Annotated in this window: 57 protein-coding genes, 5 tRNA genes, 2 pseudogenes, 1 riboswitch and 1 other annotated feature; of the genes and pseudogenes, 11 read left to right on the top strand and 53 right to left on the bottom strand. The window is 30.7% G+C overall.

What is annotated here, in order from left to right; translation table 11 throughout:
- Positions 1–290: 290 nt before the first annotated feature.
- The 18 genes from C4R78_RS05180 to C4R78_RS05095 form a co-directional block, all read right to left on the bottom strand.
- Positions 291–367 (bottom strand) — tRNA-Met (locus C4R78_RS05180).
- 5 nt (positions 368–372) lie between these two features.
- Positions 373–448, bottom strand: a tRNA-Met gene (locus C4R78_RS05175).
- Positions 449–452: 4 nt separating this feature from the next.
- Positions 453–541 (bottom strand) — tRNA-Leu (locus C4R78_RS05170).
- A 141-nt stretch (positions 542–682) separates the two neighbouring features.
- Positions 683–1,078: a S1 domain-containing RNA-binding protein gene (locus tag C4R78_RS05165; protein WP_103896031.1), complete on the bottom strand. Its 396-nt coding sequence runs from the start codon at positions 1,076–1,078 to the stop codon at positions 683–685.
- Positions 1,079–1,141: 63 nt separating this feature from the next.
- Complete coding sequence (locus C4R78_RS05160) at positions 1,142–1,417, bottom strand: FtsB family cell division protein (RefSeq protein ID WP_159945829.1); 276 nt, start codon at positions 1,415–1,417, stop codon at positions 1,142–1,144.
- Positions 1,418–1,463: 46 nt separating this feature from the next.
- On the bottom strand, positions 1,464–1,907 hold the full coding sequence (yabQ, locus tag C4R78_RS05155) for a spore cortex biosynthesis protein YabQ (protein WP_103896029.1): 444 nt from the start codon (positions 1,905–1,907) through the stop codon (positions 1,464–1,466).
- A 6-nt stretch (positions 1,908–1,913) separates the two neighbouring features.
- Positions 1,914–2,189 (bottom strand): sporulation protein YabP, encoded by a 276-nt coding sequence (gene yabP, locus C4R78_RS05150; RefSeq protein ID WP_103896028.1) that lies wholly within the window; start codon positions 2,187–2,189, stop codon positions 1,914–1,916.
- 155 nt (positions 2,190–2,344) lie between these two features.
- Positions 2,345–2,602 carry an RNA-binding S4 domain-containing protein gene (locus tag C4R78_RS05145; protein WP_103896027.1) on the bottom strand — a complete coding sequence of 86 codons (258 nt, stop codon included), beginning with the start codon at positions 2,600–2,602 and terminating at the stop codon, positions 2,345–2,347.
- Positions 2,603–2,648: 46 nt separating this feature from the next.
- Complete coding sequence (locus C4R78_RS05140; RefSeq protein WP_103896026.1) at positions 2,649–2,924, bottom strand: HU family DNA-binding protein; 276 nt, start codon at positions 2,922–2,924, stop codon at positions 2,649–2,651.
- A 113-nt stretch (positions 2,925–3,037) separates the two neighbouring features.
- Positions 3,038–4,480 carry a bifunctional methyltransferase/pyrophosphohydrolase YabN gene (gene yabN / locus C4R78_RS05135; RefSeq protein WP_103896025.1) on the bottom strand — a complete coding sequence of 481 codons (1,443 nt, stop codon included), beginning with the start codon at positions 4,478–4,480 and terminating at the stop codon, positions 3,038–3,040.
- A gap of 18 nt (positions 4,481–4,498) precedes the next feature.
- On the bottom strand, positions 4,499–6,025 hold the full coding sequence (locus C4R78_RS05130) for a putative polysaccharide biosynthesis protein (protein ID WP_103896024.1): 1,527 nt from the start codon (positions 6,023–6,025) through the stop codon (positions 4,499–4,501).
- 130 nt (positions 6,026–6,155) lie between these two features.
- On the bottom strand, positions 6,156–6,713 hold the full coding sequence (spoVT, locus tag C4R78_RS05125) for a stage V sporulation protein T (protein WP_103896023.1): 558 nt from the start codon (positions 6,711–6,713) through the stop codon (positions 6,156–6,158).
- Between the two features lie 338 nt (positions 6,714–7,051).
- Positions 7,052–8,047, bottom strand: coding sequence for a peptidylprolyl isomerase (locus C4R78_RS05120; RefSeq protein ID WP_103896022.1), 996 nt, complete (start codon positions 8,045–8,047; stop codon positions 7,052–7,054).
- A 46-nt stretch (positions 8,048–8,093) separates the two neighbouring features.
- On the bottom strand, positions 8,094–11,591 hold the full coding sequence (mfd, locus tag C4R78_RS05115; RefSeq protein ID WP_103896021.1) for a transcription-repair coupling factor: 3,498 nt from the start codon (positions 11,589–11,591) through the stop codon (positions 8,094–8,096).
- Between the two features lie 17 nt (positions 11,592–11,608).
- Entirely contained in the window at positions 11,609–12,181 is a 573-nt protein-coding gene (pth, locus tag C4R78_RS05110) for an aminoacyl-tRNA hydrolase (protein ID WP_103896020.1), read from the bottom strand.
- A gap of 78 nt (positions 12,182–12,259) precedes the next feature.
- On the bottom strand, positions 12,260–13,384 hold the full coding sequence (locus C4R78_RS05105) for a S1C family serine protease (RefSeq protein WP_103896019.1): 1,125 nt from the start codon (positions 13,382–13,384) through the stop codon (positions 12,260–12,262).
- A 74-nt stretch (positions 13,385–13,458) separates the two neighbouring features.
- Entirely contained in the window at positions 13,459–14,859 is a 1,401-nt protein-coding gene (locus tag C4R78_RS05100) for a HAMP domain-containing sensor histidine kinase (protein ID WP_103896018.1), read from the bottom strand.
- Position 14,860: 1 nt separating this feature from the next.
- Complete coding sequence (locus tag C4R78_RS05095) at positions 14,861–15,535, bottom strand: response regulator transcription factor (protein WP_103896017.1); 675 nt, start codon at positions 15,533–15,535, stop codon at positions 14,861–14,863.
- A gap of 194 nt (positions 15,536–15,729) precedes the next feature.
- On the opposite strand from C4R78_RS05095, the gene gdhA reads away from it, so the two are divergent.
- Positions 15,730–17,076, top strand: a complete 1,347-nt coding sequence (gene gdhA / locus C4R78_RS05090) for an NADP-specific glutamate dehydrogenase (protein ID WP_103896016.1) — start codon at positions 15,730–15,732, stop codon at positions 17,074–17,076.
- Between the two features lie 36 nt (positions 17,077–17,112).
- On the opposite strand, the gene C4R78_RS05085 is transcribed toward gdhA, so the two are convergent.
- The 4 genes from C4R78_RS05085 to purR form a co-directional block, all read right to left on the bottom strand.
- Positions 17,113–18,066: a ribose-phosphate diphosphokinase gene (locus C4R78_RS05085; protein ID WP_103896015.1), complete on the bottom strand. Its 954-nt coding sequence runs from the start codon at positions 18,064–18,066 to the stop codon at positions 17,113–17,115.
- A 17-nt stretch (positions 18,067–18,083) separates the two neighbouring features.
- The gene (gene glmU, locus C4R78_RS05080) at positions 18,084–19,454 is read right to left on the bottom strand and encodes a bifunctional UDP-N-acetylglucosamine diphosphorylase/glucosamine-1-phosphate N-acetyltransferase GlmU (RefSeq protein WP_103896014.1); all 1,371 of its coding nucleotides are present in this window, start codon (positions 19,452–19,454) and stop codon (positions 18,084–18,086) included.
- A 107-nt stretch (positions 19,455–19,561) separates the two neighbouring features.
- Positions 19,562–19,840 carry a septation regulator SpoVG gene (spoVG, locus tag C4R78_RS05075; RefSeq protein WP_103896013.1) on the bottom strand — a complete coding sequence of 93 codons (279 nt, stop codon included), beginning with the start codon at positions 19,838–19,840 and terminating at the stop codon, positions 19,562–19,564.
- A 109-nt stretch (positions 19,841–19,949) separates the two neighbouring features.
- Positions 19,950–20,759, bottom strand: a complete 810-nt coding sequence (gene purR, locus C4R78_RS05070; RefSeq protein WP_103896012.1) for a pur operon repressor — start codon at positions 20,757–20,759, stop codon at positions 19,950–19,952.
- Between the two features lie 196 nt (positions 20,760–20,955).
- On the opposite strand from purR, the gene murC reads away from it, so the two are divergent.
- Complete coding sequence (gene murC, locus C4R78_RS05065) at positions 20,956–22,326, top strand: UDP-N-acetylmuramate--L-alanine ligase (protein WP_103896011.1); 1,371 nt, start codon at positions 20,956–20,958, stop codon at positions 22,324–22,326.
- Positions 22,327–22,347: 21 nt separating this feature from the next.
- On the opposite strand, the gene C4R78_RS05060 is transcribed toward murC, so the two are convergent.
- From C4R78_RS05060 to C4R78_RS05020, 9 genes and pseudogenes are all read right to left on the bottom strand, one after another.
- Entirely contained in the window at positions 22,348–23,415 is a 1,068-nt protein-coding gene (locus tag C4R78_RS05060) for an SDR family NAD(P)-dependent oxidoreductase (protein ID WP_103896010.1), read from the bottom strand.
- A gap of 131 nt (positions 23,416–23,546) precedes the next feature.
- Positions 23,547–24,938 (bottom strand): asparagine--tRNA ligase, encoded by a 1,392-nt coding sequence (gene asnS / locus C4R78_RS05055; protein WP_103896009.1) that lies wholly within the window; start codon positions 24,936–24,938, stop codon positions 23,547–23,549.
- A 38-nt stretch (positions 24,939–24,976) separates the two neighbouring features.
- Positions 24,977–25,196 (bottom strand) — a binding site (T-box leader).
- A 71-nt stretch (positions 25,197–25,267) separates the two neighbouring features.
- The gene (locus C4R78_RS05050; protein ID WP_103896008.1) at positions 25,268–26,023 is read right to left on the bottom strand and encodes a glucose 1-dehydrogenase; all 756 of its coding nucleotides are present in this window, start codon (positions 26,021–26,023) and stop codon (positions 25,268–25,270) included.
- Positions 26,024–26,103: 80 nt separating this feature from the next.
- Positions 26,104–26,179 (bottom strand) — tRNA-Pro (locus C4R78_RS05045).
- A 55-nt stretch (positions 26,180–26,234) separates the two neighbouring features.
- A tRNA-Pro gene (locus C4R78_RS05040) sits at positions 26,235–26,310 on the bottom strand.
- A gap of 77 nt (positions 26,311–26,387) precedes the next feature.
- Positions 26,388–27,020, bottom strand: a complete 633-nt coding sequence (locus C4R78_RS05035; protein ID WP_103896007.1) for a flavodoxin family protein — start codon at positions 27,018–27,020, stop codon at positions 26,388–26,390.
- Positions 27,021–27,094: 74 nt separating this feature from the next.
- Positions 27,095–28,246 (bottom strand): IS200/IS605 family element RNA-guided endonuclease TnpB, encoded by a 1,152-nt coding sequence (gene tnpB / locus C4R78_RS05030; RefSeq protein ID WP_242971198.1) that lies wholly within the window; start codon positions 28,244–28,246, stop codon positions 27,095–27,097.
- 11 nt (positions 28,247–28,257) lie between these two features.
- Positions 28,258–28,362 (bottom strand): annotated as a pseudogene (locus C4R78_RS05025) (transposase); the annotation flags it as partial.
- Positions 28,363–28,537: 175 nt separating this feature from the next.
- Positions 28,538–28,864, bottom strand: coding sequence for a hypothetical protein (locus C4R78_RS05020; protein WP_103896006.1), 327 nt, complete (start codon positions 28,862–28,864; stop codon positions 28,538–28,540).
- A 100-nt stretch (positions 28,865–28,964) separates the two neighbouring features.
- Here C4R78_RS05020 and C4R78_RS05015 point away from each other — a divergent pair, with 100 nt between their 5' ends.
- Together C4R78_RS05015 and C4R78_RS05010 are read left to right on the top strand one after the other, a co-directional pair.
- Positions 28,965–29,321, top strand: a complete 357-nt coding sequence (locus tag C4R78_RS05015; protein ID WP_103896005.1) for a PilZ domain-containing protein — start codon at positions 28,965–28,967, stop codon at positions 29,319–29,321.
- 2 nt (positions 29,322–29,323) lie between these two features.
- Positions 29,324–30,496 carry a class I SAM-dependent rRNA methyltransferase gene (locus C4R78_RS05010; protein ID WP_103896004.1) on the top strand — a complete coding sequence of 391 codons (1,173 nt, stop codon included), beginning with the start codon at positions 29,324–29,326 and terminating at the stop codon, positions 30,494–30,496.
- Positions 30,497–30,507: 11 nt separating this feature from the next.
- On the opposite strand, the gene C4R78_RS05005 is transcribed toward C4R78_RS05010, so the two are convergent.
- The 5 genes from C4R78_RS05005 to C4R78_RS04990 all read right to left on the bottom strand — a co-directional run bounded on the left by C4R78_RS05005 (position 30,508) and on the right by C4R78_RS04990 (position 34,963).
- A complete protein-coding gene (locus C4R78_RS05005) occupies positions 30,508–31,521 on the bottom strand; it encodes a LacI family DNA-binding transcriptional regulator (protein WP_103896003.1) in 1,014 nt (337 codons plus the stop codon).
- A gap of 8 nt (positions 31,522–31,529) precedes the next feature.
- Complete coding sequence (locus tag C4R78_RS05000; protein ID WP_103896002.1) at positions 31,530–32,438, bottom strand: PucR family transcriptional regulator; 909 nt, start codon at positions 32,436–32,438, stop codon at positions 31,530–31,532.
- Positions 32,439–32,449: 11 nt separating this feature from the next.
- The gene (locus C4R78_RS04995; RefSeq protein WP_103896001.1) at positions 32,450–33,559 is read right to left on the bottom strand and encodes an ABC transporter ATP-binding protein; all 1,110 of its coding nucleotides are present in this window, start codon (positions 33,557–33,559) and stop codon (positions 32,450–32,452) included.
- A 103-nt stretch (positions 33,560–33,662) separates the two neighbouring features.
- A complete protein-coding gene (locus C4R78_RS09395; protein WP_159945827.1) occupies positions 33,663–33,806 on the bottom strand; it encodes a hypothetical protein in 144 nt (47 codons plus the stop codon).
- Between the two features lie 59 nt (positions 33,807–33,865).
- Positions 33,866–34,963: a hypothetical protein gene (locus tag C4R78_RS04990; RefSeq protein ID WP_103896000.1), complete on the bottom strand. Its 1,098-nt coding sequence runs from the start codon at positions 34,961–34,963 to the stop codon at positions 33,866–33,868.
- A 98-nt stretch (positions 34,964–35,061) separates the two neighbouring features.
- Between C4R78_RS04990 and C4R78_RS04985 the strand changes: the two genes are divergently transcribed.
- On the top strand, positions 35,062–36,087 hold the full coding sequence (locus C4R78_RS04985) for a YkvI family membrane protein (RefSeq protein ID WP_103895999.1): 1,026 nt from the start codon (positions 35,062–35,064) through the stop codon (positions 36,085–36,087).
- Positions 36,088–36,184: 97 nt separating this feature from the next.
- Here the strand turns inward: C4R78_RS04985 and C4R78_RS04980 are convergent, their stop codons facing one another.
- Together C4R78_RS04980 and C4R78_RS04975 are read right to left on the bottom strand one after the other, a co-directional pair.
- Entirely contained in the window at positions 36,185–36,340 is a 156-nt protein-coding gene (locus tag C4R78_RS04980) for a hypothetical protein (RefSeq protein WP_341456810.1), read from the bottom strand.
- Between the two features lie 236 nt (positions 36,341–36,576).
- Positions 36,577–36,781 (bottom strand): annotated as a pseudogene (locus C4R78_RS04975) (LacI family DNA-binding transcriptional regulator); the annotation flags it as partial.
- Between the two features lie 91 nt (positions 36,782–36,872).
- Between C4R78_RS04975 and C4R78_RS04970 the strand changes: the two are divergent.
- Entirely contained in the window at positions 36,873–39,146 is a 2,274-nt protein-coding gene (locus C4R78_RS04970) for a bifunctional diguanylate cyclase/phosphodiesterase (RefSeq protein WP_103895998.1), read from the top strand.
- 79 nt (positions 39,147–39,225) lie between these two features.
- Positions 39,226–40,842, top strand: a complete 1,617-nt coding sequence (locus C4R78_RS04965) for a Na/Pi cotransporter family protein (RefSeq protein WP_103895997.1) — start codon at positions 39,226–39,228, stop codon at positions 40,840–40,842.
- 39 nt (positions 40,843–40,881) lie between these two features.
- Here C4R78_RS04965 and C4R78_RS04960 read toward each other — a convergent pair whose 3' ends face one another.
- Positions 40,882–42,267 carry an NCS2 family permease gene (locus tag C4R78_RS04960; protein WP_103896032.1) on the bottom strand — a complete coding sequence of 462 codons (1,386 nt, stop codon included), beginning with the start codon at positions 42,265–42,267 and terminating at the stop codon, positions 40,882–40,884.
- Between the two features lie 55 nt (positions 42,268–42,322).
- Positions 42,323–42,424, bottom strand: a riboswitch (purine riboswitch).
- 112 nt (positions 42,425–42,536) lie between these two features.
- On the bottom strand, positions 42,537–43,844 hold the full coding sequence (locus C4R78_RS04955; protein ID WP_103895996.1) for a transglutaminase domain-containing protein: 1,308 nt from the start codon (positions 43,842–43,844) through the stop codon (positions 42,537–42,539).
- Positions 43,845–43,916: 72 nt separating this feature from the next.
- Here C4R78_RS04955 and C4R78_RS04950 point away from each other — a divergent pair, with 72 nt between their 5' ends.
- A complete protein-coding gene (locus C4R78_RS04950; RefSeq protein ID WP_103895995.1) occupies positions 43,917–44,618 on the top strand; it encodes a hypothetical protein in 702 nt (233 codons plus the stop codon).
- A gap of 16 nt (positions 44,619–44,634) precedes the next feature.
- On the opposite strand, the gene panD is transcribed toward C4R78_RS04950, so the two are convergent.
- Genes panD through C4R78_RS04930 form a run of 4 tightly spaced genes read right to left on the bottom strand, consistent with a single transcriptional unit; the run spans position 44,635 to position 47,560 of the window.
- Positions 44,635–45,015 carry an aspartate 1-decarboxylase gene (gene panD, locus C4R78_RS04945; RefSeq protein ID WP_103895994.1) on the bottom strand — a complete coding sequence of 127 codons (381 nt, stop codon included), beginning with the start codon at positions 45,013–45,015 and terminating at the stop codon, positions 44,635–44,637.
- Between the two features lie 11 nt (positions 45,016–45,026).
- Positions 45,027–45,872, bottom strand: coding sequence for a pantoate--beta-alanine ligase (gene panC / locus C4R78_RS04940; protein ID WP_103895993.1), 846 nt, complete (start codon positions 45,870–45,872; stop codon positions 45,027–45,029).
- Positions 45,873–45,883: 11 nt separating this feature from the next.
- Positions 45,884–46,720 carry a 3-methyl-2-oxobutanoate hydroxymethyltransferase gene (gene panB / locus C4R78_RS04935; protein WP_103895992.1) on the bottom strand — a complete coding sequence of 279 codons (837 nt, stop codon included), beginning with the start codon at positions 46,718–46,720 and terminating at the stop codon, positions 45,884–45,886.
- A gap of 3 nt (positions 46,721–46,723) precedes the next feature.
- Complete coding sequence (locus tag C4R78_RS04930; protein WP_159945825.1) at positions 46,724–47,560, bottom strand: Rossmann-like and DUF2520 domain-containing protein; 837 nt, start codon at positions 47,558–47,560, stop codon at positions 46,724–46,726.
- Positions 47,561–47,711: 151 nt separating this feature from the next.
- Here C4R78_RS04930 and C4R78_RS04925 point away from each other — a divergent pair, with 151 nt between their 5' ends.
- A complete protein-coding gene (locus tag C4R78_RS04925; protein WP_159945823.1) occupies positions 47,712–49,523 on the top strand; it encodes a SpoIID/LytB domain-containing protein in 1,812 nt (603 codons plus the stop codon).
- Between the two features lie 18 nt (positions 49,524–49,541).
- Here the strand turns inward: C4R78_RS04925 and C4R78_RS04920 are convergent, their stop codons facing one another.
- From C4R78_RS04920 to C4R78_RS04900, 5 genes are all read right to left on the bottom strand, one after another.
- Complete coding sequence (locus C4R78_RS04920) at positions 49,542–50,201, bottom strand: phosphatase PAP2 family protein (RefSeq protein ID WP_103895989.1); 660 nt, start codon at positions 50,199–50,201, stop codon at positions 49,542–49,544.
- Positions 50,202–50,283: 82 nt separating this feature from the next.
- Positions 50,284–50,949: a hypothetical protein gene (locus C4R78_RS04915; protein WP_103895988.1), complete on the bottom strand. Its 666-nt coding sequence runs from the start codon at positions 50,947–50,949 to the stop codon at positions 50,284–50,286.
- Between the two features lie 140 nt (positions 50,950–51,089).
- A complete protein-coding gene (locus C4R78_RS04910) occupies positions 51,090–52,673 on the bottom strand; it encodes a sodium:neurotransmitter symporter family protein (RefSeq protein WP_103895987.1) in 1,584 nt (527 codons plus the stop codon).
- A gap of 212 nt (positions 52,674–52,885) precedes the next feature.
- Complete coding sequence (locus C4R78_RS04905; protein ID WP_103895986.1) at positions 52,886–53,536, bottom strand: helix-turn-helix domain-containing protein; 651 nt, start codon at positions 53,534–53,536, stop codon at positions 52,886–52,888.
- Between the two features lie 45 nt (positions 53,537–53,581).
- Positions 53,582–53,974, bottom strand: coding sequence for a secondary thiamine-phosphate synthase enzyme YjbQ (locus C4R78_RS04900; protein WP_103895985.1), 393 nt, complete (start codon positions 53,972–53,974; stop codon positions 53,582–53,584).
- A gap of 90 nt (positions 53,975–54,064) precedes the next feature.
- Between C4R78_RS04900 and C4R78_RS04895 the strand changes: the two genes are divergently transcribed.
- Entirely contained in the window at positions 54,065–55,171 is a 1,107-nt protein-coding gene (locus tag C4R78_RS04895) for a S1C family serine protease (protein WP_103895984.1), read from the top strand.
- A gap of 13 nt (positions 55,172–55,184) precedes the next feature.
- Here C4R78_RS04895 and C4R78_RS04890 read toward each other — a convergent pair whose 3' ends face one another.
- Complete coding sequence (locus tag C4R78_RS04890; RefSeq protein ID WP_103895983.1) at positions 55,185–55,406, bottom strand: DUF3892 domain-containing protein; 222 nt, start codon at positions 55,404–55,406, stop codon at positions 55,185–55,187.
- A gap of 114 nt (positions 55,407–55,520) precedes the next feature.
- Between C4R78_RS04890 and C4R78_RS04885 the strand changes: the two genes are divergently transcribed.
- Positions 55,521–55,718 (top strand): 4Fe-4S binding protein, encoded by a 198-nt coding sequence (locus tag C4R78_RS04885; protein WP_103895982.1) that lies wholly within the window; start codon positions 55,521–55,523, stop codon positions 55,716–55,718.
- Between the two features lie 26 nt (positions 55,719–55,744).
- Here C4R78_RS04885 and C4R78_RS04880 read toward each other — a convergent pair whose 3' ends face one another.
- From C4R78_RS04880 to C4R78_RS09480, 3 genes are all read right to left on the bottom strand, one after another.
- Positions 55,745–56,740, bottom strand: a complete 996-nt coding sequence (locus C4R78_RS04880) for an SPL family radical SAM protein (RefSeq protein WP_103895981.1) — start codon at positions 56,738–56,740, stop codon at positions 55,745–55,747.
- Positions 56,712–57,509: a 5'-methylthioadenosine/S-adenosylhomocysteine nucleosidase family protein gene (locus C4R78_RS04875; RefSeq protein ID WP_103895980.1), complete on the bottom strand. Its 798-nt coding sequence runs from the start codon at positions 57,507–57,509 to the stop codon at positions 56,712–56,714. Before C4R78_RS04875 ends, C4R78_RS04880 begins: the two co-directional genes overlap by 29 nt.
- Positions 57,478–57,671: hypothetical protein (locus C4R78_RS09480; RefSeq protein WP_207654276.1), on the bottom strand; the 194-nt coding region annotated here is incomplete at its 5' end. The genes C4R78_RS09480 and C4R78_RS04875, both read right to left, overlap by 32 nt.

Below are 57,671 nucleotides of genomic sequence, written 5' to 3'. Positions count from 1 at the left end.
AAAGGTTTTCTTCTTAAACCTATACCAAACTACGTGCAAAAATAAACAATACGCTGAGCTTTTATAAAAGCCAACCTTTGATTGGCCTTTTTGTCATGCCCATTTTTAAAGCTTTTGCTTAAATTAATCTCAATTACATAAAAACTCCTTGGAAATTAGCAAGGGCGGGCATCTGAATAATTTGCCCACCCCAACTATTGACATAGAACCGCAAAAAACTAATGTATTTTAGGACAAATAACAAAAGCACCCACGAAGTTTTTCGTGGGTGCTTTTACCCTCTACATAGATGGTGGCGGCGAACGGATTCGAACCGCTGACACATCGGGTATGAACCGATTGCTCTGGCCAACTGAGCTACGCCGCCATATTTGGTTGCGGGGGAAGGACTTGAACCTTCGACCTTCGGGTTATGAGCCCGACGAGCTACCAACTGCTCCACCCCGCGACGTTGGTGCCGGAGACCGGGGTCGAACCGGTACGGTCCTTTCGGACCACAGGATTTTAAGTCCTGTGCGTCTGCCTGTTCCGCCACTCCGGCGTTCTTTCGTGCACCTCGCATCGACATTATTGATTATATAACACTATTTTGATTTCGTCAACACCTTTTTTAAAATTTTTTATAGAAATTTTTATTTTTTACAAAAGGGTATTTTACCGTGTGGTAAAATACCCTTTATAATTATCTTCTTGATGCAGTTCCATATCTTCTGCCTTCTCTATGTTTTAAGTCCTGAATTCTCTCCTCGCTTTCTTTTAAGAATTTTGCAAGTCTCTCCTCAAAAGAAAGTCCACTGTTTTTGTTCCTCTCACCCTGCCAGTCAATTTCAACCGGTCTTGAACTCTTTGGCATAGCTTGCCTTATTGATAAACTTATCTTTCCTTGCTCATCAATTGCAATAATCTTAACCTTTACCTTGTCCTTTTCTTTTAGATGTTGTCTTATGTCTTTTACGTAAGTATCAGCCACCTCGCTAATGTGAACTAAACCTGTTTTTCCTTCTACATCGACAAAAGCACCAAAATTTGTAATGTTTACAACAGTTCCTTCTAAAATAGTACCTACCTTTAAGGTCATGTTAAAAGACTTCCTCCTTAATATATTTTAATGATATTATTATACAAAATAATATAATTTTAGTCAATTTGTCTTCCTTTTATTTTTATCTATAAATAAAATCTCACCTGGTTTTATAAGCCCCAACTTTTCCCTTGCTAAAGTTTCAATATAAGAATCTTTTTGAACCTGTTTAAGCTCTTCCTTTAGTTGAGCATTAATAAACTTAACCTTCTCAAGCTGCTGGCTGTAATGCCTGTAATCTTTTTTTAACCTAAACATAATAGCCTGTTGTTTTATAAATATAGACAAGAAAAATATTAAAAAAAACAAATAAAAAAGCTTCTCTATTTTCTTCATATGCATCCCCTCTTAAACTTACTACATAATAAATTCTACGAAGATTTCAATTTTCCTGCTGTTTTATAAAAACTAATCCTATAAATTTCCTGACATAATACCCTAAATTTAAATAAAAAACCCTAATAAGTCTTAAAAACATTAAAATCATTCTAAATAAAAATCTAAAAGATTTCATAATATAATAAATTACAAATCTTAAAGAACCTAAAAAAGGTTTAGAAATAAGCTTAAAGTATAAATACAGTCCTATAATAAAAGCTATAAAAGTATAATATCTAATATTTACATTATTGGTTAAAAGCATAAAAATAAACGTTAAAAGAGCAGAAAATATCCAAAACAATAAGTCCGAAATTGCAGTTAAAGTCTTATTAGGATTTTTAAATCCCCTAATAATTCTATATGTGTCAAATAAAAATCCTATTATTATACCACATAAAATGTTAGAAAAAAAATACATAAATTGAATATTGATATCTAAAACCATATCATATCACCTAAAAAGCTTCTTTAAAAGATTTTCATTTTTACCTTCGTCTTTAGAAGTATAACTTAAAGAGTTTATTTGCCCAACTATAGATACATCTCCACTATCAACATTTAATTTGTTAACCTTCAAGTCCTTACCCCTAATTAAAAGATTTCCCATTACAGTAGATAAACTGACTTGTTCATCATTAAATGTATAAATCGCATTAACTCCACTTATATCTATCTTGCCCCTATTATCTATATAGATTTTGTGTTCTTTTATCATTTTATTTTCCATAAAAATATCCCCTCCATATTAAACTATATGAAGGGGATATATACTTTATTCCTTATGTTATCCACAACAAATAAGGAATAAATCACAACCTTTTAAACTAAAATCAACAAATTTATCACAAATTATCAACACACTTATCCACAAATTGTTGATAATTATTCAATTTCTTTTCCACTAATTATCTTATACATATTCCTTGCATCTTCTTTTGTAACATGCTCTTTGAGGCTTAAAACCTCAGCCTTTACACTTCCTGTTGCATACTGTATTTCTATAATATCCCCAACCTTTAAAGCAGTTCCTGGTTTTGCTACTTTACCATTTACTAAAACTTTTCCCATATCACAAACTTCTTTTGCAACAGTCCTTCTCTTGATTATCCTTGAAACCTTTAAAAATTTATCAAGCCTCATCATGTCCTTCCTTTCAAAAAAAAATCAGGTTAAAAAACCTGATTTTTTACTTATTTACGTTTTCTCTTAATTCCTTTCCTGCCTTAAATACAGGAACCTTTGTAGCTGGGATTATAATTTCTTCCATAGTCTTTGGATTTCTACCTTTTCTTTCTCCTCTTTCTCTTACTTCAAATGTTCCAAAACCAACAAGTTGAACCTTTTCATTTCTAGCAAGAGCTTCTTGAACGCTATCCATGAAAGCCTTTAATGCTTTTTCAGCATCCTTCTTTGTTAAACCACTTTTTTCTGCCATCATTGAAATTAAATCTGCCTTGTTCATTATTTTCCCTCCTTAGAAAATTTATTTTAAGTAGGATGCAGCTAAATTATATCATGTTTTTATTATTCTTCACAAAATCAAAAAATCCTTCTAATCTTAATATTTTTTTAATATTATTCCTCAAATTTCTTTGATTCTTCCCAAAGCTTATCCATTTCTTCTAAATTTAACTCTGCTAAGCTTTTGTTGAACTTATAAGCATTTTTTTCTATATACTCAAATCTATTTATAAACTTGCTAGTAGTACGATTCAAGGCTTCCTCAGGATTTACATTTAAAAACCTTGCAACATTTACTACTGCAAACAAAAGATCTCCTATTTCTTCTAATATTTTATCATTATCTTTAGTTTTATATACCTTCAAAAGTTCCTCAAACTCTTCTTTTATCTTATTTAAAGCATCCTCTACGTTATCCCAATCAAATCCTACCTCTGATGCCTTTTCTTGAACTTTTAGACTTCTTAAAAGGGCAGGCAATACAATAGGAATCTTTTTTAAGTTTTCTGTATAGCTTTTAACATTTTTCTCCTTCATCTTATTTTTTTCCCATATCTCAACCACATCCTCAGCTGTTTGTATCCTTTTATCACCAAAAACATGGGGATGTCTTTTTATCATCTTTCTTACTATTCCATCTGTTACATCCCATATATCAAAATATTCATTTTCTTTAGCTATTTGAGAATGGAATACTACATGAAGCAAAACATCTCCAAGCTCTTCACATAATCCATCATAATCTTTTTTATCAATAGATTCTATTATTTCATAACATTCTTCTATAAGATATCTTTTTAAACTTTCATGGGTCTGTTCTCTATCCCAAGGACATCCCTTTGGAGATCTTAACATTTCTACTAAATTAATCAAATCATTAAAATCTTTTCTCTTTTTTTCTTTAACAGGAGGTATATACAACGTGGTCAAATAGTCAATAAAATCCAACCTGTCGATTTCATAAAGCTTTACCTTTTCAATTCTTTCTAGATCTTTAACTCCTGCTGCCCTTACTACATATACTTCCTGCTCATCATCATAATATTCCATAAGCTTTATTTTTATTTCTCCCGCCACAAATTTATTATAAACTTGAGTTATTACATTAGAAGTATTCAAATCTGGAACTTGATCCCCTAACATAAGTCCATCAATAAGTTTAAATCCACAAGAAGGATCTATCTTGAGGACATTAAATACAGCATCAATAAAGCTTAAAGCAGGAATTACTTCAACCTCTATGTTATTTTCCTTTGAATATTTTAATATAAGTTCTACAGACTTTTCGGCAACTAAAGGATGCCCAGGAACTGCGTAAACACAATCCCTTTCTTCTATTATTCTTCTTGCTATTTTTTCATAAACTTCATCAAAATCTCTTCCTTCGTCATAAAAAATATCAAAGGTTTCAAATTTAATTCCAAGCTCCTTTAAATACCACACATTAGGATGTTTGTAAGTTCTTAAAAATACTTTACTACTATTTTTTAAGGTTTCTATAGTCTTTAAAGTTAAATCATCTACAGAACCAGGACCTAATCCTACTATTTTTATCATTTGTAAATTCACCTCACGTTAACCTTTTATAACTCTTTTTATATCCTTTAAACTAAATGTGTTTGTAATATTTAATAGTGTAAAATATATAAGAATTCCACTTAAAATTGAAAAAACAGTAGTTAATTTTGAGTTTAAATATAAGTTTAAAAATATATATATACAAATAACACCTATCATCATAACTAAAGTACTTAAAAGAGGATTTATCACAGAGTCCCTAAGGTTTACCATAACATTAGTATATTTTATAACCAAAATAATATCAACCATTGAAATTACAAAGTAAGCTATCAACGTGCTGTATGCAGCCCCTAAAATATTTAATCTTGTTGGAATCAACAAATAAGAAAAAAATATCTTGACCAGCGAACCTAACAATATTACAAAAAACGGCAAATAAGTTTTTCCAATGCCATTTAAAACGCTTGTAGAAGTCTGAGCTAATATTATAAAAAATGCAGCAACAGAAAGTATCTGTAAAACTTCCCATCCACTGTCTGTATGAAATATTAATCCCAAAATAGGCCTTGCAAGTACATAAAGACCTGCACAGGAAGGAAGGGCAAGCATCATAGCCATCTTATAAGCCATATTTATATTATTTTTTAATTTAAAATTGCTTTTTAAAGCATGACTTTCCGCCACAGCAGGAACAGTGCTTTGAGCTATAGCCATTGATAAAGTTAAAGGAACATTTATAAGAACAAAAGCCTTTCCTGTAAGCTGTCCATATAAAGCTGTTGCCATACTATCATCGTATCCTGAAGATTTCAAAAGCCCAACCACCAAAGCAGAGTCTATTAAAGCCATTATAGAACCTATTGTTTGGGCTAAAGAAATCGGAAGTCCTGTTTTAATGATTTCCAAAGTAAGAGCAAAAGTACCTTTGCTATTTTCATCTTTAAAATAATTTATTTTATTTTTCCTAAAATAAAATAACAAAAATAAAACTCCTATTAACCCACCAACAGTAGCTCCAAGGGAAGCCCCTGAAGCTGCAAATTCAATGCCATAAGGCAAAAGAATATAAGCTAGTCCAACTCCAAAAAATACCCTAGTCAACTGCTCTACTATTTGACTTAAACCAACAGGAAACATATTTTGAATTCCCTGAAAATACCCTCTAAAAACCGATAAAATGCAAGTAAAAAAAGGAGCTAATGAAATTGCTAATATAGAATAATAAACCCTAAAGCTCCAATTAAATATTTTTATAAAATTCTTTGCAAAAAATATCAAAATAAAACTTGATACTGCCCCAAATAATACCATTATAAAAAGCGCAGATTTAAAAATTAAAGTTGCCTCTTTGTTTTTTCTTATGGCTAACCTTTCAGAAATCATTTTTGAAATTGCTATAGGAATTCCAGAGGACATTGCAAGCAAAAAGGTATACAAAGGATAAATTATTTGATATATTCCTATTCCTTCTTCTCCAATCAAATATATAAGAGGAATTCTAAAGAAAAACCCCAAAAACTTTGCTAATATACCTGCCAAAGCAAGAAGTATTGTCCCTTTTATTATGTTTTTTCGAGACATAAAAAATCCTCCTATTTCTATCTTCAATAAATAAATATTTATGGATTGGTAAAATTAGACTACCAACCCATTTAAATTCGGCCACATAAAGCTAAGTTTATATGGCCGAAGAAATAGGAGGATGATATTTTTAAGATATCAATTGTTTGCTTAAAAAGGCCGCTGCAGTTTCGGCAAGCTTCTTTTCTAGCTCTCCCATAGTTACATTTGCTTCCTTTGACATTATAATAACTGCACCAATTGATTCCCCTTCTACTATTATTGGAGCTATTACTTGGGCTGTATAACTTGCTTCATCTTCTTCATCCTTTATAAGAGCAAAAGCTTTTCCTCCCTCTTTTTGATTAAAAACAGCTGTTTTTCTTTCTGCCAATACTTTTTCTATGTCCTCACTTATTCTTTTGTCTATATATTCCTTCTTATTAACTCCAGCAACAGCAATAATTGAATCCTTATCACATATCAAAACTGGCTTATTTACCTGCCCCTGTAATGCTTCTGCATATCCTTTTGCAAATTCACTAAGTTCACCTATTGGAGAATATTTTTTAAGTATTATTCCACCTTCTCTATCTGTAAATATTTCAAGAGGATCACCTTCTCTAATCCTTAAAGTTCTTCTTATTTCCTTTGGTATTACAACTCTTCCTAAATCATCAATTCTTCTTACAATTCCTGTAGCCTTCATTTTATCCCTCCTTAGTGTTATCTTCTATTATTTATAATTTCCTCAAATTCTCAAAAAATATACCAAAAAATTATCAAAAAAAAAGTTTCAGGAAATCCTGAAACTATTTAATAACTTCAAATGACAAACCGAGCAATTAAATTGAAAAGTGGAAGGTCTTGACTTATACATACAGTATGTGCAAGAATTTGGCATATATCTTTGACTGCTTCTTAAAATCTTTCTTGAATTGTTTTCAATAACATATTTCATATAAATCACCTCATAGTAATTTTATGCATTTATTTTTATAATTATACAAATAAATCCCAAAAAAATCAAGGGAAATTTTCCCTTGATCATAATCTATCTGTATACTTTTTTATATTTGATTCTTCCTTCCATTTTTGGAAGGTCTCATTGAGTTTGCTGGTTTTCTTTTGTTCCAATACGATTTCCCTTATTTGGTTTTTTACCTCTTTAAATGGTTTTAATTTGTATTCTTCCTTTTTATTAACTCTAATTATATGATACCCAAATTGCGTTTTAATTATTGGGCTTATTTTACCAACTGGAAGGGCAATAGCATTAGTTAAAAAGGTTTTATCATATCTATCATCATTATAATATATATCTCCAAGATTTCCTCCTTTATCCTTTGAACCTGGATCAATGCTGTATTTTTTAGCTAAATCCTCAAATTTAGCACCCTTTTTTAATTCCTCAAGAACTTTTTTTGCCTCATCTTCAGTTTGAACCAATATATGAGATACATTCATCTTGTTAGGTTTCTCTGTATAATCATACATATGCTCATTATAGTACTTTAAAAGCTCATCATCGCTTACGCTAACATCTTTAACTATTTTATCATAGACCTTTTCAATTATTATTTTATTAGTCATGTATTTTTTATAGTCATCAACTGTTAATTTAAATGTTTCCAATGTCTTTTTAAATTTATCCTCTCCACCAGCTTGACTTACAGCTTGTTTATACATTTTATCCAAGTTTTCATTTATATCTTTTTCATCAGGCTGTATATTAAATTCCTTGGCTTTTTGAAGTATTATTCTTTCATTAATCATTTCATCTAAAGTATCTTCCTTTAAATTTTTTATAAGCTCTTCATTTTCCTTTTTCTGAGCAAAATCCTGCCCATACATCATTTCATATTGAGCTAGCCTAGCTTCAAACAACTTTTGGAACTCACCTTTTGTTATTTTTTCACCATTTACTTTAGCTACAACGGTTTTCTTTTCTCCCTCTTCAGTTTTTGAAATTAACTCACAACCTGAAAATATATTTAAAAGAAACATAAAAGATAATACAAGGGATAACTTTTTAAACCTCACATCTATCCTCTCCTTTATCAAACTCTCAAAATATTATAAAACATTTCTAAATATATTGCAAATTTTTAAAATCTTGTAAAATATCCATTAAAGTATCTAAAACTTCACTATTTTTCTGTATTTTAATCTTTAATATGGGCTCCTTTGTGCTGGGAAAACTTACTATATTATTGTATTTCTTATTTATCTGTCTAATTACTTCTACATTTAAACAACTAGCATCCTTAAAATGTAAAAACACATCCTTATCAATTTGTTTTACACTAAATATTTTTAAGCCTTTAGATAAACTTTTAATATAAGAAACTTTTATTAAATTATCTACAACCTTTGGAATATCTCCAAACCTATCTATAAGCTCATCTATAATGTCCATTCTATCCTCATGACTATCTATTGATGCTATCTTTTTGTATATCTCTATCTTTATAACTTCATCTTCAATATAATTGCTTGGAATGTATGCACTTACTTGAAGTTCTATTTGTGTTTCAAATTCTTCTTCTTTCTCTTCTCCTTTTAATTCTTTTATAGCCTCATCTAAAAGCTTACAATACATATCATATCCAACCGCAGCTAAATGGCCATGCTGCTTTGTTCCAAATAAACTTCCTGCTCCACGTATTTCAAGATCTCTCATTGCAATTTTAAAACCAGAACCAAATTCAGTAAACTCCTTTATAGCCTTTAGCCTTTTTTCCGCTGCTTCAGTTAGCACCTTATCCTTTCTATAGGTAAAATAAGCATAGGCTATCCTATTAGACCTTCCTACTCTTCCTCTTAATTGATAAAGTTGTGAAAGTCCCATTTTATCCGCATCATAAACAATAAGGGTATTTACATTAGGCATATCAATTCCCGTTTCTATTATTGTAGTACAAAGCAAAATATCAGCTTCTCCGTTTATAAAACTTATTATGGCATCTTCTAACTCTTCTTCCTTCATCTGTCCATGAGCTATTATAATTCTTGCTTCAGGAACAAGCTTTAATATTTCCCTTTGCATATCTAAAATAGTTTCTACTCTGTTATAAACAAAAAACACCTGTCCACCTCTTGATAGCTCCCTTAATATAGCCTCCCTTACTATAACCTCATTATATTCTAAAACATATGTCTGAACAGGATATCTATCTTCCGGAGGCGTTTCTATTATGCTCATATCCCTTACCCCAATCAACGACATATGCAAAGTCCTTGGAATTGGTGTTGCAGTTAAAGTTAAAACATCTACATTCCTTTTCATAAGTTTTATTTTTTCTTTATGACTTACTCCAAATCTCTGTTCCTCATCTATTATTAACAAGCCCAAATCTTTAAATTTTACCCCTTTACTTAAAAGTTTATGGGTTCCTATTATTATATCTATGTTTCCTGCAGCAAGCTCCTTTAAAGTCTTTTTCTGTTCACCGCTGCTTTTAAATCTGCTTAGCATGTCTATGTTTACTGGAAAACCCTTAAATCTTTGAATAAAAGTGTTAAAATGCTGCTCAGCCAAGATTGTAGTTGGAACTAAAACAGCTACTTGTTTTCCATCCATAACCGCTTTAAAAGCTGCCCTCATGGCAACTTCTGTTTTACCATATCCAACATCACCACACAAAAGCCTATCCATAGGCTTTGGACTTTCCATATCTCTTTTTATCTCTTCTATTGCCTTTAATTGATCTTCTGTTTCTTGATAAGGAAATTCATCTTCAAATTGCTTTTGCCATGGAGTATCAGGTGAAAAAGCATATCCTTTTATTCTGCTTCTTTCTGCGTAAAGCTCTATAAGCTCTTTAGCTACTTCCTTTAAAGATTCTTTTACTTTGTTTTTAGTTTTTATCCAGTCTGAACTTCCAAGCTTGTTTACCTTTGGAGGCTTTTCATCTGCTCCAATATATTTTTGAACAACATCAAGCTGTTCAACAGGAACATACAAGGTATCATTTCCATGATATTGTATAACTAAATAATCTCTTTTTATTCCTTCTATAACAAGCTCGCTTATTCCCTTAAATATTCCTATACCATGTATTTCATGAACAACATAATCTCCAACTTTTAAATCCGTAAACACATCTATTTTCTTTGTTTTTTTATCTTTAATCTTTTTTCTTTGTTTTTTAGAAGAATGCATCTCTCCATCGGATACTATAAAAAGTTTTATATCTGGGAAATCCATACCTTTTGCTAAAGTCCCCGTCGTAATCGTTATAAATCCTTCTTTAATTTCATCTAAATTTTCCTTATATATGGCATTAAATCCTTCTTCCTTAAGGGAATTTTTAAACCTTAATGCCTTTGCTTCATTTTGGCTAAAAATAATTATCTTATAGCCATTGTTTAACTTTAATTTAAACTCCTCCATCAACATTTGAATATTATTAGAATATGATGGTAAAGATATGCAATTAAAATTTATTATAGACTTAGGTTTAAAATTTTCAACTACCCTTGGCAACATATTTAAAGAGATAATGGGAAAAAGCTTTAACTTAGATATTATAACTTCCGGTTGTAAAAAGTAATTTCCCTGTTTTGGAAGTACATTACCGTTCTCAAGCATAGTTTTAAACATCTCTTGAAAATCTTCATAAGCTGCAAAAATCCTTTGTGATATTCTTAAAGATTCATCTAAAATTATTACAGGATCTATAAAATAGTCTAAAATATTATTTTGTAAATCATAAAAGTAAGGTAAAAAGCTATCCATTCCTTCAAAGTATCTAAAATTAACTAATTTTTCTAGAAGCTCTTTAAATTTATGTTCCAAAACCTTAGCCTCGTCTTTTTTCTTTTTTGAAAAGCTTTTTAATTTACCTTCAAAATCTTTTTTTATATCTTCATAAGCTTTTTTAACAATAATATCATTAAGCAAAATCTCCCTTGCTGGATATAAGGTGACTTTTTCAATTCTTTTTATGCTCCTTTGACTTAAAGGATCAAAACTTCGTATTGTATCAATTTCATCTCCAAAAAACTCTATTCTAATAGGCTGCTCTAAGTTTATGGGAAATACGTCAATTATACCCCCTCTTTGAGCAAACTGCCCCTTTCCTTCAACAACTTCTGTCCTTTCATATCCAAGTTCATAAAGCTTAGATAAAAATTCTAAAGATTCTAATTCCATTCCTTCTTTAATTTCAAATTGATTGTTTTTCAAAATATCAGAAGGAGGCATAATAGGTAAAATAGATTCAATAGTAGATACAACTATTAATTTTTCTCCACTTAAAATCTTTTTTAAAATTTTAATTCTTTCTGATTTTACCTCAAAGGATTCAACATCTATATTTAAAACCATTTCTTTATAAGGAAAATAATAACAATCGTCTGTAAACGTTTTTATATCATCATATAATTTTTTGGCTTCTATATCATTGTAAGATAATATAAAAATCTGCCTATTCAATTTCAAAAAAAGGCAAAAGGCAATAAGGGCCTTTTGGGAATCCGAAAGACCATGAACTTGGCAGGGTATTTTATTTTCAGCATTATTAAGTAAATCTCTGAACTCCTTATATTTTAAAATCTCCTCCAAAAGCCCATTATAGTTCAATCTTCCACCCCCTCTTATTATTTTAAACTTGCATCATAAGAATTATACTTATTCATAGCACTTTGAAGGGAATTGTTTATTATTTCCAATACCGCCTCTACTGCAATATCTACAACCTTTTTTATCAAAGCCTCTTCTTCTTGCGAAAATCTACCAAGAACATGAGATACCATATCCCCCTTTGGCTTTCCTATACCTATTCTAACCCTTGGAAACTTGTTATCCTTAAGATGATATATAATATTCTTCATTCCATTATGTCCTCCATCACTCCCACTACCTCTTATTCTGAGCCTCCCAACATTTATATCCACATCATCATATATAACTATTACGTTTTCAAGATTTACTTTATAAAAAGAAACTGCTTCGATTAAGCTTTCTCCACTTAAATTCATAAATGTAGTTGGTTTTAATAAAACAACCTTTTTCCCATTAACGCTAGCTTCACCAACAAGCCCCTTAAACTTTATCCTATTAACTTCAATGCCTAACTTTTCAGCCAATCTATCTATAACCTCAAAACCAACATTATGCCTTGTTTTTTCATACTCCCTTCCTGGATTTCCAAGACCAACTACTAAAAACATATTTCCACCCCTTTTATAAAATTTCATTTTAAATATTACCACAAATTCTTCAAAAAAAACATGGCTGCTTAATGCAGCCTATCTTATTTGTTCTGTAAGTTTTATTTTAACTTCAATATAACGCCCATCTCTCCAAATTTTAGCTTTTACAACATCTCCAACCCTATGCTTTTCTTTGGCCTCTTGCAAATCTTCAAATTTAGTAAGTTTTTTTCCATCAAACTCAACTATTATATCCCCTGGCCTTATTCCTGCAAGCTCTGCTCCACTTCCTCTTACAACCTCTTGAACTCCAACTCCTACTGGAACTCCATATTCTTCTGCTTGTTCTTTATCTATAAAGGTTCCTGCTATTCCTATATATGGTCTTGATACATATCCATGTTTTAAAAGCTCATCAACTATTTTTTTAACTTCATTTATAGGGATAGCAAATCCCATTCCTTCTGCCGATGCTATTTTTAAAGTGTTTATGCCTATTACTTCTCCCTTTTCATTGCATAAAGCTCCACCGCTATTTCCAGGGTTTATAGAAGCATCTGTTTGAATAACCTTATACCTTCTATCTTCAACCGTTATTTCTCTATTAAGAGCGCTTATAACTCCAACAGTTACGCTTCCTGCAAATTCTTCTCCTAAAGGATTTCCTATAGCAATAGCTAAATCCCCAACTCTAACCTTTGAAGAGTCACCAAACTTAGCAGTAGGAAGATTTGTAGCATCCACCTTCAAAACTGCAATATCCGTTTCATAATCAGCTCCAATAATCCTTGCAGGAAGTTTTTTGCCTCCTGATAAAGTGACGGTAACATCCGTTGCACCTTCTATAACATGATAATTTGTAACAATATATCCATTCTTATCAAAGATTATACCCGAGCCTGTTCCTTGCTTTTGCTTCCCCCAAAATATAGTATTTACATTATTACTAACTCCAACAACAGCTGGACCTACAAGCTCAACAACCTTATTTACTGAATTTTTAGGTATAGAAGATACATTCTGCTGCTCAGTTAAATTTGGTATATTAATGCCTGAACCTGCTTCATAGCTTTTCTTAACATAGTATCCACCTAAAATTCCACCTATAGAAGCTGAAAAAAACACTAAAAGTATAATTCCAATAAGCCTAAAAGCCTTTTTAGGCCTCTTTTCTTCAACAAATTTAATACCACTTCCCCAATTGTTTTCATGAAATTCCATATTCACACCTCCTTTTTATTATTCTACCCCTAAATTTTTAAAATTGTATGAATAAATTTGAAAAAGATTAAAAATTACACTATTTCAAGAGTAAACGTAAACTTTGTTCCCTTTTCTCCAGACTCAACCCAAATGGTTTGATTGTGTTTATTTATTATCTGTCTTACTATAGATAAACCAAGCCCTGTTCCTCCACCTTTTGTTCTTGATTTATCTCCTTTGTGAAATCTATCCCAAATATATTTAATATCTTCCTTAGGAATTGGTGGACCATCATTAAATATGCTAACAAGAAGCCTATCTTCCTTTATTTCTGTTTTAATTTCAATGTTTCCACCTTGATTAACAAACTTTATAGCATTATCTATTATATTTGTTAAAACTTGATCTATTCTATCCCTATCCCCTTTAACTAGCATTTTTTTATCCATTAAAACAACATTAACATTTATATTTTTCTTATTTATTTTATCTTCAAACTTTATAATCCTTTGCCTTATAAGCTCATTTATATCAAAAACACCCATATTTAAAGAAAATTCTCCTGACTCTAAACTTGCAAGATCTAAAAGGTCATTTATAAGCCTTATAAGCCTTTTTATTTCATCATGAACTATGGAAAGATACTTTACCCACTTATCTTGAGGTATTGTTCCATCCAGCATTCCAGATATAAATCCGTTTATGGAAGTCATTGGAGATCGCAACTCATGGGATACATTTGCTATAAAGTTTCTTCTCATGTTCTCCAAGTTTTGTAAAGTATCTGCCATGTAATTAAATGAAACCGCAAGCTTTCCTATCTCATCTTCAGAATTAATTTCAACCCTTTTTTCAAACTCTCCTTTAGAAATAGCCTTAGCTGTTTCATTTATCTTGCTTAAAGGAATTATCAATATTTTTTCAGAAATGTAGTAAATTATAAATATAGAAATAATTGTAGCAAAAGTCGCTGAAAGCCATATGACAATATATACCTTCTTTAAAGCAACTTTTATCTCATCAAGGGGAGCATGCAAAAACACAACGCTTAAAACATTGTCATTTACATAAACAGGAACTCCAACTGTAAGCATAGGCCTTGAAAATAAACCTTTAAAACTATCCCTTTTAACTATTACTTTGCCATTTATAACCTCTTGAAACTCTAAATAATTAAGCTGTTTATCATCATTTATTTTATCACCGGCATAGGAATATATATATCCATATTTATCCACAACCCAAATCCTTGCACCAAGGAGTTTACTTAACATAGTAATTTCATTGTTAAGCTTTTCTTTATTTATTTTTTTATTAATATAATCTGATACAATCTCATTTAATATAACCCCTTGCTTTATTAAAGTATTTGCTTTTTCATTCACAGAGTAATTATAAAACCACTGGGATAAAAAAATAGCAACCAATCCAAAGGAAATGGCTAAAATTACAAAATAAGTTGAAATAAGCTTAGTAAAAAGGCTTTTTCTCACATCACTTCACCTCAAACTTGTATCCTACTCCCCAAACAGTTTTAATCTGCCATTCATCATGTTCAGGAAGCTTTTCTCTAATTCTTTTTATATGAACATCCACCGTTCTTGAATCCCCAGGATAATCATATCCCCAAACTTCGTATAAAAGTTGATCCCTTGTAAAAACCTTATTAGGATTTGATGCAAGAAAATATAAAAGTTCAAATTCCTTTGGAGGCATTTCTAACTCTTTACCTTGATAAATAACAATATATGAATCAGCATCTATTATCAAATCTTTATATTCTAATGATTTTTTCTGAAGCTGAGGCTTATATCTTCTTAAAACTGCCCTAATTCTTGCAATAAGCTCCTTAGGTTCAAAAGGCTTTACTAAATAATCATCTGCCCCAAGTTCTAATCCTAAAACCTTATCAAAGGTTTCTCCTTTTGCTGTTAACATAATAACAGGAATTTGAGATGATTTTCTAATCTCCTTTAACGTCTCATATCCATCAAGCCCAGGCATCATTACATCCAAAACTATAAGATCAAGTTGTTTTTCTTTAAAGATTTTTAAGGCATCTATTCCTGTATTTGCTTTATAAACCTTATACCCTTCCTTTTCAAGATAGATTTCTATAAGATCACAAATGTTAACATCATCATCCACTACCAATATCCTGTATTCCATAATCTCAACCTCCTTAAAATATTTTCTCATTATTTTGTTGTTATTACAATATAAGAATTTTTAATAAACTTTTAATTCCTTTTTGGATATATTTTCAAACATTTTAAATTTTTATGTTAAAAATTATTTAAAATTTTCTTACAATATGTTATCATATTTTTGTAAATAATTTTTCTAAACAGGAGGTATATTTTATGAATGCAAAGGAACATGTAAAACAAGTTTTTGAACAAGTTATTAAAAGAAATCCTAATGAACCTGAATTCCATCAGGCTGTTAAAGAAGTTTTAGATTCTTTAGTTCCTGTTCTTGAAAGAAGACCTGAATACATAGAAGCAGGAATAGTTGAAAGAATCGTAGAACCTGAAAGACAAATAATATTTAGAGTTCCATGGGTAGATGATAACGGAAAGGTACATGTAAACAGAGGGTTTAGAGTTCAATTCAATAGCGCTATAGGACCATACAAGGGAGGACTTAGATTCCATCCATCTGTTAACTTAGGTATAATAAAATTCTTAGGATTTGAACAAATCTTTAAAAACTCATTAACAGGCCTTCCAATTGGAGGAGGCAAAGGCGGTTCTGACTTTGACCCTAAAGGAAAATCCGATGCTGAGATAATGAGATTCTGCCAAAGCTTCATGACAGAACTTTACAGACACATAGGTCCAGACATAGACGTTCCAGCTGGAGATATAGGAGTTGGAGCAAGAGAAATAGGATATCTTTATGGAATGTATAAAAAGATAACAGGGGCATATGAAGCCGGCGTATTAACTGGAAAAGGATTAACCTATGGCGGTAGCCTTGTAAGAAAAGAAGCAACTGGTTATGGACTTGTTTACTTTGTTGAAGAAATGTTAAACGCTAAAGGATTATCCTTTAAAGATAAAGTTGTAGTAATTTCAGGTTCTGGTAATGTTGCTATATATGCAGCTGAAAAAGCAATGCAACTTGGCGCTAAAGTTGTTGCAATGAGTGATTCAAATGGATATGTATATGATAAAGATGGAATTAAGCTTGATACAATAAAGCAAATAAAAGAAGTAGAAAGAAAGAGAATTTCAGAATATGTAAAATATCATCCAAACGCAGAATATCATGAAGGCTGCAAAAACATATGGAACATAAAGTGTGATATCGCTCTACCATGCGCAACTCAAAATGAAATAGATGCAGAAGCTGCAAATACTCTTGTTAAAAATGGAGTTATAGCAGTTGGTGAAGGTGCTAACATGCCATCAACATTAGAAGCTACTGAAATATTCTTAAACAACAAAGTTCTATTTGCTCCAGCAAAAGCTGCTAACGCAGGTGGAGTTGCAACTTCAGCCCTTGAAATGTCACAAAACAGCCTAAGAATGTCATGGACTTTTGAAGAAGTTGATCAAAAACTCCACAACATAATGGTTAACATCTATAAGAATGCAAGCAAAATAGCTGAAGAATATGGATATAAAGACAACCTTGTTGTTGGTGCTAATATAGCAGGCTTTATAAAAGTTGCAGATGCAATGCTTGCACAAGGAATAGTATAATAATATAATAAAAGGCTGCCATATGGCAGCCTTTTATTATTCAAATATTCTGCTTACAGAAAGGTCTTCGTATATTCTTCTTATAGCCTCTGCAAATATAGGCGCAACAGAAAGGACTTTAATCTTATCAAGTTGCTTTTCTGGCGGAAGAGGTATAGTATTTAATACAACAAGTTCCTTTATAGCTGATTTTTCTATTCTTTCCACTGCAGGTCCTGATAAAACAGCATGAGTACAGCATGCAAAAACTTCTTTTGCACCCATATCCTTTAAAGTATTTGCAGCATTTGTTATAGTTCCTGCAGTATCTATCATATCATCAACTAATATAACATATTTATCCTTAACATCTCCTATAACATTCATTATCTCAGAAACATTTGCCTTAGGTCTTCTCTTATCTATTATTGCAATTGGAGCATGTAGCCTATCTGCAAATTTTCTAGCCCTTGTTACACTTCCAAGGTCAGGAGATACAACTACAACTTCATCTTCATTAAAGTTCTTTTCTTTATAATACTTTGCAAGTATTGGAACCCCTAAAAGATGGTCAACTGGAATGTTAAAATATCCTTGTATTTGAGGTGCATGTAAATCCATAGTTAATACTCTATCAGCTCCAGCAGCTGTTAAGATATCTGCTACAAGCTTTGCTGTAATTGGATCCCTTGCTTTTGCTTTTCTGTCTTGTCTTGCATATCCGTAATATGGTATAACAGCTGTAATTCTTCCTGCTGATGCCCTTTTAAATGCATCAATCATTATAAGAAGTTCCATTAAATTGTCATTAACAGGTGCACAAGTTGATTGAACTACAAATACATCTGAACCTCTTACAGTTTCATTAATATCAACAGAAATCTCTCCATCGCTGAACCTTCCAACAACAGCATTCCCCATAGGAACACCTAAGATGTCAGCAATTTCCTTTGCAAGTTCTGGATGAGAATTCCCTGTAAATATTTTTATGTTTTTGCCATTCTTAAACATATTTAACTCCTCCTAAATTATTTTTTCCAAATTCCTTTTTTCTCAACCCATCCTTCTTTATTAACTTGCCTTTCTCTTGCAATTGCCAAAGCTCCATCTGGAACATCTTCTGTTATAGTAGAACCTGCTGCAATATAAGCATTTTCTCCCACCGTTAAAGGTGCAACAAGGTTTGTATTACAACCTATGAAAGCATTATCTTTAACTACTGTTTTATGCTTTTTAGAACCATCATAATTTACAACAACAGTTCCACATCCAAAATTGCATCCTTTACCTACCTCTGCATCTCCTATATAGGTAAGATGGGAAACTTTTGTTCCATCGCCTATTACAGATTTTTTTATTTCAACAAAGTCCCCTATTTTAACATCTTTACCTATAACGCTTTCAGGTCTTACATAAGCAAATGGACCAACGGTTGCTCCTTGCATTACTTTGCTATCCAAAACAACAGAATTTTGGATAGTTACAAAATCCTCCACCTCTACATTAACAAGCCTTGTATTAGGCCCAATTATACAATTTTCCCCTATTTTTGTGTTTCCTTCTAAAATAGTTCCGGGGTATATTATAGTATCCCTTCCTATTTTAACATCCACGTCTACATAAGTATTATTAGGATCAATAAAAGTTACTCCATCCTCCATCAACTTGCTTATTATTCTGTTTCTCATTATAACGCTAGCTTGATAAAGCTGGGACCTTGAATTTACTCCTGTAAATTCTTCAAAGTCAGTTACATATGCTCCAACCTTTTTTCCATCATTTTTTAATATTTCTATAACATCAGTAAGATAATATTCTCCCTGTGCATTGTTATTATTCAAACGCTTTAATGCGTTCAAAAGATCTTCAATATCAAAGCAATATGCCCCAGAATTAACCTCTTTAATTTGTTTTTCAAGTTCATTAGCATCCTTATCTTCCACTATTCTTTCAAGGTTACCTTCAGAATCTCTAACAATTCTACCATAACCTTTAGGATTTTCTACAACGCCTGTGATAACCGTTGCACTATAACCCTTCTTAATATGATATTGGAAAACTTCTGATATGGTCTTTGAAGTAACAAGCGGCGTATCTCCTGCAAGAATTATTACTGTTCCTCTTTTACCCTTTAAAAATTCTTCTGCACACATAACTGCATGACCTGTTCCAAGTTGCTTATCCTGATATGAAAACTTAAACTTATCTCCTAAATATCCTTTTACTTTGTCTGCACCATGGCCTACCACAATAGTATAATCATCTACAACAGAATGGAGGGCATTAATTACATGTTCTACCATTGCCTTGCCACAAACTTTATGTAAAACTTTGGGAAGATTTGACTTCATCCTTTTTCCTTCGCCAGCGGCCAAAATTATGCCATAACAATTATTCATATTATGCACCTCTATTCGATATTTTTCTACCTTTTATATTATATTGTACTGTAAATATTATTTCAATTAATTTAACAAAAAATAAAAAGGAAGTTTAAACTTCCTTTTTATTCTGAACTTTCTAGTTTTGTATTTTTTACCTTTTCATACTCTGCAAGTATTGCCGCCTGTATTTTCTCCCTTGTTTGTGAATTTATTGGATGAGCAATGTCCTTAAACTCTCCCTCTGGAGTTTTTCTTGATGGCATTGCTATAAATAATCCATTTTGCCCCTCTATAACCTTGATGTCATGAACCACAAACTCGTTATCAAAAGTAACTGAAACAATGGCCTTCATTTTACCTTCGTCTAAAATTTTTCTTACTCTAACGTCTGTAATTTGCATTAAAATCCACCACCTTCCATGTTGCTTAATTAATATATTCTTCATTTTTTATCAAAATCCTTCTAAAATTTATGAAAATTTCGAAAAATTTTTGATCCTTTAGGAAACCCTAAAGGATTCTAGGATATATGTTAATTATTTGATTTTCCTCATCAACTTTTTCCAAACTTAGCAATGATACATAATCTTGAACCAATTTTCTTTCTGTTTTAACCTCAATTAAAACTCCTATCCCAACAACCTTAGATTCAAATTCCTCCATAAGCTTTATTATTCCGCTTGCTGTTCCTCCACCCCTCATAAAATCATCTATAAAAATTACATTACTTCCCCTTTTAACAGCCCTTTTTGAAAGGCACATGGTTTGAATTTTTTTTGTAGAACCTGAAACATAATTTATACTAACAGTTGGCCCTTCTGTTACTTTATTTTCCCTTCTTACAATAACAAGAGGAACATTAAGATATCTTGCCGTCATCATAGCAATTGGAATTCCCTTTGTTTCAACTGTTAAAACATAATCTATATCTTTATCTTTAAAATAACTTGCAAAAATAATTCCTAATTTATTAGTAATATCTGGCGAAAATATCAAATCATTTGTATACAAAAAACCTCCTGGCATTATCCTATCAGGATTTTTTAAGCTTTCACAAAGCTCTAATAAAAATCTTTCCTTTTCTTCTTCTTTAATTCCAGCAACAAACTTTACTCCTCCAGTTGGACCTGCAACAGTTTCAACGCTTCCCACTCCTATATCTTCAACTACTTTTTTTAAAATCGTAACATCTTCGCTTAAGGTAGAGCGGGCCATATTAAAATTTTCTTGAAAATAACTTAAACTTATCACTTTATTAGGATTATCAGAAAGTATTTTAAGTATAGCAGCTACTCTTTCTTTCCTGTTTAGTCTTTCCATATTTCCCACATCCTATTCACTTAAATATTTTTATCATATTTTTAAAAATTTATGCATATGATTTATTGGCATTCAAATATCTAAATTTAATTGTAAAAAAAACATTTTTTCATTTCAATGTTTTTAAATATTTTTCAATTGATATACTAAAACTTAAGTTGTAAAATATTATTAAAAAATGCTTGGGAGTGGTTAGATGTTCGACCTTGATAAAGATTTTAACAAAAAAGTTCACTTTATTGGAATTGGCGGAATTAGCATGAGTGCCCTTGCAGAAATACTTTTAAAATATGGTTATAAAGTTTCAGGATCTGATAAAACAAGATCCCATATAACAGATAAACTAGAAAAATTAGGAGCAAAAATATTTATTGGCCATGATGTTAAAAATATACAGGATGCAGATATTATTGTATATACTGCAGCTATAAAAGACGATAATCCTGAACTTATTGAAGCAAGAAATAAAAATTTATTAATTTTTGATAGAGCAGAATTTTTAGGACAAATAATGAAAAGATATAAAAAAGGAATAGCAGTTGCAGGAACTCATGGTAAAACTACAACTACTTCTTTAATATCTTTAATGCTTTTAAATGCAAAGGTAGACCCTACCCTTTTAATAGGGGGAGAAGTAGATACAATTGGCGGAAACGTAAGGGTTGGGAAAAGCCCCTATTTTGTAACAGAAGCCTGTGAGTACAAAGAAAGCTTTTTAAAATTTTATCCTTACATAGGAGTAATTTTAAATATAGATGAAGATCATTTAGATTACTATAAAGACATAAATCATATAAAAGAAGCCTTTCTAAAATTTGCAAAATTAATTCCAAAGAACGGACTTATAATAGGCTACGCTGAAGATCCTAATGTAATTGAAATAATGGAAAAACTTAACTGCAATAAATTAACCTATGGAATAAACAAAGGAGATTTTAAAGCTAAAAATATAAGTTATGATGAAAGGGGTTGTGCATCCTTTACAGTAACATTTAATGATAAATATTACTCAGACTTTAAAATATCAATTCCTGGAGAGCATAACATACTGAACGCTTTAGCTACAATAGCCTGCGGACACTTTTTAGGAATTGATGTTGAAACAATAAAAGACAGCCTTTATGAATTTAAAGGAACCCACAGAAGATTCGAAAAAAAGGGAGAAAAAAACGGAGTTATTGTAATTGACGACTATGCACATCATCCCGCTGAAATTAAAGCAACCATTAAAGCTGTAAAAAATTATCCTCACAAAAGAATATTCTGTGTATTTCAACCCCATACCTACACAAGAACATACGCTTTATTTGATGAATTCTCTAAAGCTTTCTATGGTGTAGATAAACTTATACTAACAGATATTTATGCTGCAAGGGAAAAAGATACAGGGCTTGTTAATTCAAAAATGCTTTCCGACGCAATTTCAAAAAATGGAGTAGATTGCATATATATTAAGAAATTTGAGGACATATTAGATTACCTTAACAAAGAAGCTAAAGAAGGAGATATTGTAATAACGATGGGAGCAGGAGATGTATATAAAATAGGTGAAATGTTTTTAAAATAATCCCCCTTTTAGGGGGATTTTTTAAAAACAATATGCAAGTTTTTTTATTCTTTCTATATCCTCCTTGGTTACAGGCTTTTCAAAACTTCTAAATCCAGCAAGTTTAAATCCATGCTTTTTGGCAATAGCATCTATTTCCTTTACCTTTTCAATACTTAAATCCCTTCCTAATGAGTAATTTTCAATCCTTCCCTCTAAAGCCAAAAGCATTGTTTCAGCCATACAAGCATACGCCATTTTAGGAGGAAAACCAAAATTAAAATTAAAATTAACATCACCTGGAACTTCTACAACTCCTCCTTCTATTATTAAAACATCTTGTCTTTTTTTAGCAACATCCTTTGATACATCCCTTGGTCTTGCAACATCACAAACTATAGCACCTTTTTTTAAATATTCCGCTTCAATTATAGCATCCTTTGAACTAGATACAGTAACAACAACATCTGCATCCTTCAAAGCCTCTTTAATATCGGAAGTTATATATACTTGTCTTTTATACTTATTCTCTAATTTATCTTTAAACTCCTTTAATCTTTCCATATTTCTTGCAACTAACACCATATTTTTAGCATCTTCAATCAACAACTCTGCACATACTTTCCCAATTGAACCTGTAGCACCAACTACAACAACATTGCATTCATCTAAGTACTTATCCATAATATCAACTGCCTTTTTAACTGCCTCAACAGCTGTTGCAACAGTCAAGCTATTTCCTGAGGTTACTGCAATATTTACATTTTTTGCAATAGTAATCCCTGCATCCCCAACAACAGAAGTCATTGCACCAAGTCCAACTATATCTACACCTAAGTTCTCAGCCATTTTAGCTGCCTTTATTATTTTTTTCATAACAAAATCCTCAGGTAAAGATAACATTTGATTTGTAGTAAGGGGAACTGCTATAAAATATCCTTCTGTTTCTGAAAATTCACTTTTAACACCTGTAATCTTTGAAATCTTAATGGGTGGTAAAAACTTTATAATTCTTTCTACTCCTTGCTCAGAAACTCCCCTTAAAAACTTAAATTTTCTGCTTACATCAGTATATTCAATAGGATGAATAATAAACGCAAACCTTTTCACCCCAACCCCTCCTATTTGCACATTTTGTGCACATGTTTAATTTTATTTTACACCTTTTTTCCATTATATTCAAGTTCGCATGAAATAAAAGCACTTTTTAGATGTAAACATCTAAAAAGTGCTTTTATTAACTAAAATTCTGCATTTCTTGGTGTTCTTGGGAATGGTATTACATCCCTTATGTTGCTCATGCCTGTTAAATACATTATCATTCTTTCAAAGCCAAGTCCAAAACCAGAATGTTTTGTTCCACCATATTTTCTAAGCTCTAAATACCACCAGTAATCCTCTTCCTTCATTCCAAGTTCTCTTATTCTATTTAATAAAACATCATATCTTTCTTCTCTTTGACTTCCTCCTATTATCTCACCAACACCAGGAACTAAAAGGTCTGCAGCAGCAACCGTCTTTCCATCATCATTAAGTCTCATATAAAAGGCCTTTATGTCCTTTGGATAATTTGTAACAAATACAGGCTTTTTAAATATTTTTTCTGTTATATATCTTTCATGTTCTGTTTGAAGATCGCATCCCCACTCAACAGGAAATTGGAAATTTTCTCCTGATTTCTTTAAAAGTTCTATAGCTTCCGTATAGGTTATTCTTTCAAACTTTGAATTTACAACATTGTTTAGTCTATCAAGCAACGTATTATCTATAAAATTATTGAAAAATTCCATCTCTTCTGGACAGTTTTCCATAACATAAGTTATTATATATTTTATCATTTCTTCAGCAAGATCCATATAATCGTTAAGATCTGCAAAAGCAATCTCTGGTTCTATCATCCAAAACTCTGAAGCATGTCTTGGAGTATTTGAATTTTCTGCCCTAAAAGTTGGCCCAAAGGTATAAACCTTCTTAAAAGCAAGGGCATAAACCTCTGCCTCAAGTTGTCCGCTTACTGTAAGATTAGTTTCTCTTCCAAAAAAGTCCTGTGAAAAATCAACTGTGCCATCTTCTTTTCTTGGAAGATTGTTAAGGTCAAGGGTTGTTACCCTAAACATTTGACCGGCGCCTTCGCAGTCGCTTCCTGTAATTATTGGAGTATGAACATATACAAATCCTCTTTCTTGGAAGAACTTATGGATAGCATAAGCAGCAACTGATCTTACTCTAAATACTGCTGAAAATGTGTTGCTTCTTGGTCTTAAATGAGCTATTGTTCTTAAATACTCAAAAGTATGTCTCTTCTTTTGAAGTGGATAATCCGAATGGGAATACCCCTCAATTATTATCTTATCAGCATGAACTTCAAAAGGTTGTTTTGCTGTTGGGGTCTCAATCAATTTACCTTCAACAGTTATTGATGAGCTTATAGGAAGCTTTTCTATCTCTTTAAAATTATCAAGTTTTTCATCAAAAACTACTTGCAAGTTTTTTAAGAAGGTTCCATCATTCAACTCAATAAAACCAAAACTTTTAGAACTTCTTATGGTTCTTACCCAACCACTAACCCTTATGTTTTGGTTTAAATACTTATTTGTTTCTCTATAAAGCTGTTTAACTTCAACAGTAACCATAGTATCCCTCCTTTATATAATTAAAAGCCTTTCATCCCTAATGGGACGAAAGGCTTTCCCTTCCGCGGTGCCACCCAAGTTGCCAAAAAGGCCCCTTTTACCTGGATATAACGCTCCAGACACGTCTTAGCCTACTCTCTTTAGATTTCGGTAAGAAACTCCGGGATGTTCTTCAATATGGGCTTCGTATCGGTCTCCCACCAGCACCGACTCGCTGTAACTACGTCCCATATCTACTCTTCCCATCATAGTTTTTTAATATTTGTTTAATTTATAATTATAATATTTATACTCAATGTTGTCAAACATAACATTTACGAAAAAACTTTCTAAATATAAATCATCTTCCTTGTCATACCTCCATCAACTATAAAATTTGCACCTGTTATGAAGGAATTTTGTGGATCTATTAAAAATAAAACTAACGATGCTATATCATCTTCGTTACCAACTCTTCCTGCTGGATGTTGCTTGTGGTCCATTTCCGTTAAATTTGCTATACATCTTTGCCTTTGTTTCTTAAGGTGACTAACTTCAATCCATCCTGGACTTATGCAATTTACCCTGACATCAGGACCAAGGCTTATGGCAAGAGCATGGGTTAGGGCAAATACTCCCCCCTTTGATGCTGAATAAGCCTCAGTGTTAGGTTCCGACATGAAGGCCCTTGTTGAGGCTATGTTAATTATAGAGCCTTTTCTTTCTTTTATGTAGGATGAACAATATTTTGAACATAAAAATGCACCCGTCAAGTTCACTCCAATTACCCTATTCCACTCATCAAGGCTAAGTTCTGTTATAGGCTTATTTATTGAAATTGCAGCATTGTTTATTAAAACATCAATTCCACCAAAAAGTCTTACCGTTTCTTCAACAAGTTTTTTAACGTCATCCTCTTTAGATACATCGCAGTGAATAAATTTTATGTTGCCTAATGCCCTTAATTCTTCCTCAGTTTCTTCTCCTGCCTCTTTATCTATTTCAGCAATTATGATGTTATAATCTTCTTTTAATAATCTTTTAGCTATACCTTTTCCAATTCCTTGACCTCCACCCGTTATAATTGCCACTCTTTTATAATTCATATTACCACCCCACACTTTTTATCCATTGCTAATTCAAAGTAAAAAAATAGACCCGTAGACTACAAAGCCACAGGCCTACTTGGTCGGGGCGACAGGACTCGAACCTGCGACCCTATGGTCCCGAACCATATGCGCTACCAGCTGCGCTACGCCCCGGAAAATTTTTCCTTTTATAGTTATAAAATAAGGTTTAGCCTTATGGCTAAACCTATGGTCGGGGTGACAGGATTTGAACCTGCGACCTCATGGTCCCAAACCACGCGCGCTCCCATCTGCGCCACACCCCGCTGTTTACGTAGTTAATTATAAAACATTTTTTTTATTTTTTCAAGTATTTTTTTGTGGAATTTTTGCCCATTTAGTTTCAACGAATAAAATTAGTGAAAATCTTTTTCTCCTTTTCAGGCTCAAGGACTACACCTTCTCCATTCTTTTTTAATTTCAAAAGCCATGCCATGTTTTTGCCAAGGACCCTCATTATTTGAACTCCCTCTTCATCTTGATAAACTTCTCCTGGCTTTGCACCATGAATTACATTCCAATAGTTTGTCGTTGGAATGAGCATTTCTGAATAAAGAAGATAATTATTAAGCTGTTGAAAGGCTGTAACCCCACCTGAACGTCTTACAACAACTATTGAAGCTCCTACTTTATGCCTAAAAAGCCCTCCATTTGCTGATGCAACATAAAAGGCTCTATCTAAAAAGGCTTTCATGGTTGCTGCAATACCTGAATAGTGAACTGGTGAACCTAAAATTATCCCATCAGCATTTTTTATCCTTTGGATCCATTCATTTACCTCATCATCCACTATACATCTTTCATTTTTATTTTTGTAGCACATCCCACAGGCCATACAGCCTCTTATAATTTTATCTCCAACATGGACTATTTCAACTTCTATTCCATCCTTTTCAAGTTCACCTGCTACAATTTTTATAGCATTATATGTATTTCCTTCCTTTCTCGGACTCCCATTAAAGGCAATAACCTTCATACACCTTTCCCCTTTCTTTTAAAATTATTTGAACCTCCCACGACTAAAGTCGCGGGATTCCTGCTTCATCGACCTTATACCCTACTATCTCCACAGGCGTTAATTCGGGTAGTCCCTACCCTACTGTTTTTACTTATGCTATGCCTACCTTCTTTTAATATATTTTTGCTTGCATTTACATCCCTATCGTGGACTGTCCTACATATTGGACATTCCCACTCCCTTATGTTTAGTTTTTTTACTTCTTCATTTTTATAACCACATACACTACATATTTGACTCGATGGATAAAACATATCTACTTTTACTATTGTTCTTCCATACCATAATGCCTTGTATTCTAACATATTCACAAATTTTGACCATGCTACATCTGATATGGACTTGGATAGTTTGTTATTTCTTAACATATTCTTAACCTTTAAGTCCTCTAAAATTATAACTTGGTTTTCGTTTATAATTTTAGAGGACAGCTTTTGCAAAAAATCTTCCCTTTGGTTTTTTATCTTTTCATGTATTTTGGCTATTTTCTTAGCTTGTTTCTTAAAGTTGTTACTACCTACTTGTTTTTTAGAGAGCTTTCTCTGTTCCTTAATAAGTCTTTTTTCTAACTTTGTAAGATGTTTAGGATTGGATATTTTGTTACCTTCACTATCTATAAGAAAATACTTTACTCCTAAATCTATACCTATTACTTTGCTAGTTTTAGGCTTTTCTATAGTTTTTTCTATCCTGCAACAAATTGAAACAAAATATTTCCCTGTTGGAGTTCTACTTATAGTTGCGTTTAGTATTTTACCTTCTACTTCCCTTGATTTTACAAACTTTACCCAGCCTAATTTGGGTAGTTTGATTTTGTTTCCTTTAATTTCAATGTTGTTATTTGTAAATGTTGTTCTATAGCTTTGATATTTACATTTCTTTGACTTAAACTTTGGATAATTTGCTCTGCCTTCAAAAAAATTCTTAAATGCTTTGTCTAAGTCCTTGAGCGAATTTTGAAGTGCAAACTTATCTACTTCTTTTAACCATGTATTAGTTTGTTTAAGTTTAGTTAAGTCAGCAGAACAATCTTTATAATTAAATGTTATCCCTTTAGTTTTATATATTTCTTCTCGTTTTGCAAGATAATAGTTATATACAAACCTAACACAACCAAAGGTTTTATTTATAAGCTCTATTTGCTGTTTATTAGGATAAAGCCTAAATTTAAAAGCTTTTTCCATATTTACACCTACTTTTCTATTTTGTCTGTTATAATTTTATGTCTATATTTAACGCACCAAACTATGTGATATTGTACAGAATATACATAACCTCTACCATGATAAACATTAGCCATATTTTCACCTCATAATTATTATAACATATGTTGTTACTAAAGCGTCCTTACTCATGACTAAAGTCACGAGTGTGCGGACGCTTTTTTAATCAAATAGACTAAATCAATACAATAAAATCATATTATAAAAACCCATGAAAGGATTAAACACATAAATCCTTCATGGGACTTAAACTTAAGACTTTTTTTCCTCCACACCACGCCTTGGAACACATGAAGCAATAAACCCTATAAGAACTGATTGAACTGCCGGGGCAATATAATTTAAGTATTTTTGATATCTTAAAGAGTAGACTATTAAGGCTGTTATTGAATTTATTATAACTGTAACTAAAAAAAGATAAATAACAAACTTTGAAAAAGAACTTATATATTTTTCCCAAATTTTATGCCTTTTTTCCCCTGAGATAAGCTTTGAAAACAAAAAGAAGGTTAAAAGAACAATTAATATATCTACCGCAAGCATGATAAAAAAAGTTTTTACTCCTAAATAGTTCCTCATAAAATCCCTCCATTCTATTTTTATTTTTTACATTTTTTTATATTTAATGTATATTGTTTGTAATGTATAATTAAAATATAGATAGGATTGGGGTGGTTCAATGATTGAAAGAAGAAAATTTGAAAGGGTAAAAATGGACTGTGAAATACTTTATCCCACTATAATTTACAATAATGAAAACAAAACCTTCTTTGATGAAAATATAAAACTTCATGTTTGCGATGTTTCAGAAACAGGCATATGTTTAAAGTCAAACTTTTTTATACCAAAGGACAGTTTTTTATCATTTTATTTTAGAATAGAAGACAACATTCCCTTTAAAGTCTTAGTTAAAATCATATGGACAAAATGTGAAAACGGAGAATATACCGCAGGTAGTGAGTTTATAGCCCTTAAATCAGAAGAGATGCTAATTTTAAGAAATTTTGTTGAAAAACACAAAAAAATGGAGGAGTGAACATGGCAAAAGTTTACCTAAAATACAAAAAAGGCTTAAGAGCAGAAATGGGGCATCCTTGGATATTTTCAGGAGAAATAGAAAAAATAGATGGAGATTTTGAAAACGGAGATATAGTTGAAATTTATAATTACAAAGGGAAATTCATAGGCAAAGGATATATAAACACAAAATCTCAAATAACCATAAGAATTCTTACAAGAAATAAGGATGAAGAAATAAATGAGGAATTTTTTAGAAAAAGAATACTCGATGCATGGAATTATAGAAGAAAAGTTATTGAAACAACTTGCTGTAGAGTAGTATTTGCAGAAGCTGATTTTCTTCCTGCTTTAATAGTTGATAAATATAGCGACTATCTTGTTATTCAAACCCTTGCTCTTGGAATAGATAAATGGAAAAATACCATAGTTAAAGTCTTAAAAGAGATATTTAATCCAAAGGGAATATACGAAAGAAATGATGTTCAGGTAAGGGAACTGGAGGGACTTCCTCAAATAAAAGGTTTTTTAACAGAACCCTTTGATACAACCATCATAACCGAAGAAAACGGAGTAAGATTTTATGTAGATATAGAAAATGGTCAAAAAACAGGGTATTTCTTAGATCAAAAAGAAAACAGAGCAGCTATTAAAGATATAGTAAAAGGTGCAGATGTTTTAGATTGTTTCTGCCATACAGGTTCCTTTTCTCTTCATGCTGCAAGATATGGAGCAAAGAGCGTTTTAGGGATAGATATATCAGAACATGCAGTAGAATTTGCAAGAAAGAATGCTAAATTAAATGGATTTGAAAACATATGTAAATTTGAAGTTCACAATGCCTTTGACGTTTTAAAACCATGGTCTAAGGAAGGTAAAAAATTTGATGTAGTAATATTAGACCCTCCTGCCTTTACAAAAAGCAAACAAACAGTGGAAAATGCAATAAAAGGATATAAAGAAATCAATCTAAGGGCTATGAAGCTTTTAAAACCTGGAGGATTTTTAGTTACAGCTTCATGCTCCCATCATATGACTCCTGAACTTTTCTATGAGGTTATCCTAGATGCTGCCCATGATGCTAAAAAAACAATAAGACAGGTTGAATATAGAACACAATCTAAGGACCATCCAATCCTTTGGAACTCAGGTGAAACTTTATATTTAAAATTCTTGATCCTACAAATAATATAAAGGCTGATTTTTCAGCCTTTTTTTATTACGCTTTCCCTTGATATTAATTTTGTCTCAACTATAACGGCTTGTTTTTTATCTTTTCCCCTTATTTCATCTATAACAATCCTTGCTGCTTCAAAACCTAATTTATAAGCATTTATATCAACGGAACTTAAAGGAGGAGTTGCATGTTCACAAAGGGGTATATTGTTAAAACTTAAAATAGATATATCATCAGGAACCCTATATCCTGCCTCCTTTATGGCTCTTATTGCTCCAAAAGCCATAAGGTCATCAGTAACAAGAACAGCCTCTGGGAGATTTTTGCTAGATAATAACATTTTCATGCAATCATATCCACCCTGCTGAACAAAATCACTGGAAGTTAGCAAAGTCTCATCAATATCTATGTTGTTTTCTAATAAAGCCCTTTTATAACCTTCAAATCTATCCAAAGATACAACTAAATTTAAAGATCCATTTATAAGCCCTATTCTCTTATGCCCCATATTTATTAAAAACTTTGTAGCCTCATAAGCAGCTTTTATATTATCATTATCAACATAGTTTATTTCTTCACCATTAAAGGGCCTTCCTATCATAGAAAAAGGTATGTCAAGCTTTATTATCTCGTTTAAAATAACATCATTTACCCTTGAATACATTAGTATAAGACCATCGACCCTTCCTCCATAAACTATAGATTTTAATGACTCCAGCTGTTCTTTTTCTGTATTGCCCGTAGTAAGAAGTATACAATATTCCTTTTCATGGGCATACTTTGTAATACCCCTTAAAGCCTCAGGAAAGAATGGATTTAAAAAAACCCTTTCTGCAGATTGAGGCATAACAATTCCTATAGTTTTTGTTGTCCTATTTACAAGACTTTGAGCTATAGCATTAGGATGATATCCAAGCTCCTCCATAGCCTTCCTTACCTTTTGCTTTGTCTTTTCACTAATCCTTGGACTATCCGCAATAACCCTTGAAACCGTTGACGGAGAAACTCCTGCTTTTTCTGCAACATCCTTTATAGTAACCATAACTCCCCCTACTTTCCTTTTAAATTAAATATAGCTATAACCGTTTTAAATACCATAGCTTCTTCAAATTTCTTTATATCAAGCCCTGTAAGGTTTTTTATTTTTTCAACTCTATAAAGAAGGGTATTTCTATGAAGATACAATCTTCTTGAAGCTTCACTTATGTTAAGATGACATCTAAATAAAACTTCAGCTGTATTTATAAGTTCTTTATCCTTATAAACGTAATAAAACCCATCATATCCTCCATTTAAATAAAAATCTATTTTGGAAGCGTCGCTTTCTGAAATTATACCATAAAGTATCATTTTATCAATATGAAACAATCCTTCATTATATCCTAAATTTTTTGCAAGAAAACATGAAATCTTAGCATGAACAGCAGAATTTTTTATAGTATAACTTCCTTTCACAGCTCTTCCACAACCTATTAATATATTAGAAAAACCTTCTTGCTTTAATTCATCAATTATTGATTGAGCTTCTTCTTCAAAATTTTCTACTTCCTTTACTATATAAAATCCCTCTTCATCTTCAACTAAATCTACTTTGCATCCTTCGTAGATGCTTTTTAAAATATCAACGCATTTTAATGGGCACATAATATACATAACTGATTTATTTATAAATTTTCCAACAAGACTTTCATTTGGAACATCATTTTTTAAAATATGCTCAAGAGGCTGCAGAGTGTCTGCAGCCTCTTTTTTATAAAAAGAGTTATAATAAAATTCTATAAGATTACAAGCATCCCTTGATAACTTACCCTTTATAGCAAGTATATCCTCTCCCAATTTTATATAAGTAAATTCATCATTTTTAAGCCCTACATCTTTTCCTTCTTTTAAATTTCCATTTAAATCATAAAGTCCCATTTCATATTTTAAAATATTTTGTAAAGTATCACAAAGCGACATATATATCCTCCTTAGCAGACAGCAAGCTCTGTTTCCTTGTCAAATATATGCATCTTGTTCATATCTATAGCAAGCCTTATAACATCATCAACCTTAGCCCTGCTAGTAGGCTCTACCCTTGCAGTTATGTTCTTGCCTTCGCATACAACATAAAGATACGTCTCTGCCCCCATATGTTCAACAACTTCAACTTTAGCCTCAATTATGCTATTGCTGTGGGCATTTAAAAAGTCTGTGCTATCATCTATATTTTCAGGTCTTATACCAAATACTACATCTTTTCCTACATAACCCTGCTGTTCTATTATTTTTGCTTTATCTTCGGGAATTGGAAGCTTAACTTTACCGAATACAACGTATAAATAATCTCCTTCTTTTACTATTTTAGCATCTATAAAATTCATCTGAGGACTACCTATAAAGCCTGCAACGAAAATATTTGCAGGATGCTCATATATCTCCTGTGGTGGTGCTACCTGTTGAATTACACCATCTTTCATTACCACTATCTTTGTTCCCATAGTCATAGCTTCTGTCTGATCATGGGTTACATATATAAACGTAGTATTTAATCTCTTATGAAGCTTTGATATCTCTGTTCTCATTTGAACCCTAAGCTTTGCATCAAGATTTGATAAAGGCTCGTCCATTAAAAACACCTTTGGCTCTCTTACTATAGCCCTTCCAAGAGCTACTCTTTGTCTTTGTCCTCCAGATAAAGCCTTAGGCTTTCTATCTAAAAGATGTTCAATATCAAGTATCCTAGCAGCTTCCCTAACCTTTTTATCTATTATATCCTTTGGAACTTTTCTAAGCTTTAATCCAAATGCCATATTCTCATAAACCGTCATGTGTGGATATAAAGCGTAATTTTGGAAAACCATTGCAATATCTCTATCTTTTGGTGGAACATCGTTCATTAATTTATCCCCTATGTAAAGCTCTCCTGATGATATCTCCTCAAGCCCTGCTATCATTCTTAAGGTAGTAGATTTACCACACCCGGAAGGTCCAACTAAAACCACAAACTCTTTGTCTTCTATTTCCAAATTAACATCTTTAACAGCTACAACGTTTCCAGGATAAATTTTATAAACATTCTTTAAAACAACCTTTGCCATAAAAATCCCCCTTAAAATTCTTAACTTTAATAATATAATAACAAACAAAAAAAATACCTTAAATGTATAAGGTATACAAATAAAATAAGCAAACTAAACAAAATTAAATAACCTTATTAGCCCTATTACAGCTTTTACCTTTAACCTTTTCTTTCTTGGGCAATATAAAGTTTAAAATGCCCTCAAATTTCTTTTTAAATCTTATCCATCTGATGTTAATAACTTTAATATCTTTTCCCCAACTCATAAACCCACCCCAACTTATTTCTTAATTATAATTATACTTTCAAATTTAAAAAGTTACAATCAAAATTGTTTGATTTGTCTGAATTTTTTGCTTTCAAAGTCATAAATCCAATCTCCCTTCAACTTTTTTTCTTCCTGTGTTGCTCCGGATTTAACATCCACCTTAAAAACAAACTCCTTATCGGATATAAAGAAAGGATCCTTTAACGAAAATACATCTCCTTTAAATTGAGATTCAAAGGAAAGCTCAATTAAAGTCCCATCATCACTATTATATGCTTTTATATCGCTTTTTCCTCTTTTATCTTCAGTTACTACTAAAATTTTTTTGCCATCAGGAGATATGATTACTAGATTTATTACTTTATTCAAAAAATAATCTAAGGCTTTAAACTTAACTTGTTTTTGTTCTTTTTCTTCCTTTTCTTCATCTTCCTTATCCTGCTGTGTTCCTTGAGTTTCCTCTTGTCCTTTTTCAGCCACCTTAAAAACTTGCTCTTCAAGTTTTACAACCCCAACAAAGGAATTTTCATCTACGCTTGATATAACAAACATATCCCCTTCGCTGCTTACAGCACAGGGCCCAAACTTTTTTTTAGGAACTTGATACTTTTGTTCTAAAGATAACATATTTTGAGCTGAAACAAAATTAGGAAGCTCATCAAGGGATATTACAAATTCTTCTTTTGAATTTTCCTCCATCCTTTTGTATAATTTTTTACCCTTTGAATATATCTCTGTTGAGGTTTCCCTTTTTATTTCATCTATAAGCATCTTCCCATCCTTAAGTATAATCTTGTATTTAAACACATCATCAGAAAAATAAGGATATCCTAAATAAGCGTTAAAAACATGAACTTTATATTCACTTTCCTCTCCTTCGGTTTCAATTTTATATCCCACAGGCCTTGGTTCATCTAAAACCTTTGAAACGTTATAATTTTGCTTTAAGTTTGAGCTATAATAAGAAGACATAGCATTTATATCCCTTTTCATTGCATGAAACATATAATTGTTTAAAAATTCCTCCGCAGCCTTTTTATCTATTCTTTCAATTTTAACCTCCGTTTTATCAGAATTCGATTTTTTATTTTTATCTGGACAACCTGTTAATAATAGCAACATAATAAATAACATTACTGCAAATATCCTTTTCATACCATCACCTACCTTTTTTATTTATTTTTCCTCAAATTAATCATTATTATTAATTTTTTTTCATATCATAGTCTTGTAGTAATATTCATGGTGATAAAGTGAAGGAGTTAAAAATTGCCTTTGTATTTGTAGGAACAATAATAGGTGCTGGATTAGCCTCTGGTCAAGAAATACTTCAATTTTTTACAGTATATGGCTCAAAAGGATTTTTAGGCATTATTTTGTGCTGTATTTTTTATATATTTTTCTCAAAAATAATAATAGAACTTTCTATAAAATTTAAATTTAAATCCTACAAGGATTTTATGGATTTTATATTTGGCAGATTCAGCTTGTTAAGCGATATCATCTATTCCTTTTTTATATTTGCAAGCAATGTAATAATGATTTCTGGCTCTGCAACAATGTTATATGAGTACTTTCATATTGATAAAAAAATAGCCGTCATATTTGTAAGCCTTATAGTCCTTATAATATCTCTTTTTTCCACCAAAGGAATTATAGAATTTAATTCTTTAGTGGTTCCCTTTTCAACCCTTAACATATTAGTCCTTGGTCTATTTGTCTTTTTTACACAAAAAAACGCCTTTTATCACATATCAAGCATATATAAACCATTAAAATCAAACTGGATTACATCATCAATAATATACTCTGCCTTTAACATAATGTCCCTAGTTGGAGTTTTTACCCCAATGATGGATGAAATAAAAAATAAAGGAGCCTTTTTAAAAGGCTCCATTATAGGAAGCATAATATTAACAATAATGGCATCTTTTATAAACTTTTCAATAATGTCCTTTTATCCTCAAAGTTTTATAAAAGAAATACCTAATTTATATATAGCAAAGTTTTATGGTAAAATTCTTCCCACAAATCTTCTCATTGCTATTTGGCTTGAGATGATATCTACGGAAATAAGCGATATATATGCCCTTTCAAATAGATTCAAAAGTCTACTAAAACTAAGCTATAGAAAAACGGTTTTTTTAATAATAGCCGTATCAATTCCATTTTCCCTTATAAGTTTTTCAAAACTTATAAGGATTATATATCCACTTTATGGAGTTATAAGCCTTATATTTTTGATAATAAGCTCTATTAAAGCTTTTTTAATCCGCTAATTTAAGCTTTACTTCTTTTTCAAGATATATTTCATTATCATAAACTAAAACCTTTAAAGGTTCCCCACATAAAAGGCTTAATACAACATACTCTTTATCAACCAAAACCAAATACTATTCCCATCCATGACCCAGCCATATTAGCAGCATGAATTCCATCTTTAGTATTTCCATGGTGATCATCAAGGTCCATCCTTGCAGTCCTCATAAAATAATCATAAGCTTTATCTAGGTATCCAATATCACAAGCCACTATGCTAAAAATACAAGAAGATAATGAAGAGTCGTTGGTAGTTATTTTTGATGCCTATAAATAACAAGAGGATGATAATGTAAAAGAAGAGGATATTTTTCCCTTGGAGTATTCTTAAAACTTTTTCATATACTCAATTTGTTCACTTTTTATACTATCATATCCTTTATAAACTGCTTTATTTAAAACATCATCCTTTATCCTAAATAAATCATTTTCATTATAATCCCTTGATTATCAGGAATCATAACTCTAACAGTTTTTGTTTCTTTTACCTTTAAACTCCTTGCTACGGCATTAGGATTATAATCGAGTTCCTTTATTGCTTTTAAAACTTTTTCCCTTGTTTTTCAGATACAGAAGGATGATTATTTAAAACCCTAGATACAGTTCCTATCCCAACCCCTGCTTTTTTGCTACATCTTTAATTGTTGCAGCCATTGTTTCATAATTTTCATTAAATTTCAACATAAGTATTTTGTTTTCAACAAACTTATTGTATAATAATCTAAAAATACCTGGAGGAATTTTAATGAAGCTTCAACGTAAAATACTAAAGGATATGACATTATTGGCTATTTTTCTTGTATTTATTTTTTTATTTACTGCAAGGTTTTTTATAATAAATTCCATAATTGAAACAGATAAACAAAGAGCTATTGAAAGAATAAATAGGTTAAATAAATACATTTTAAAACATCAAAACATTTTATATAACCTTTGTTTAGATTACTCAAAATGGAAGGAAACTTACGATTTTATAACAAATAAAAATCAAGATTATATTAAATTAAATTTTTCCTTTTCAAATTCCTTTGATAAAAACGGCGTAAATTTTTTGTTCATTCTAGATAAAAAAGGCAACATAATATATGAAAGATATAATTCAAATAGCACTGCCGATGAAATACTAAATAAAACCCTTAAGAAGGATATATTAAAGGACATTAAAACATATATACAAAATTATAATAAAGACACTGCTGGAATAAACAATTACAAAAACGTTCCTACAATATTAATTATACAAGCTGTTGAAACAGGTAAATTAAATAAAAATGGATATTTTGTAGTTGGAAAATATCTAAACGAAGAAGAAATATCTGAAATAAACGATGAATTAACCATAGATATATGCTGTATAACAAACATTTTTAGCAGTGACTTACAACATAAAGATAGCTACATAATAGTTCCAACAACGTTTAAAAATATATTCGGTAAACCCTCTATAACTTTTAATATTAAATATAAAATGAATTTTTATCTAGAAACTTTAAAAAACATTAAAATATTTTTCTTAACATACACCTTAGTTATAATTTTATCCACTTTATATTTTATGTTTAAAATCAAAAAAACTGTTTTAGATAGGGTAATTATAATAAAAGACACGGTAGATGAAATTACAAGAACTTCTAACACAAAAATTAGAATCTCTCTTAATGGAAATGATGAAATCTATATTCTTTCTTGTGGTATAAACAAGATGCTAGATACAATAGAAAACATGACAAAAAAATTAGAAAATAACATTAAAAATTTTTATCAATTAGCCTACTATGATACATTAACTAAACTTCCTAATAGAAACCTTGCTATAAAACATATTGAAGAACTTATAAAACAAAACAAAACTTTTAATGTTATCCTTATTGATATAGATAATTTTAAAATTTTAAACGATGTCAAAGGACATTTTTTTGGAGATGTTGTATTAAAACTTATATCTAAAAAATTAACAAGTAAAATTAACAATGGGTTTATATCAAGGTTTGGCGGAGATGAATTTTTAGCCGTTTTAGAAAATGATTCAGAAATTCAAATTATAGTAAACAATATAATAGAAATGTTTTCAAGTCCTTTATTAATTAAAGGCGACAAAATATATATAGATATATCAATGGGGATTGCATCTTTTCCTAAGGACGGAACAAATCTTCAATGTATATTAAAAAATGCTGAAATTGCAATGTATCACGCAAAGAAAAATAAATTAAACTATCAATATTTCGACACATCTTTAAACGAAAAAGCTTTAACAAGCTTTGAATTAAGCAACAAAATTAAAGAAGCACTAGAAAACAATGAATTTGCATTATATTACCAACCTATATACAGCCTTACGGAAAATAAAATAAAAAGCGCAGAAGCTTTACTCAGACTTTTTAGTAAAAATACTTCTATGTCTCCTGATAAGTTTTTGCCTATTGTAAAGGATTTAGGCCTTATAAATGAAATAAACAACTGGGTTTTAGACAATGCTTTTAAACAATTAAGTATATGGAATAAATATAAAAAAGATTTTTCAATTTCAATAAATATTTCTTTTTCTCAAATATACAGTCAAGACTTTATAGATTTTACAAAAGAATGCATTAAAAAATATAAAATAAACCCTAAAAATATAATCTTTGAAATAACAGAAGATGAAACTTTAGAGGATATAGATAAAGCCTCTTACATTTTAGATTCCTTAAAAAACATTGGAATAAAAATTGCAATAGATGACTTTGGAACAGGTTATTCTTCCTTAGCATATATTACAAAACTTCCTGTAGATATTTTAAAAATTGACAAATCCTTAATAAAAGATATTGAAAAAGAAAAAAATATTGAAATAATTAAAGCAATTTTATCAATATCTAAAACTTTAAATTTTTCTGTAGTAGCTGAAGGAGTTGAAACTCAAAAACAGCTAGAAATTTTAAAAAATTTAAAAGTAGAAAAAATTCAAGGATATATACTGGATCCTCCCCTTAAAGCATATGAATTTGAAACAAAATATATTAAAAGCAAAACTTAATATAAACTTAACATAGATTTAACATTGTTTTGTTATTATTGTGTTGCTAATTACTTTTACAACGGAGGTAGAGTATGGTATGAATTACAAAAATGTTTTTGAGCTTTTAGGTGGGCTTGGCCTTTTTATTTTTGGTATGAAAATAATGGGGGATGGCCTACAAAAAGCCGCAGGAAACAGCCTAAAAAAAATTCTTGAAACTTTAACAAAAAACAGAGTTCTTGCCATACTAGTAGGTACTTTGGTTACAGCTATAATTCAAAGCAGCAGTGCTACAACGGTAATGACAGTAGGATTTGTTAATGCAGGACTTATGAATCTTTATCAAGCAGCAGGAATAATAATGGGAGCAAACATCGGAACAACTATGACAGCACAGCTTATAGCTTTTAAACTTACAGATATAGCTCCTTTGGCCATTGCCATAGGAACAGCCATAACAATGTTTGCTAAAAGAAAAAGAACAAAGGACATTGGAGAGATAATCTTAGGTTTTGGTATGCTATTTGTTGGAATGAAGATGATGGAAAAATCCATGAGACCATTGACAGAACTTGAAGGTTTTAAAAATTTAATAATAACAATAGGTCAACATCCTATAATGGGTGTTCTTGTAGGGTTTGGAATGACAGCAATAGTTCAAAGCAGTAGTGCAACTATAGGTATCTTACAAGCTTTAGCAGGATTAAATGCCATGCCTCTTTCTGTTGCCCTTCCAATACTTTTTGGAGATAATATAGGAACCTGTGTTACTGCTCTTCTTGCAAGCATAGGAACAAATAAAAATGCAAAAAGAGCTGCTTTAATACATTTAACATTTAATATAATTGGAACTTTAATATTTATGGCTATACTTCCTATTGTTGTAAAACTAATCCCTATATTAGGTGGGGATATAAAAAGACAAATTGCAAATTCCCACACTATATTTAATATTACAAACACAATAATTCAAGCACCCTTCATACCTTTATTAGTTAAATTTGTTAATTGGATAATTCCTGGAAAAGAAGAAAAAGAAGATGTTATGGCCCTTGAACATCTTGATACAAGACTTTTAGAAACTCCTTCAATTGCTGTAGGACAACTTATAAAAGAAGTTGTAAGAATGGGAAAACTTGCTTCTAAAAACCTCTCAACAGCAACAGAAGCAATAATAAATGGTGATGAAAACGCTATAAAATCAGTATTTAAAACAGAAGAAGTAATAAACTTTTTAGAAAGAGAGATAACTCAATTTATGGTTTCTCTTTCTAATACTTCTTTATCTGAAGAACATTCTAAGATTGTATCCGGCCTTTTCCATGTTGTAAATGACCTTGAAAGGGTTGGAGACCATGCCGATAACCTTGCTGAACTTGCAATATATAAAATTGATAACAAACTTCCTTTCTCTGAATCTGCTATATCTCAATTAAAGGAAATGTATAAAACTGTTAAAGATGCCCTTGATTTAGCAGTAGAATCCCTTGAAAAAACAGACTTTGAAAAAGCAAAAAATGTAATTCTAACCGAAAAGAAAATAGATGAACTTCAAAGGAAATTTAGAGAAGACCATATAAATAGACTTTCAAAAGGAGTATGTAACCCAGTTAGCGGAACAATATTTTTAGATATTTTAAGCAACCTTGAAAGAATCGGAGACCACTCAAATAATATTGCTCAAATGGTTCTTGACCAAGAACACAAAGATTAAAAAGCGGCAAGGAAATCCTTGCCGCTTTTTATATTAATTCTAATGGGGGAATATTGTAAACCTTAATATAAACAATATAGCTAAAACATACAGTAAAGGATGAACTTCTTTAAATCTTCCTGTTACATTTTTTACTATAGGATAGAATATAATTCCTGCTGCTATACCATTTGCAATGCTGTAGCTAAAAGGTATTATAGATATTGTAAAAAATGCAGGAAGAGCTTCAGTAAAATCTTCAAAATCTATATCTTTAACTGCCCCCATCATTAAAACACCCACTATAATAAGGGCAGGTGCCGTAGCTTCAGGAGGAACAACCCCAACTATTCCTTTAAAGAATAGGGAAAGCAAGAATAAAACTCCAACGGTAAAAGAAGTTAGGCCTGTTTTACCCCCTTGGGAAATTCCAGCTGTTGATTCTACATAAGTTGTAACAGTGCTTGTTCCAAGTAAAGCTCCACAAGCTGTTGCAACAGCATCAGCTAAAAGAGCTTTATTCATATTTTTCATTTTTCCATTTTCATCAAGCATATTTGCCTTTTGAGCAGTTCCAACTAAAGTTCCAATAGTATCAAACATATCAACTAAACTAAAGGATATAACAATCATAATAAGGCTAGATAAAGCTCCTAAAATTCCACCCTTTAAGCTTAAAAGCCCTTTAAAATCAAGCTTCATAAATGTAGGTGAAAGGGATGGTGGCATGCTTATAATCTCTGCCCCGTTTAAATTAGTAATTCCCATGGGGATTCCTATTATAGTTGTAAGAATAATGCCTATCAATATTGAACCTTTTACCCTCCTTGCCATCAATACTGAAGTTATTATAATTCCAATTAAAGTTAAAAGAGCATGCTTGTCCGTAAATTTCCCAAAGCTTACTAAGGTGGCAGGATTATCAACTATAATACCACCGTTTTTAAGGCCTATAAAGGCTATAAAAAGTCCTATGCCTGCTGATATAGCAAGTTTTAAATTTTTAGGCAAAGCATCTACTATTTTTTCCCTTAAAGAAGTTACCGTTATTATTATAAATAAAATTCCAGATATAAATACCGCAGCTAAAGCCTGCTGCCAAGTATATCCTAAATTTATACACACGCTATAAGTAAAAAATGCATTAAGTCCCATGCCTGGAGCTTGAGCAAAAGGAAGATTAGCGTATAAAGCCATAATAAAGGTTCCTATCGCTGCTGAAATTGCTGTTGCAGCAAAAACAGAAGCTACTACCGGATCGTTTATAGCATTAAATCCTGAAGCTAAATCTCCTATGACACCTTTACTATTCATTCCTGCAAACTTTAATATATTAGGATTTACAAATATTATATAGGCCATAGTGATAAATGTTGTTATTCCTGCAAGTATTTCCGTTTTAACATCTGTTCCTGCTTCTTTAAGCTTAAATAGTCTTTCAAGCATCACATAACCCCTCCTTAAAAAATATTGCCATCCAGCTATGGAGAGCTAGATGGCAATATCCCCCTAGCTCATCCATAGTCGAGGAGTTTACGGCCCCTCGGTAGAGACTCCCAAGCCATATTCTTGGGATTATATGGATGGCCTTAAGCTTATTCTGTTGATTTTATATTAACACATCTTAATATTTTTGTCAATTATATTACTTGTTTGTATAATATATTTCGATATTTAACAAAATATATTATACAATACAAAATATATAATTCGAATTAATTTTGATGCTTATACGGAACTGAACCAGTTCTAGGATATCTTGCCATGTCAAAGCTATGATCTTGTAAAATTTGACTATCGGTTATAATAAAATAATCATATCTTATAACATCTATTTTTCCTCCATTTACAACAGGGTCATCAAAGGTAACATCCACATGATACCAAGTCCCGTCTAATTTTACCATGTTCCAAGCATGAGGCAGACCATTGGCAAACCCAAAAACTATTTTAGATTCAACACCTACCATACTTAAAAGCATATTAAAAGCTGTGGCATAACCATCACATACTGCAACACCGTTTATCAAAGTCCCATAAGGGGTATGGGAAACCTCTGGTATTGTATCATTTAAAACATTTAAATAATCATATTTAGTATTCTTTATGATATAGTCATGAATAACCTTTACCTTTTCATAGTCAGACATCTCTGGTTTTATTATATCCTCTATTATGCTTTTTGCTTTTTCCTTTACTTTATTTCTCATCAAAATTAAATCTTCCTTATTAAACATATACTCTAATAATACCACCACATTAGAATCAAAGGATATATAACCATAGGACTTTATATAATAAAGTTCTCCATTATCCTCTAAAACTTTTGCTATATAATCAAATATAATATCTGTACCTTTACTTTTTATAGAATCTGAAAACATAAGATAAATCCTATCATTTAAATTGTAAATTCCATTCTTTAAAGCCCTATACAATTCATCTTCATTTTTTACTATAATCCTTGGACCTGACCTTTGATAACTTGATAAATTAACATAAGAAAAATTAAAATCAACAACAACCTGACTTGGCATTAATTTAAACTGATAAATTTTATATGAAAAACCTGATACAAAATACATTGAAGTTGAAAGATCTAATGAGCTTATAACTGTCTTAAAATCATAATTTGGGGTATAATTATTTACCTTTACAGATACATTTTTTCTGCCAGACTTTATAACTGATAATAAAATATTTTCAAGTTCATCTTTGTTATTGGCTACATAATGGGCAGATTTATAATTTAAGTAAACATAAGTAGTTTTTTTATACTTTTTTATCCTTATTTCAGATACTACATATTTTGTATTTTTATATTTTAACATTACATTTTTTACAACATAGCCAGCGTTAAATTTTGAATAATCATATCCATACAATTTAACAACACTTTTTTTATACAAAACAGCATCTTTTAAAGAACTATAAAACTTGTTATAATATTTGTTTGACGAAGCTTTAACATTTATGTTTAAAAGTAATATGATAAAAAAAATAATATATATCTTCTTTTTCAAGACTTTATCCCCCTTGAATTAACTTAAAAATATTTTATACTTATTTTTTATATTTCATCAAGAGGTGAAACTATGGGAATTTATGTTGATATAGATCTAGATTTTTTAGTAAAACCTATAAAACAAGAAGGAATAAACAATAAAAGGCTTTATAAAGGCGAAGAATGTTTTGTAAGCGATATAGAAGAATTTATTTTGAATTTAAAGGAGCATGGCCTTTTAAACACAAAACAAAAAAAGTTTTTCACAAACCACAAAAAATCATACACATATTGGTGGATAAACAGAAGCTTAAACAACACAGTTATCCACATAGATGCCCACAGCGATCTTTATAGAAATAAACAAGAAAATCTTACGCTTTTAAAAGACACAGATATGAACTGTGATGATTATATGTGGTATGCAATAAGAGACGGATTTATAAGCAAAATATACTGGGTTGTTCCTTATAATTCTTATAATCTTAACGACCCAAAGGTTGCTGAAAAATTTGTTCCTCAAAAGCTTGTAAAATCTATAAATATAAAAAACAACTGCATAGACTACACCCTTGAAGTTATAACAAGACTTGGAATAAAAAATATAGAATACTCCATTTTAACCTTTGAAAACCTTCCAAACTTTAAAGAAATAGAACTTTTAACCGTTGCAACCTCTCCAGAATTCTACTCTGAAAAAGCCGATACCTATATATTCAAAGCCCTTAGCCTTTTAGGAGCTACAGAAGAAGAACTTGAAAGAATCAAAAAATTTCATGAAAAAATGATATAAGCACCCAAAGGGGTGCTTATACTATTTTACCATGTTCTTCATGTAAATATTCAACAATCCTATTATTATCATCAACAAGAATAACCTTTGGCTTTAAAAACTTTGCCTCTTTTTCCTCCACAAAACAATAAGCCATTATAATTATCTTATCCCCCGGATGAACAAGCCTTGCTGCAGCTCCATTTAAGCAGATCTGCCCTTTACCCCTTTCTCCTTTTATAACATAAGTGTCAAATCTTTCTCCATTGTTTATGTTTACTATTTGCACCCTTTCATTTTCGTATATGCCAACAGCATCCATCAGCTCTTCATCTATTGTTATACTGCCTACATAATTTAAATTTGCTTCAGTAACAGTTGCTCTGTGTATTTTAGCCTTTAGCATATTTAAAAGCATAACCATCCTCCTTATACTTTTACAACAGTATTATCTATAAGTCTTGTTTTTCCAATTTTAACTGCAATGGCAATTAAAACTTCACCTTCTATTTTTTCTAAAGGCTTTAAATTTTTATTATCCACAATTTCCACATAATCTATAACAGAATCTTTGGCTGTATTTATAAGTTTAATCATTTCACCCTTTATTTTTTCTACATTCCTTTCTCCATTTTTAATTAAATCCTCTGCCAGTTTCAAAGATTTATACAAAACTAAAGCCTGTTTTCTTTCATCTTCACTTAAATAAACATTTCTTGAACTCATAGCAAGGCCGTCTTTTTCCCTTACTATGGGACATGGAACTATTTCAACATCCATATTTAAATCTTCCACCATTCTTTTTATTACCGCAAGCTGCTGAGCATCCTTTTGCCCAAAATATGCCCTTGTAGGCTTTACTATGTTAAAAAGTTTTGTTACTACTGTTGCAACTCCTCTAAAATGTCCTGGCCTTGAAGCCCCGCACAGCCCTTCAGTAAGATTTAAAACTTCAACATAGGTAGAGTAATCTTGTCCATACATATCATCTTTATTAGGAATAAACATTATATCGCATCCTGCCTCACTACAAACCTTTATATCCCTTTCCTCATCCCTTGGGTATCTGTCATAATCTTCATTTGGCCCAAATTGAGTAGGATTTACAAAAACGCTTACAACCACAACTTCATTTTCTTCTCTTGCCCTTTCTATAAGGCTTTTATGGCCATCATGAAGATAACCCATAGTTGGAACAAATCCTATAGTCTTTCCTTCTTTTACTATGGAATTAATTTTCTTTTTCATGTCAGATACCTTTCTTATTATCTCCATTTTAAGTCCCCCTAAATTTCTTTTTTTATCTCCTCTATTATTGTTTTATCTATTTTAAACGAATGTATATCCTCCGGAAAACCACCGTTTTGAACATCTTCTATATATTCCTTTATAGCACCTTGTATATCTTCTTTAAGATTTCTATATCTTTTTACAAACTTAGGAACAAAATCGCTAAAAAGTCCTAACATATCGTTTACAACAAGTATCTGGCCATCACAAAACCTTCCTGCTCCTATCCCTATAGTTGGAATAGATACAGATTCGGTTATAAGCTTTGCTACCTCATCAGGAACTGCCTCTAAAACTATAGCAAAAACCCCTGCCTCCTCTAGATACTTCGCATCCTCAACAAGCTTTTTTATCTGCTCTTTAGATTTTCCTTGAACTTTAAAGCCACCAAGTAAATTGACTGACTGAGGCGTAAGCCCTATATGTCCCATAACTGGTATCTGAGCCTTTACAATTGCCTTTACCTTATCTAATACTTCAACTCCTCCTTCTAGTTTTACAGCATGACATCCTCCCTCCTGAATTAATCTTCCTGCATTTTTAATGGATTCTTCAACAGATACATGGTAGGATAAAAATGGCATATCTCCAACGATCAAAGCATTTTTTGCACCTTTAACTACCGCTTTTATATGATGAATCATATCATCAAGGGTTACAGAAAGAGTATTTTCATATCCTAAAGCAACCATGCCTAACGAATCTCCAACTAAAATTCCATCTATTCCTGCTTCATCTATAATCTTTGCCATAGAATAATCATACGCTGTAAGCATGGTTATTTTTTTGCCGCTTTTCTTTGCTTCTTTAAAATATGAAACTGTTTTTTTCATAGTCTACCCCCTCAAAATTTCCTCTATTTTATCAAGCTTTTCTTTTTTACCTTGAACATTTTTTAGTCTTTCTATACAAAGAGCAATTTTCCCAAGTTCTTTATATATATTTTTATAAATACCTGCATTTTCTACATGCCTTTTAACAGTTAAATAATCTCCTCTTACAATAGGACCTGTTAATGCCCCTTCTACTCCTTTTTCTTTTATATTATTAAGGGCCCCCTCCATTAAAGGATATATAGCATCTATTATAAATTCTTCTTTTATTCCAGATTCTAAAAGTAACTCCTTAGATATCTTCGCTAAAGAAACTAAATAATTAGAAGCAAAAACCGCAGCTAAATGATACTTAGCTTTATTTTCTTTTTTTATTAAAAAATATTTAATTTGTGATTTTTGTAAAAAATCCTTTATGCCTTCTATATTATCTCCCTCTAAAGAAAATATAACACCTTCTAATTTTTTAAAACAATTTCTATCGGTAAAGGGATATAAAGGATGAAGACAATAGCACCCTAAGCCTAAATCCTTATAACCATCAAATACATCAAGGCTTAGGCACCCACTCATATGGAATATTCTTTTCCCCTTGAGATTAAATTTTTTAAGACTTTGCCAAACCTCTGATATGACATCATCGGGAGTTGTAATAAATATATAATCAGAAACTTCTACAAGCTCCTTCATAGAAAGAGGCTTTGATTTAGTAAACAAAGCAGCTTCCTCTGAGGATTTCAAACTTCTGCTAAAATAACCTGAAATTTCAAGTCCCTTTTCAAAGAGGTAGCGCCCAAAGGCAGAACCTACCTTTCCTGCACCAATAAATCCTATTTTCATACTAACACCTCTTTGCCCAAAGTCCCGCTCCATAAAGGATGCAGGCTAAAGTTAATTTTATCACTTTTTTTGATATTAAACAATAAAAATTACCTTTTAATTAATAAAATATTATTGTAAAATAAACTAAGAAAAATAAAGAGGTGGTATGATGAGAAAGGATAGTCCTTTAAAATATATACTTCCAATATTGTTTATACTAATAGCCTTATCATATTTCCTATTTTTTATGCCTTCAAACATAGATTGTGGAATATTAATCGAAAAAAAAGAATTAAAAAATTCATATAAATTAAAAATATTATGCGGAAAAAATACAAAATGGGTTACAGTAAAAAAAGAAGATTTTATAGAATCTGAAGCCTATAAAATAAAGCTTAAAGGATTAAGAACCGTTTATATAAAACCTTTAAAATCAATAAAAGGCAAAGTTTTTGCAAAAGATATTAATACTATCAACATAGATGATAAAATTTATAATCTTAACAATACATTTTACTACTTAACCCAAGGTAAAACTTATAAATTAGTAACCCCAAACTATGTAATAGTAGGCCTTAACTATAAATTTATACTAGATGATAACAACATAAAAGCAATTTTAATAACTTATCCTAAAATTGAAAAAATAAGGGTGGGACTGTCTAATCAAGATTTTTCTTCTTATGACCACAACATAATAACTATTACCTCAAAAAAAGGATTTAATATATTTTCAAAAGATTTTCAAATACAAACAAAAGGAAAAGACGTCGTTACCTTCAGTCTTCTAAACGATAAAATAAAAGTTGAATTAAATAAAAATATTTTCATTACAGATAAAAGAATATTTATATATCCAAAAGAATCACCAATTTTAATAACATCCCTTAGAAGAAACAACGGATATATTCCTGAGTATTTTGGAAGTATAGAAATATTTTTAAACAATAAAAAACTTAGAATAATAAATGAAATAGATATTGAAGATTACTTAAAATATGTAGTCCCCTCTGAAATGCCGGGATATGGAGGAGTAGAAGGATATAAAGTTCAAAGCGTCGCAGCAAGAACTTATGCTATATCAGAAATTCTAAATGGAAGATTTTCAAAGTATGGATTTAACATAGACGATACAACAAAAAGCCAAGTTTATAATGAAAGACCTACAAACGACCTTTGTAAAAAGGCAATTGAAGAAACAAAAGGCGAAGTTTTAACATATGAAGGTAAAATAATAGATGCAAAATATTATTCAACTTCCTGTGGATTAGGTGCAGCATACGATGAATTTTACAAAGAACCATTAAAACAAAATCCAAAGCCTTACCTTGATTTTAAAAACTATACAAATGAAAACATTGCTAGAATAGATTCAAAAGAAAAAGCATCAAAATTTTTTAAAGATTGGACTTTAAGTGCTGTGGATTCTAACTCTCCATATTTCAGATGGAAATTTACACTACCCTTTAGTGAAATGAATAAAACTATAAATGAAAACATATATAAAAGATATTTAAAAAATCCAAACGACTTTAAAGAAAAATGGTTTTTAAACTTTTATAAAAAAGCTAATATCCCTAAAGAAGGTATAGGAGATATAAAAGACATATATATATCAAAAATAAGCCGTAGTGGAATTCCTCAAGAAATGATAATAATAACCAATGTAAAAAAGATTAAAATTTTGGGGCCTTCAAACATTAAGTATATATTAACTCCTAAAGAAATAAATATTGAAACAATATCAGGATTAAAATTTAAAACTGAAAACATTCCTTCTCCATTTTTCATAATAGACAAAATATATAATAAAAACAAAATCAAAGAAATAACCATATTTGGAGGAGGATATGGCCACGGAGTAGGTATGAGCCAATATGGAGCTATGAATCTAGCAATAAAAGGGAAAAATTATAGGGAAATTCTAAGCTTCTTTTATAAAGATATTAAAATACAAAACTATAATGAGATCTTATATTAAAGGCACCCTAGGGTGCCTTTATCTATTGATTTCAAGCGGATATCTTTGCTTTACCCTATCTAATACAACACTATGATTAAACGCAAAATATATAATATAAGAAACTATTATTCCTGCTAACACATCATAAACATAATGCTGTTTTATAAAAAGAGTCGAAAGTATTATACTGACAGCTATCAATGTGGATATCATTTTATAATTTTTAAGTATACCTTCCCTGTTTACATAAATAGCTGCTAAGCATGAATTTATAACATGAATACTAGGAAAACAATTATATGGGTTGTCCTTTTTGTAAATAAAAAACACTAATTTCGTAAACACATCCTCCCCCTTTAACAAAGGCCTTGAAACAGTTGTTGGAAAAAAATAATATATTATACAACTTATACCCATACCTACTAAAATACTTAACAAAAGCTTGAAATATTTTTTCCCATCTACCACAGCAAAATAAATTAAAACAGCAGCTATATAAATATACCAATAAAGATATGGTATTACAAAATACTTATTAAAAGGAATCATATCATCTAATACAGTTTTTAAATGATATACCTTTCCCCTGTAATTGTTAAGAATAAGGTATATTTTACTTAGAAAACCTATTGACAAAGAAAACAAAAGCCTAAAAATTATACCCTTATAATTAACTTTTATTTTCTCCATTAGCATAGCAACCACCAAAAAATATTTTATACTTTATAATATATCCTACGCAAACATCATGTTAAACAAAAATAGGCTGCTTGGCAGCCTATACAAACATTTTTCTATGTTTATATGCTAAATAAATAGTATAAGTCGACGTAACTAACATTATAATTCCTAAAACCAAAGATCCTGTAAAAATAAATTTAACAGCCTGTAATGATTTTCCATAAACCTTTGCAATATCCATTAAAAAGTCATCCAAGTTATTTCTTACAAGATATGCATTCTTTAATATTATAGTTGAATTTAAAACCGTCATTGGCATTACAGATAAACCTAGTATAAGTCCGTTTAAACTTCTTTTTTTCATTCCCCTTAATCCTAAAAATATAGGGATTATCATCAAAAGAGGAAGCATATAGGAAAGATATTGAGGAGATAAAATCATAAAAAGCATGCAACTTATTGTAAAACTTAAAGTTATATTTTTTAAAGGCTTTAAGTTATCTTCAAAATCATATATGGCTGCATAACAATATCTTATAAAAACCTCTAATTTATTCTTAAAATCCACATCCTCCTTTAAAAGCTCTCTTCCATTTTTTATTATGCTATCTAGTATAATCTTCTTATCTTTTTTAATTTCAAGACCTTTATATATACTTTTTATCCTTTCAATATCATAGATATACTTATCTTTATTTTTTAAATTCATAAGCTTTATTTTCTTTATAAGATCATCAAAAATACAAAACAAAACCTTGTCCATAAAATCCCTCCAAAAATGCCTCCCAAAAGGGAGGCAATTATTATTTACTATGCTTTAAAAGAGAACTTAAAGTTACAAAAACAGCTGCAAATATAACACCCCAAGCAAGTATCATAAAGGTTAAAGCTCCGTAAGACACATTATCCCCTCCTTACAAGGACCTTTCCCTCTTGAATTTCTTTTCCATACTTTCTTCCTATGTTTTTATATGCCTGAGTAAAGCCTACTATTAATATAAAGAGCATAACAAATCTTGCTAAAAGAACCCATGGAACAAGTTCAGGAGTTTTTTCTACAAAGCTTGGTATCCATTTAAAGTATCCTGCCTTTATATAATCCTTTGTTGAAAACACAAGAAGTATAATTATTGTAATAGGAGTTAGAAATTGAATAAAAATATTATAAAAGGCCTTTGATACCTTCCAAAAGCTACCTTTGTTCATCTCCTCAAGCCCTTTAATTCCTAACAACCATCCAGTTACTATAACCTCTAAAAGCCCAAGAACTACAAGTAAATAGCTTCCAACCCAATTATCAAGTTCAGTAAGGTAGGCAAGCTCTGCAGTTTTTGTAAGAATAGGTTCAAGAGCAACCGGAAGACCAAACAATATATATATTAAAAATACCAAAACTGAACCCGTCTTTCTTGGCATTCCAACTTCCTCTTCAAATAAAGCCACAAGATAGTTATACATAGCAATAGCACTTGTAAATCCTGCAAAGAACAAAAGTAAGAACCAGAAAGTTCCAAATATCCTTCCTCCAGCCATTTCTCTAAATATATTTGGTAATGCTATAAAGGAAAGTCCAACGCCGCTTTTTAATCCTTCGGGGCCTAAGAAGGTATAAGTTATTGGAATAGCAATAGTTCCTCCAAGGATAACTTCAGCAAGCTCATTTAACGAAACAGTTGCAAGTCCAGAAAGAACTATATCGTCCTCAGGTTTTAAATATGAAGCATAATTTTGAATTATTCCCATACCAAGGGATAGGGTAAAGAATATCTGTCCTGCTGCTGCAAGAGCTGATGTCCAATTAAGGTCCTGCCATCTTGGAGACCATATAAAATCAAGTCCTGCTATTGGAGTCCATTCAGGCTTTATAGGGGATCCTAAAGTTAATGTTCTAATTATAAGAATTATACCAAACACATAAATCGTAGGCATCATGAATTTTGCCCAAGCCTCAATACCTTTTTGTATTCCCCTCATTACAGCAAAAGCTAAAATTGCAAGAGCAATAATCCAGAATAAAACAACTTTAAAAGGATTTTGAATATATTTAACAAAATACTCTCCCGTATTTATAGCCTTATCCATATATCCGCCAGAGGCAGTCTCATAAGCATATCCTAAAGTCCACCCTATTATGTGATTATAATAAGAATTAAGCAAAACTGTAACACCAAGGGCTAACGCTCCTGCTAAACCTCCAAGTATTCTTGCAATTTTGGGACTTGTTCCTTCCCTTGCTTGAAGATAAACCATAGGACCTAAAGTTCCATGCCCATATTTTCCACCATATCTTCCTTGATTCCATTCAACAAGCATTAAAGGAATACCAAGAAGTATAAGTGCGGCAAAATATGGAATCATGAAAGCTCCTCCGCCATTTTTAGCAGCCTGATAAGGATATCTCCAAAAGTTTCCAAGTCCTACGGCATTTCCAGCCATAGCTAAAATAAGCCCCAACTTACTCCCCCAGTTTTCTCTTTTTTCAGTCATTTACATCCCCCCATCTACTGAATTTTAAATATAATAATACTTCATTTTTCAGAAAAGTTCAACGTATTTTTTTGTATTTGTTAATTATATAACATCTAAAATTATCTCGGGAGGATGTAAAACACATCAAAAAGCTTAAAGTCAGCATTCTTGTTAAGTTTTGTTAAAATAAAGTATTAATAAAAATTAAAATCACTGATATAACGTTAACATTACAAATCTATCTCCAATTTTATGCACTTTCCTATAACAGTGAAGGATTTTATATCCAAAGTTTCAGTTTTTATATCATTTCCATGGCTTATTATTATAACTTTATTTGAATCTAATCTTTTAAGCTGTCTTATATATCTTTTTCCTGCTATATCAATTAAAAATATACTGTTGTTTTCTATTTCAGAGGTTTTAAAAAGCATTATTTTATCTCCCTTTGATATTTTAAATCCTCTCATAGAATCATCGGGAGCTTTAATAAAAATTATTTTATCTTGATTATAACCTTCTATTTTTTTATCTATAACTGGCATTAATTTGTAATCATAAATTTCTTTAAAATAAACATCACAAACAGGAACTTTTTTTATAATGTTTGAAAAAGCATCTTCTATATCTTTATTTATTGGTAAATTATCATAAGTTTTTATATTTTCAACAGGCTGTTGTATATCTTCATATAAATCATCCTCAAGACTTACATTTAAAATCTTTTCAAGCCTTTTTATCATATTTTCATTTATAATTTTTTTACCCATTTCAATTTCCGTTATGTAGCTTGGGGAAACCCCTAATTTCTTTGCAAGTTCCTTAATACTTATAGCTGACCTATTTCTCGCCTCTTCTATCTTTTTACCTATTCTATTCATAACTTGTCACCCCATCATGTTTTTATTATTTATTATTTCAATTATTTATCCTTCTATAACCTTTACATAAAATTTTCTACTTCTTGGTCCATCGAATTCGCAAAAATATATACCTTGCCATGTTCCAAGTTTTAAAGTGCCATTTTCAATTATAACTGTAACAGAAGAACCAAACATTGATGCCTTTAAATGGGCATCGGAATTGCCTTCTATGTGCATATAGTTCCCCCTTTGTGGAATAAGCCTATCTAGAGTATTTATCATATCATAAACCACATCAGGATCAGCGTTCTCATTTATAGTAACTGCGGCTGTAGTATGAGGAACAAAAACAACAGCTATTCCATCTTTAACATTTTTGCTTTTTACAGCCTCTTTAACATAATAAGTTATATCTATAAACTCTTCCCTTTTTGAAGTTTTTACTGTAAACTCCATATAAATTCCTCCTTTTATTAATAAAAAATTTAAATTTTTCTCACCAACTTTTAAACATAAAATTTTATGATAATAAATGGAGGTGATAAAATGAAAAAGCATTTTAAAACCTTAATTTTGTCAATAATAAGTTCAGTAACAACATCAATTATATTAGGTTCTATATTCTTTATTAATAAACAAGAAACATCATGTAAAACTTTTCCACAAAACTTAATGTATATAAGTACCTCTAACGCTAGTAGCTCCCTTACAATTCCTCAAATTGTAAAAAAAGCTGCTCCATCTGTTGTCGCAATCAAAACATCAATAACGGTTCCAAATAGATTAAATCAAGCATTATCTCAAACAAGTTCAGAAGGATCCGGAATAATATTTGATGCAAATGGATATATAATGACCAATTACCATGTTGTTGAATATGCAGATCCTAAAAATCCTTATAGTAAGTATACTACTTTAGAGGTATTTTTGCCAGATGGTAGACAATCTAAAGCTCAATTTATAGGTGGAGATAAAAAAACCGATCTTGCCGTTATAAAAATATCCCTTGATAATTTACCTGTTGCAGAACTTGGAAATTCAGATTCCCTTGAAGTTGGAGAACTTGCTGTTGCAATTGGCAACCCCCTTGGAATAAACTTTGCAGGAACAGTTACATCAGGAATAATAAGCGCTGTAAATAGAAAAGTTCAAATAGGAGATAAAGTATTAAATTTAATTCAAACCGATGCCGCAATAAACCCTGGTAACAGCGGAGGAGCCTTAGTAAATTCTAAAGGACAAGTTATAGGAATCAATACAGCTAAAATTTCTAATTTAGGACTTGAAGGCTTAGGTTTTGCAATTCCTATAAATGATGCAAAACCAATAATTGACCAACTAGTTATGTTCGGCTATGTAAAAGGAAGACCATTTATAGGAATATCAGGAAGAGAAATAACCCAAGCCATATCAAATATATATAAAATTCCTCAGGGAATATATGTAATATCAGTAACTAAAGGTAGCGGAGCTGAAAAAGCAGGAATAAAAGTAGGGGATATAATATTAAAACTTGATAATAAAAGAGTAATATCGCTTTTAGAATTAGAAAATATAAAATCAAAATATAAAGCAGGAGATACTGTTGAGGTTGTATTATACAGAGACGGAAAACAAATAACCACAAAACTTACATTTAGTGAAGAAAAATAACCCCCTTTGGGGGTTATACTTCTGGTAGATTCTCAACATCATCAAATCTATTAGCCCCTAAAACCGAATGAATTGTAGGATGACCGTATTCATCAACTCCTAAAATAGCCCCTTTTATTTTCCCTTCTTTAACCATTTCAACAGCTTCATTTTTGCTTACAATTTCCCCATTGTTTAATTCAAAAGAAATAATATTGCCTTCATTATCCCTTAAAACTTTAACTATTTTAAGCATAAAATCCCTCCAAAATTATTATGCGCTAAAATATGAATTTTATATCTTGCAGAAAAACTTGTTATGTTATATAATTATTTTAGATACCCCTTATAGGTATTTGGAGGTGTAAATATGAAAAAGGCATATATAGATCCAAACATATGCGATAGATCTCCTTTTTGCCCTGCAAAAAGAGTATGTCCAACAGGTGCAATAACTCAAGAAGTAAAGCTTTTTGGTGCATCCACCCCTAAAGTTGATCAAAACAAATGCATAGGCTGTGGAAAATGTGCCCAAATATGCCCTCAAAGAGCTATTAAAATGATTTAATGCTGCCTCTTGGCAGCATTTTATCATTAATATATTTTTTCTTTGTCTATATACTTTTTAATTTCGTCTATAACAAATTCCCTCATATAATCCTCATCTTTATAACTTACATACCCTTTTTTATCTTCAAAGGAATAAGAAAATACTTTAGAATAAGGATTTAACTTCCTTATTCTTTTCATATGTTCTTTGCTTACCCTAAAAGCACCAACGTTTACATCTCTTATAAGTTCTTTATCTAATTCACTAAAAATCTTTTTTATAAAATTTTTATATACATGCTCAAAATTTTTTATTTTTATCAAAGGCTCAATTGAAAGCCTTACCTCTAAACCCTTTGATTGAGCCATTTTTATATCCTTAAGCCTTAAATCAAGGGAAGGCGTTTTATTTTCATATAAAGAAATTACTTCTTCAGGTAAAAGCGTCCAAGCAAATATTACATTATCAGGAATCTCTAAATCAAAAACAAGATTAAAATTTGAGCTCTTTGTCCTTATTTCAAACAAAATGTTTTTGTTATATTTTGCATATTCTATATAATCTTTACAAAATCCTGTTAAACCTTCAAAGGCTAAAATATCTGAATCGTATGAAAGAGCAACATAAATTTGTTTATCTTTAGATTCTATATCCATGCTGTTTAAAAAATCCTCTATATTAACGAATATAACGATATTTGATGAGTTATATAATCCCTTTAAATAACAATATTCACAGTCATATATGCAGTTTAAAATATTAGAAGCATAGAAAAAATTTCTATAACCAAAATTCTCACAAAGCTCAGAACCTTTATATAAAAAATCATCCTTTTTTCTTGCTAATATAAGTTTTTGGCTTAACTTTTGAATTAAAAAATTCTGTTTTGGTCTGTTAAAAACTTCTTTGTAATCATCAATTAATATTATGTTTTTATTGTTAATTTTATCTAATATTTTTCTGGTTTTTTCATGATCTAAAATTTCTTTTTCAACATAAACATGGGAAAATTTATTCTGATATAATTCTAATAAGCTCATTGTAATACTTCTTCCCTTCATTTTTATTTTTAACTTTAAGCTTTAAAAACCTATCTATTTTATTTAAATCCTCTTTTCTTAGTTTAAAAGAAATGTAATTTTTTATAAATTCATTTTTTTGAAACTCCGTCAAACTTAAATTATCTACTATGGTATTTATAACAATTTTATCATTAACATCAAAAAACTCATCTTTTTTAAAGGCTTTATTAAGGCAATTTATATAATCCTCTACATATTCTACATTTTGCTTTACTATATCATAAACAAAATCAAAATCTAATCTTTCTCCATCTAATTTATCTGAAACTATTTTTATAAGCTGTATCTTATGAGGTGGCAAAAATCTAGATAGGGCCTCAAAAAAAGCACTCCCCTCCATATCACACAAATCTTCTACTTCAAAATTTACCACCTTTGAAAAAGTTTCTAGAAAACCTTCTTTAAATTTATGCTTAAGTAAAATATCTGGATAAAAAGTCCTTTGTGTATCATAGTCTTTCAGCTTATTTATTAAAACAGCCTCTCCAATTTTTCTTTTTCTACTTCCTGCAATTCCTATATTTAAAAAAGCATTACAATCCAAATTTTTGCTTACTAAATAAGTAGCACTAGAGGATGCATTTATCTTTCCATATCCTGATATTATAAGCTTTATATCATCGTTTTCAAAAACCTCAAAAAAATTTTCCTTCATATTTTTTTTAAGATCAAATTTTTCTATTAAAGGTTTTGCTTCAACATAAAGTGCACATTGAATTAATATCATAACAACCACCCAACTTAGTTATAACAGCATTAGAAAAGTTAGTCAATAAAAAAGGCACCTTTAGGTGCCTACAGACCGTCGACAAACCCCACTTTTCAAAAAACGAAAAGTGGGGTTTGAGTATTTTTACAAGCATTTTTGATAAATATTTTATAAATACAA

Origin of the sequence: Caloramator fervidus (genome assembly GCF_900108045.1) — a bacterium.
Taxonomy (GTDB): domain Bacteria; phylum Bacillota; class Clostridia; order Clostridiales; family Caloramatoraceae; genus Caloramator; species Caloramator fervidus.
Note: the sequence above shows the minus strand (reverse complement) of the source record. Positions and strands in the feature narration are given on the sequence as shown.

Coding starts and splice junctions, on each gene's coding strand:
- C4R78_RS05165 (WP_103896031.1), bottom strand. CDS start 1,078: ATGACCTTAAAGGTAGGTACTATTTTAGAAGGAACTGTTGTAAACATT.
- C4R78_RS05160 (WP_159945829.1), bottom strand. CDS start 1,417: ATGAAGAAAATAGAGAAGCTTTTTTATTTGTTTTTTTTAATATTTTTC.
- yabQ (WP_103896029.1), bottom strand. CDS start 1,907: ATGGTTTTAGATATCAATATTCAATTTATGTATTTTTTTTCTAACATT.
- yabP (WP_103896028.1), bottom strand. CDS start 2,189: ATGGAAAATAAAATGATAAAAGAACACAAAATCTATATAGATAATAGG.
- C4R78_RS05145 (WP_103896027.1), bottom strand. CDS start 2,602: ATGAGGCTTGATAAATTTTTAAAGGTTTCAAGGATAATCAAGAGAAGG.
- C4R78_RS05140 (WP_103896026.1), bottom strand. CDS start 2,924: ATGAACAAGGCAGATTTAATTTCAATGATGGCAGAAAAAAGTGGTTTA.
- yabN (WP_103896025.1), bottom strand. CDS start 4,480: ATGATAAAAATAGTAGGATTAGGTCCTGGTTCTGTAGATGATTTAACT.
- C4R78_RS05130 (WP_103896024.1), bottom strand. CDS start 6,025: ATGTCTCGAAAAAACATAATAAAAGGGACAATACTTCTTGCTTTGGCA.
- spoVT (WP_103896023.1), bottom strand. CDS start 6,713: ATGAAGGCTACAGGAATTGTAAGAAGAATTGATGATTTAGGAAGAGTT.
- pth (WP_103896020.1), bottom strand. CDS start 12,181: ATGTTTTTAGTAGTTGGTCTTGGAAATCCAGGAAGGGAGTATGAAAAA.
- C4R78_RS05105 (WP_103896019.1), bottom strand. CDS start 13,384: ATGGAATTTCATGAAAACAATTGGGGAAGTGGTATTAAATTTGTTGAA.
- C4R78_RS05095 (WP_103896017.1), bottom strand. CDS start 15,535: ATGGAATACAGGATATTGGTAGTGGATGATGATGTTAACATTTGTGAT.
- gdhA (WP_103896016.1), top strand. CDS start 15,730: ATGAATGCAAAGGAACATGTAAAACAAGTTTTTGAACAAGTTATTAAA.
- C4R78_RS05085 (WP_103896015.1), bottom strand. CDS start 18,066: ATGTTTAAGAATGGCAAAAACATAAAAATATTTACAGGGAATTCTCAT.
- glmU (WP_103896014.1), bottom strand. CDS start 19,454: ATGAATAATTGTTATGGCATAATTTTGGCCGCTGGCGAAGGAAAAAGG.
- spoVG (WP_103896013.1), bottom strand. CDS start 19,840: ATGCAAATTACAGACGTTAGAGTAAGAAAAATTTTAGACGAAGGTAAA.
- purR (WP_103896012.1), bottom strand. CDS start 20,759: ATGGAAAGACTAAACAGGAAAGAAAGAGTAGCTGCTATACTTAAAATA.
- murC (WP_103896011.1), top strand. CDS start 20,956: ATGTTCGACCTTGATAAAGATTTTAACAAAAAAGTTCACTTTATTGGA.
- asnS (WP_103896009.1), bottom strand. CDS start 24,938: ATGGTTACTGTTGAAGTTAAACAGCTTTATAGAGAAACAAATAAGTAT.
- C4R78_RS05050 (WP_103896008.1), bottom strand. CDS start 26,023: ATGAATTATAAAAGAGTGGCAATTATAACGGGTGGAGGTCAAGGAATT.
- C4R78_RS05035 (WP_103896007.1), bottom strand. CDS start 27,020: ATGAAGGTTATTGCCTTTAATGGGAGTCCGAGAAAGGAAGGAAATACA.
- tnpB (WP_242971198.1), bottom strand. CDS start 28,246: ATGGAAAAAGCTTTTAAATTTAGGCTTTATCCTAATAAACAGCAAATA.
- C4R78_RS05020 (WP_103896006.1), bottom strand. CDS start 28,864: ATGAGGAACTATTTAGGAGTAAAAACTTTTTTTATCATGCTTGCGGTA.
- C4R78_RS05015 (WP_103896005.1), top strand. CDS start 28,965: ATGATTGAAAGAAGAAAATTTGAAAGGGTAAAAATGGACTGTGAAATA.
- C4R78_RS05010 (WP_103896004.1), top strand. CDS start 29,324: ATGGCAAAAGTTTACCTAAAATACAAAAAAGGCTTAAGAGCAGAAATG.
- C4R78_RS05005 (WP_103896003.1), bottom strand. CDS start 31,521: ATGGTTACTATAAAGGATGTTGCAGAAAAAGCAGGAGTTTCTCCGTCA.
- C4R78_RS05000 (WP_103896002.1), bottom strand. CDS start 32,438: ATGTCGCTTTGTGATACTTTACAAAATATTTTAAAATATGAAATGGGA.
- C4R78_RS04995 (WP_103896001.1), bottom strand. CDS start 33,559: ATGGCAAAGGTTGTTTTAAAGAATGTTTATAAAATTTATCCTGGAAAC.
- C4R78_RS09395 (WP_159945827.1), bottom strand. CDS start 33,806: ATGAGTTGGGGAAAAGATATTAAAGTTATTAACATCAGATGGATAAGA.
- C4R78_RS04990 (WP_103896000.1), bottom strand. CDS start 34,963: ATGAAAAGGATATTTGCAGTAATGTTATTTATTATGTTGCTATTATTA.
- C4R78_RS04970 (WP_103895998.1), top strand. CDS start 36,873: ATGAAGCTTCAACGTAAAATACTAAAGGATATGACATTATTGGCTATT.
- C4R78_RS04965 (WP_103895997.1), top strand. CDS start 39,226: ATGAATTACAAAAATGTTTTTGAGCTTTTAGGTGGGCTTGGCCTTTTT.
- C4R78_RS04960 (WP_103896032.1), bottom strand. CDS start 42,267: ATGCTTGAAAGACTATTTAAGCTTAAAGAAGCAGGAACAGATGTTAAA.
- C4R78_RS04950 (WP_103895995.1), top strand. CDS start 43,917: ATGGGAATTTATGTTGATATAGATCTAGATTTTTTAGTAAAACCTATA.
- panD (WP_103895994.1), bottom strand. CDS start 45,015: ATGCTTTTAAATATGCTAAAGGCTAAAATACACAGAGCAACTGTTACT.
- panC (WP_103895993.1), bottom strand. CDS start 45,872: ATGGAGATAATAAGAAAGGTATCTGACATGAAAAAGAAAATTAATTCC.
- panB (WP_103895992.1), bottom strand. CDS start 46,720: ATGAAAAAAACAGTTTCATATTTTAAAGAAGCAAAGAAAAGCGGCAAA.
- C4R78_RS04930 (WP_159945825.1), bottom strand. CDS start 47,560: ATGAAAATAGGATTTATTGGTGCAGGAAAGGTAGGTTCTGCCTTTGGG.
- C4R78_RS04925 (WP_159945823.1), top strand. CDS start 47,712: ATGAGAAAGGATAGTCCTTTAAAATATATACTTCCAATATTGTTTATA.
- C4R78_RS04920 (WP_103895989.1), bottom strand. CDS start 50,201: ATGCTAATGGAGAAAATAAAAGTTAATTATAAGGGTATAATTTTTAGG.
- C4R78_RS04915 (WP_103895988.1), bottom strand. CDS start 50,949: ATGGACAAGGTTTTGTTTTGTATTTTTGATGATCTTATAAAGAAAATA.
- C4R78_RS04910 (WP_103895987.1), bottom strand. CDS start 52,673: ATGACTGAAAAAAGAGAAAACTGGGGGAGTAAGTTGGGGCTTATTTTA.
- C4R78_RS04905 (WP_103895986.1), bottom strand. CDS start 53,536: ATGAATAGAATAGGTAAAAAGATAGAAGAGGCGAGAAATAGGTCAGCT.
- C4R78_RS04900 (WP_103895985.1), bottom strand. CDS start 53,974: ATGGAGTTTACAGTAAAAACTTCAAAAAGGGAAGAGTTTATAGATATA.
- C4R78_RS04895 (WP_103895984.1), top strand. CDS start 54,065: ATGAAAAAGCATTTTAAAACCTTAATTTTGTCAATAATAAGTTCAGTA.
- C4R78_RS04890 (WP_103895983.1), bottom strand. CDS start 55,406: ATGCTTAAAATAGTTAAAGTTTTAAGGGATAATGAAGGCAATATTATT.
- C4R78_RS04885 (WP_103895982.1), top strand. CDS start 55,521: ATGAAAAAGGCATATATAGATCCAAACATATGCGATAGATCTCCTTTT.
- C4R78_RS04880 (WP_103895981.1), bottom strand. CDS start 56,740: ATGAGCTTATTAGAATTATATCAGAATAAATTTTCCCATGTTTATGTT.
- C4R78_RS04875 (WP_103895980.1), bottom strand. CDS start 57,509: ATGATATTAATTCAATGTGCACTTTATGTTGAAGCAAAACCTTTAATA.